Source organism: Nonomuraea sp. NPDC047897 (genome assembly GCF_043204415.1).
Classification (GTDB): Bacteria; Actinomycetota; Actinomycetes; order Streptosporangiales; family Streptosporangiaceae; genus Nonomuraea.
The window spans coordinates 52,416-105,801 of record NZ_JBIDCC010000013.1 but is presented as its reverse complement, the minus strand read 5'-3'; the positions used below and the strand labels follow the sequence as shown (position 1 = coordinate 105,801).

At 72.6% G+C, this 53,386-nt stretch carries 57 protein-coding genes (2 of these 57 only partly in view); 29 read left to right on the top strand and 28 right to left on the bottom strand.

Annotated features, from left to right (window positions below; translation table 11 throughout):
• The 3 genes in view from ACGF0J_RS27675 to ACGF0J_RS27665 are tightly spaced (each overlapping or abutting the next) and all read left to right on the top strand, a layout consistent with a single transcriptional unit that may run on beyond the window.
• A protein-coding gene (locus ACGF0J_RS27675) for an aldehyde dehydrogenase family protein (protein ID WP_393150518.1) crosses the window boundary here: on the top strand, positions 1 to 655 show its final stretch. The gene continues 776 nt to the left of window position 1, outside the view; the window shows 655 of its 1,431 coding nt (coding positions 777-1,431); its start codon lies off the left edge, out of view; the stop codon is at positions 653 to 655.
• The gene (locus tag ACGF0J_RS27670; RefSeq protein WP_393150197.1) at positions 645 to 842 is read left to right on the top strand and encodes a hypothetical protein; all 198 of its coding nucleotides are present in this window, start codon (positions 645 to 647) and stop codon (positions 840 to 842) included. The genes ACGF0J_RS27675 and ACGF0J_RS27670 overlap by 11 nt, the downstream gene beginning before the upstream one ends.
• Entirely contained in the window at positions 835 to 1,680 is an 846-nt protein-coding gene (locus ACGF0J_RS27665; protein ID WP_393150195.1) for an aldehyde dehydrogenase family protein, read from the top strand. Before ACGF0J_RS27670 ends, ACGF0J_RS27665 begins: the two co-directional genes overlap by 8 nt.
• Positions 1,681 to 1,853: 173 nt before the next feature.
• On the opposite strand, the gene ACGF0J_RS27660 is transcribed toward ACGF0J_RS27665, so the two are convergent.
• Positions 1,854 to 2,951 carry an FAD-dependent monooxygenase gene (locus tag ACGF0J_RS27660; RefSeq protein ID WP_393150193.1) on the bottom strand — a complete coding sequence of 366 codons (1,098 nt, stop codon included), beginning with the start codon at positions 2,949 to 2,951 and terminating at the stop codon, positions 1,854 to 1,856.
• Between the two features lie 145 nt (positions 2,952 to 3,096).
• Between ACGF0J_RS27660 and ACGF0J_RS27655 the strand changes: the two genes are divergently transcribed.
• Complete coding sequence (locus ACGF0J_RS27655) at positions 3,097 to 4,110, top strand: TetR/AcrR family transcriptional regulator C-terminal domain-containing protein (protein WP_393150191.1); 1,014 nt, start codon at positions 3,097 to 3,099, stop codon at positions 4,108 to 4,110.
• 10 nt (positions 4,111 to 4,120) lie between these two features.
• Complete coding sequence (locus ACGF0J_RS27650; RefSeq protein ID WP_393150189.1) at positions 4,121 to 5,296, top strand: pyridoxal-phosphate dependent enzyme; 1,176 nt, start codon at positions 4,121 to 4,123, stop codon at positions 5,294 to 5,296.
• 126 nt (positions 5,297 to 5,422) lie between these two features.
• On the opposite strand, the gene ACGF0J_RS27645 is transcribed toward ACGF0J_RS27650, so the two are convergent.
• The 3 genes from ACGF0J_RS27645 to ACGF0J_RS27635 are packed head-to-tail and all read right to left on the bottom strand — an operon-like array spanning position 5,423 to position 9,155.
• Positions 5,423 to 6,196, bottom strand: a complete 774-nt coding sequence (locus ACGF0J_RS27645; protein ID WP_393150187.1) for a hypothetical protein — start codon at positions 6,194 to 6,196, stop codon at positions 5,423 to 5,425.
• 2 nt (positions 6,197 to 6,198) lie between these two features.
• Complete coding sequence (locus ACGF0J_RS27640) at positions 6,199 to 8,757, bottom strand: ATP-dependent RNA helicase (RefSeq protein WP_393150185.1); 2,559 nt, start codon at positions 8,755 to 8,757, stop codon at positions 6,199 to 6,201.
• A complete protein-coding gene (locus tag ACGF0J_RS27635; protein WP_393150183.1) occupies positions 8,754 to 9,155 on the bottom strand; it encodes an ArsR/SmtB family transcription factor in 402 nt (133 codons plus the stop codon). Before ACGF0J_RS27635 ends, ACGF0J_RS27640 begins: the two co-directional genes overlap by 4 nt.
• A gap of 89 nt (positions 9,156 to 9,244) precedes the next feature.
• On the opposite strand from ACGF0J_RS27635, the gene ACGF0J_RS27630 reads away from it, so the two are divergent.
• Positions 9,245 to 10,393: an MFS transporter gene (locus ACGF0J_RS27630; RefSeq protein WP_393150181.1), complete on the top strand. Its 1,149-nt coding sequence runs from the start codon at positions 9,245 to 9,247 to the stop codon at positions 10,391 to 10,393.
• 47 nt (positions 10,394 to 10,440) lie between these two features.
• Complete coding sequence (locus tag ACGF0J_RS27625) at positions 10,441 to 10,917, top strand: hypothetical protein (RefSeq protein ID WP_393150179.1); 477 nt, start codon at positions 10,441 to 10,443, stop codon at positions 10,915 to 10,917.
• Here ACGF0J_RS27625 and ACGF0J_RS27620 read toward each other — a convergent pair.
• Positions 10,886 to 11,716, bottom strand: coding sequence for an undecaprenyl-diphosphate phosphatase (locus ACGF0J_RS27620; RefSeq protein ID WP_393150177.1), 831 nt, complete (start codon positions 11,714 to 11,716; stop codon positions 10,886 to 10,888). The two genes, ACGF0J_RS27625 and ACGF0J_RS27620, sit on opposite strands and share 32 nt — an antisense overlap.
• A gap of 36 nt (positions 11,717 to 11,752) precedes the next feature.
• Positions 11,753 to 12,634, bottom strand: coding sequence for a MurR/RpiR family transcriptional regulator (locus tag ACGF0J_RS27615; protein ID WP_393150175.1), 882 nt, complete (start codon positions 12,632 to 12,634; stop codon positions 11,753 to 11,755).
• 112 nt (positions 12,635 to 12,746) lie between these two features.
• Here ACGF0J_RS27615 and ACGF0J_RS27610 point away from each other — a divergent pair, with 112 nt between their 5' ends.
• Genes ACGF0J_RS27610 through ACGF0J_RS27600 form a run of 3 tightly spaced genes read left to right on the top strand, consistent with a single transcriptional unit; the run spans position 12,747 to position 16,402 of the window.
• Entirely contained in the window at positions 12,747 to 13,877 is a 1,131-nt protein-coding gene (locus ACGF0J_RS27610; RefSeq protein WP_393150173.1) for a C45 family autoproteolytic acyltransferase/hydolase, read from the top strand.
• Positions 13,874 to 15,481, top strand: a complete 1,608-nt coding sequence (locus ACGF0J_RS27605; RefSeq protein ID WP_393150171.1) for an ABC transporter substrate-binding protein — start codon at positions 13,874 to 13,876, stop codon at positions 15,479 to 15,481. The genes ACGF0J_RS27610 and ACGF0J_RS27605 overlap by 4 nt, the downstream gene beginning before the upstream one ends.
• A gap of 3 nt (positions 15,482 to 15,484) precedes the next feature.
• Entirely contained in the window at positions 15,485 to 16,402 is a 918-nt protein-coding gene (locus tag ACGF0J_RS27600) for an ABC transporter permease (RefSeq protein WP_393150169.1), read from the top strand.
• A 32-nt stretch (positions 16,403 to 16,434) separates the two neighbouring features.
• On the opposite strand, the gene ACGF0J_RS27595 is transcribed toward ACGF0J_RS27600, so the two are convergent.
• Positions 16,435 to 17,619 carry an RNA-guided endonuclease InsQ/TnpB family protein gene (locus ACGF0J_RS27595; RefSeq protein ID WP_393150167.1) on the bottom strand — a complete coding sequence of 395 codons (1,185 nt, stop codon included), beginning with the start codon at positions 17,617 to 17,619 and terminating at the stop codon, positions 16,435 to 16,437.
• 176 nt (positions 17,620 to 17,795) lie between these two features.
• On the opposite strand from ACGF0J_RS27595, the gene ACGF0J_RS27590 reads away from it, so the two are divergent.
• The 4 genes from ACGF0J_RS27590 (at position 17,796) to ACGF0J_RS27575 (ending at position 21,237) form a co-directional block, all read left to right on the top strand.
• The gene (locus ACGF0J_RS27590; RefSeq protein ID WP_393150165.1) at positions 17,796 to 18,638 is read left to right on the top strand and encodes an ABC transporter permease; all 843 of its coding nucleotides are present in this window, start codon (positions 17,796 to 17,798) and stop codon (positions 18,636 to 18,638) included.
• Positions 18,635 to 19,579: an ABC transporter ATP-binding protein gene (locus tag ACGF0J_RS27585; protein WP_393150163.1), complete on the top strand. Its 945-nt coding sequence runs from the start codon at positions 18,635 to 18,637 to the stop codon at positions 19,577 to 19,579. The genes ACGF0J_RS27590 and ACGF0J_RS27585 overlap by 4 nt, the downstream gene beginning before the upstream one ends.
• A complete protein-coding gene (locus ACGF0J_RS27580; protein ID WP_393150161.1) occupies positions 19,579 to 20,358 on the top strand; it encodes an ABC transporter ATP-binding protein in 780 nt (259 codons plus the stop codon). The genes ACGF0J_RS27585 and ACGF0J_RS27580 overlap by 1 nt, the downstream gene beginning before the upstream one ends.
• Positions 20,359 to 20,802: 444 nt before the next feature.
• Entirely contained in the window at positions 20,803 to 21,237 is a 435-nt protein-coding gene (locus ACGF0J_RS27575; protein WP_393150159.1) for a DUF6196 family protein, read from the top strand.
• 68 nt (positions 21,238 to 21,305) lie between these two features.
• On the opposite strand, the gene ACGF0J_RS27570 is transcribed toward ACGF0J_RS27575, so the two are convergent.
• A complete protein-coding gene (locus tag ACGF0J_RS27570) occupies positions 21,306 to 22,118 on the bottom strand; it encodes an NAD(P)H-binding protein (RefSeq protein ID WP_393150157.1) in 813 nt (270 codons plus the stop codon).
• Positions 22,119 to 22,192: 74 nt separating this feature from the next.
• Between ACGF0J_RS27570 and ACGF0J_RS27565 the strand changes: the two genes are divergently transcribed.
• The 4 genes from ACGF0J_RS27565 to lipB are packed head-to-tail and all read left to right on the top strand — an operon-like array spanning position 22,193 to position 24,541.
• Positions 22,193 to 23,113 (top strand): AraC family transcriptional regulator, encoded by a 921-nt coding sequence (locus tag ACGF0J_RS27565; RefSeq protein ID WP_393150155.1) that lies wholly within the window; start codon positions 22,193 to 22,195, stop codon positions 23,111 to 23,113.
• On the top strand, positions 23,110 to 23,616 hold the full coding sequence (locus ACGF0J_RS27560; protein ID WP_393150153.1) for an HAD domain-containing protein: 507 nt from the start codon (positions 23,110 to 23,112) through the stop codon (positions 23,614 to 23,616). The genes ACGF0J_RS27565 and ACGF0J_RS27560 overlap by 4 nt, the downstream gene beginning before the upstream one ends.
• A gap of 60 nt (positions 23,617 to 23,676) precedes the next feature.
• A complete protein-coding gene (locus ACGF0J_RS27555) occupies positions 23,677 to 23,859 on the top strand; it encodes a PspC domain-containing protein (RefSeq protein WP_393150151.1) in 183 nt (60 codons plus the stop codon).
• A 46-nt stretch (positions 23,860 to 23,905) separates the two neighbouring features.
• Positions 23,906 to 24,541, top strand: a complete 636-nt coding sequence (lipB, locus tag ACGF0J_RS27550) for a lipoyl(octanoyl) transferase LipB (RefSeq protein ID WP_393150149.1) — start codon at positions 23,906 to 23,908, stop codon at positions 24,539 to 24,541.
• A 68-nt stretch (positions 24,542 to 24,609) separates the two neighbouring features.
• On the opposite strand, the gene ACGF0J_RS27545 is transcribed toward lipB, so the two are convergent.
• From ACGF0J_RS27545 to ACGF0J_RS27535, 3 genes are all read right to left on the bottom strand, one after another.
• Positions 24,610 to 24,837: an antitoxin gene (locus ACGF0J_RS27545; RefSeq protein WP_393150147.1), complete on the bottom strand. Its 228-nt coding sequence runs from the start codon at positions 24,835 to 24,837 to the stop codon at positions 24,610 to 24,612.
• 90 nt (positions 24,838 to 24,927) lie between these two features.
• Complete coding sequence (locus ACGF0J_RS27540) at positions 24,928 to 25,473, bottom strand: type 1 glutamine amidotransferase domain-containing protein (RefSeq protein ID WP_393150145.1); 546 nt, start codon at positions 25,471 to 25,473, stop codon at positions 24,928 to 24,930.
• Entirely contained in the window at positions 25,470 to 25,871 is a 402-nt protein-coding gene (locus ACGF0J_RS27535; protein WP_393150143.1) for a DUF2809 domain-containing protein, read from the bottom strand. The genes ACGF0J_RS27540 and ACGF0J_RS27535 overlap by 4 nt, the downstream gene beginning before the upstream one ends.
• Before the next feature lie 46 nt (positions 25,872 to 25,917).
• Between ACGF0J_RS27535 and ACGF0J_RS27530 the strand changes: the two genes are divergently transcribed.
• From ACGF0J_RS27530 to ACGF0J_RS27505, 6 genes are all read left to right on the top strand, one after another.
• Positions 25,918 to 27,558: an ABC-F family ATP-binding cassette domain-containing protein gene (locus ACGF0J_RS27530; protein WP_393150141.1), complete on the top strand. Its 1,641-nt coding sequence runs from the start codon at positions 25,918 to 25,920 to the stop codon at positions 27,556 to 27,558.
• 118 nt (positions 27,559 to 27,676) lie between these two features.
• Positions 27,677 to 29,494, top strand: a complete 1,818-nt coding sequence (locus ACGF0J_RS27525; protein WP_393150139.1) for an ABC transporter substrate-binding protein — start codon at positions 27,677 to 27,679, stop codon at positions 29,492 to 29,494.
• Positions 29,491 to 30,558 (top strand): ABC transporter permease, encoded by a 1,068-nt coding sequence (locus ACGF0J_RS27520; protein WP_393150137.1) that lies wholly within the window; start codon positions 29,491 to 29,493, stop codon positions 30,556 to 30,558. The genes ACGF0J_RS27525 and ACGF0J_RS27520 overlap by 4 nt, the downstream gene beginning before the upstream one ends.
• Positions 30,555 to 31,439, top strand: a complete 885-nt coding sequence (locus tag ACGF0J_RS27515) for an ABC transporter permease (RefSeq protein ID WP_393150135.1) — start codon at positions 30,555 to 30,557, stop codon at positions 31,437 to 31,439. Before ACGF0J_RS27520 ends, ACGF0J_RS27515 begins: the two co-directional genes overlap by 4 nt.
• On the top strand, positions 31,436 to 32,485 hold the full coding sequence (locus ACGF0J_RS27510; RefSeq protein ID WP_393150133.1) for an ABC transporter ATP-binding protein: 1,050 nt from the start codon (positions 31,436 to 31,438) through the stop codon (positions 32,483 to 32,485). Before ACGF0J_RS27515 ends, ACGF0J_RS27510 begins: the two co-directional genes overlap by 4 nt.
• The gene (locus ACGF0J_RS27505; RefSeq protein WP_393150131.1) at positions 32,482 to 33,498 is read left to right on the top strand and encodes an ABC transporter ATP-binding protein; all 1,017 of its coding nucleotides are present in this window, start codon (positions 32,482 to 32,484) and stop codon (positions 33,496 to 33,498) included. The genes ACGF0J_RS27510 and ACGF0J_RS27505 overlap by 4 nt, the downstream gene beginning before the upstream one ends.
• Positions 33,499 to 33,576: 78 nt before the next feature.
• On the opposite strand, the gene ACGF0J_RS27500 is transcribed toward ACGF0J_RS27505, so the two are convergent.
• The 3 genes from ACGF0J_RS27500 to ACGF0J_RS27490 all read right to left on the bottom strand — a co-directional run bounded on the left by ACGF0J_RS27500 (position 33,577) and on the right by ACGF0J_RS27490 (position 36,821).
• Positions 33,577 to 34,401, bottom strand: a complete 825-nt coding sequence (locus ACGF0J_RS27500; protein ID WP_393150129.1) for an NAD(P)H-binding protein — start codon at positions 34,399 to 34,401, stop codon at positions 33,577 to 33,579.
• Between the two features lie 141 nt (positions 34,402 to 34,542).
• Positions 34,543 to 35,736, bottom strand: a complete 1,194-nt coding sequence (locus ACGF0J_RS27495; RefSeq protein WP_393150127.1) for a serine hydrolase domain-containing protein — start codon at positions 35,734 to 35,736, stop codon at positions 34,543 to 34,545.
• A gap of 116 nt (positions 35,737 to 35,852) precedes the next feature.
• Positions 35,853 to 36,821 carry a hypothetical protein gene (locus ACGF0J_RS27490; protein ID WP_393150125.1) on the bottom strand — a complete coding sequence of 323 codons (969 nt, stop codon included), beginning with the start codon at positions 36,819 to 36,821 and terminating at the stop codon, positions 35,853 to 35,855.
• 263 nt (positions 36,822 to 37,084) lie between these two features.
• On the opposite strand from ACGF0J_RS27490, the gene ACGF0J_RS27485 reads away from it, so the two are divergent.
• Positions 37,085 to 37,858: a MarR family transcriptional regulator gene (locus tag ACGF0J_RS27485; RefSeq protein ID WP_393150123.1), complete on the top strand. Its 774-nt coding sequence runs from the start codon at positions 37,085 to 37,087 to the stop codon at positions 37,856 to 37,858.
• Between the two features lie 51 nt (positions 37,859 to 37,909).
• Here the strand turns inward: ACGF0J_RS27485 and ACGF0J_RS27480 are convergent, their stop codons facing one another.
• The 3 genes from ACGF0J_RS27480 to ACGF0J_RS27470 are packed head-to-tail and all read right to left on the bottom strand — an operon-like array spanning position 37,910 to position 39,502.
• On the bottom strand, positions 37,910 to 38,545 hold the full coding sequence (locus ACGF0J_RS27480; RefSeq protein ID WP_393150121.1) for a maleylpyruvate isomerase N-terminal domain-containing protein: 636 nt from the start codon (positions 38,543 to 38,545) through the stop codon (positions 37,910 to 37,912).
• Positions 38,546 to 38,564: 19 nt separating this feature from the next.
• Positions 38,565 to 38,879 carry a DMT family transporter gene (locus ACGF0J_RS27475; RefSeq protein WP_393150119.1) on the bottom strand — a complete coding sequence of 105 codons (315 nt, stop codon included), beginning with the start codon at positions 38,877 to 38,879 and terminating at the stop codon, positions 38,565 to 38,567.
• Entirely contained in the window at positions 38,876 to 39,502 is a 627-nt protein-coding gene (locus ACGF0J_RS27470; protein ID WP_393150117.1) for an FMN-dependent NADH-azoreductase, read from the bottom strand. The genes ACGF0J_RS27475 and ACGF0J_RS27470 overlap by 4 nt, the downstream gene beginning before the upstream one ends.
• Positions 39,503 to 39,577: 75 nt before the next feature.
• On the opposite strand from ACGF0J_RS27470, the gene ACGF0J_RS27465 reads away from it, so the two are divergent.
• Positions 39,578 to 40,123: a TetR/AcrR family transcriptional regulator gene (locus tag ACGF0J_RS27465; protein ID WP_393150115.1), complete on the top strand. Its 546-nt coding sequence runs from the start codon at positions 39,578 to 39,580 to the stop codon at positions 40,121 to 40,123.
• A 26-nt stretch (positions 40,124 to 40,149) separates the two neighbouring features.
• Here ACGF0J_RS27465 and ACGF0J_RS27460 read toward each other — a convergent pair whose 3' ends face one another.
• From ACGF0J_RS27460 to ACGF0J_RS27435, 6 genes are all read right to left on the bottom strand, one after another.
• A complete protein-coding gene (locus ACGF0J_RS27460; protein WP_393150113.1) occupies positions 40,150 to 41,604 on the bottom strand; it encodes an MFS transporter in 1,455 nt (484 codons plus the stop codon).
• A 70-nt stretch (positions 41,605 to 41,674) separates the two neighbouring features.
• Positions 41,675 to 42,163, bottom strand: coding sequence for a MarR family winged helix-turn-helix transcriptional regulator (locus ACGF0J_RS27455; RefSeq protein ID WP_393150111.1), 489 nt, complete (start codon positions 42,161 to 42,163; stop codon positions 41,675 to 41,677).
• A 90-nt stretch (positions 42,164 to 42,253) separates the two neighbouring features.
• Positions 42,254 to 43,030: an SDR family NAD(P)-dependent oxidoreductase gene (locus ACGF0J_RS27450; protein ID WP_393150109.1), complete on the bottom strand. Its 777-nt coding sequence runs from the start codon at positions 43,028 to 43,030 to the stop codon at positions 42,254 to 42,256.
• 40 nt (positions 43,031 to 43,070) lie between these two features.
• Complete coding sequence (locus tag ACGF0J_RS27445) at positions 43,071 to 44,009, bottom strand: ribose-phosphate diphosphokinase (protein WP_393150107.1); 939 nt, start codon at positions 44,007 to 44,009, stop codon at positions 43,071 to 43,073.
• An 18-nt stretch (positions 44,010 to 44,027) separates the two neighbouring features.
• A complete protein-coding gene (locus ACGF0J_RS27440) occupies positions 44,028 to 44,501 on the bottom strand; it encodes a GNAT family N-acetyltransferase (RefSeq protein WP_393150105.1) in 474 nt (157 codons plus the stop codon).
• Complete coding sequence (locus ACGF0J_RS27435) at positions 44,498 to 45,136, bottom strand: HAD family hydrolase (RefSeq protein ID WP_393150103.1); 639 nt, start codon at positions 45,134 to 45,136, stop codon at positions 44,498 to 44,500. Before ACGF0J_RS27435 ends, ACGF0J_RS27440 begins: the two co-directional genes overlap by 4 nt.
• Positions 45,137 to 45,267: 131 nt before the next feature.
• Here ACGF0J_RS27435 and ACGF0J_RS27430 point away from each other — a divergent pair, with 131 nt between their 5' ends.
• Positions 45,268 to 47,091 carry an alkyl/aryl-sulfatase gene (locus ACGF0J_RS27430; RefSeq protein WP_393150101.1) on the top strand — a complete coding sequence of 608 codons (1,824 nt, stop codon included), beginning with the start codon at positions 45,268 to 45,270 and terminating at the stop codon, positions 47,089 to 47,091.
• Between the two features lie 14 nt (positions 47,092 to 47,105).
• On the opposite strand, the gene ACGF0J_RS27425 is transcribed toward ACGF0J_RS27430, so the two are convergent.
• Entirely contained in the window at positions 47,106 to 47,990 is an 885-nt protein-coding gene (locus tag ACGF0J_RS27425; RefSeq protein WP_393150099.1) for a sensor histidine kinase, read from the bottom strand.
• A gap of 192 nt (positions 47,991 to 48,182) precedes the next feature.
• Between ACGF0J_RS27425 and ACGF0J_RS27420 the strand changes: the two genes are divergently transcribed.
• Positions 48,183 to 49,547 carry a sensor histidine kinase gene (locus tag ACGF0J_RS27420; protein ID WP_393150097.1) on the top strand — a complete coding sequence of 455 codons (1,365 nt, stop codon included), beginning with the start codon at positions 48,183 to 48,185 and terminating at the stop codon, positions 49,545 to 49,547.
• Positions 49,548 to 49,596: 49 nt separating this feature from the next.
• Here the strand turns inward: ACGF0J_RS27420 and ACGF0J_RS27415 are convergent, their stop codons facing one another.
• The 3 genes from ACGF0J_RS27415 to ACGF0J_RS27405 form a co-directional block, all read right to left on the bottom strand.
• The gene (locus ACGF0J_RS27415; RefSeq protein WP_393150095.1) at positions 49,597 to 50,541 is read right to left on the bottom strand and encodes a DNA polymerase domain-containing protein; all 945 of its coding nucleotides are present in this window, start codon (positions 50,539 to 50,541) and stop codon (positions 49,597 to 49,599) included.
• On the bottom strand, positions 50,528 to 51,703 hold the full coding sequence (locus ACGF0J_RS27410) for a serine aminopeptidase domain-containing protein (protein WP_393150093.1): 1,176 nt from the start codon (positions 51,701 to 51,703) through the stop codon (positions 50,528 to 50,530). Before ACGF0J_RS27410 ends, ACGF0J_RS27415 begins: the two co-directional genes overlap by 14 nt.
• 104 nt (positions 51,704 to 51,807) lie before the next feature.
• The gene (locus ACGF0J_RS27405; protein ID WP_393150091.1) at positions 51,808 to 52,662 is read right to left on the bottom strand and encodes a helix-turn-helix transcriptional regulator; all 855 of its coding nucleotides are present in this window, start codon (positions 52,660 to 52,662) and stop codon (positions 51,808 to 51,810) included.
• Positions 52,663 to 52,751: 89 nt separating this feature from the next.
• On the opposite strand from ACGF0J_RS27405, the gene ACGF0J_RS27400 reads away from it, so the two are divergent.
• A complete protein-coding gene (locus ACGF0J_RS27400; protein WP_393150089.1) occupies positions 52,752 to 53,120 on the top strand; it encodes a hypothetical protein in 369 nt (122 codons plus the stop codon).
• Between the two features lie 18 nt (positions 53,121 to 53,138).
• Here the strand turns inward: ACGF0J_RS27400 and ACGF0J_RS27395 are convergent, their stop codons facing one another.
• Positions 53,139 to 53,386 carry the final stretch of a VanW family protein gene (locus ACGF0J_RS27395; protein ID WP_393150087.1) on the bottom strand. The gene runs 1,432 nt beyond the window's last position, so 248 of the gene's 1,680 nt are visible here — the last part of the coding sequence; its start codon lies off the right edge, out of view — the gene reads right to left on this strand; its stop codon occupies positions 53,139 to 53,141.

The following is a 53,386-nucleotide window of genomic DNA, read 5'->3' as shown; positions in this document are numbered from 1 at the left end:
CAAGGCGGCCAACATCGTCTTCGACGACGCGGCGCTGGACCAGGCGGTGGAGGGGATCGTCAACGGGATCTTCTTCAACCAGGGGCACGTGTGCTGCGCCGGGTCGCGGCTGCTGGTGCAGGAGTCGGTCGAGGAGGAGCTGCTGGCCGCCCTCAGGCGGCGGCTGGGCACGCTCCGGCTGGGCGACCCGCTGGACAAGAACACCGACATCGGGGCGATCAACTCCGCCGAGCAGCTCGCCAGGATCCGGTCGCTGACCGAGGCGGGCGAGCAGGAGGGCGCCGAGCGGTGGTCGCCCGCCTGCGAGCTGCCCGAGCAGGGCTACTGGTTCCCGCCGACGGTGTTCACCCGGGTGGCCCAGTCGCACCGGATCGCCCGGGAGGAGATCTTCGGCCCGGTGCTGTCGGTGCTGACCTTCCGCACCGAGGCCGAGGCGATCGAGAAGGCCAACAACACCCCGTACGGGCTGTCGGCCGGGATCTGGACCGAGAAGGGCTCGCGCATCTTGATGATGGCCGACCGGCTCCGCGCCGGCGTGGTGTGGGCCAACACCTTCAACCGCTTCGACCCCGCCTCGCCGTTCGGCGGCTACAAGGAATCCGGTTACGGCCGCGAGGGCGGGATCGCCGGTCTGGAGGCCTACCTTGACGTGTGAGCATCGTCGCGGCCGCCGCCGGGCGCGCCGCGCCCAGGCCACCCGCGGGCACGCCTTCGCCCGCGCCGGCCGGCCCGTACGCACCGGCTGGTACGCCCACCGGTGCGGGGTGAGCCGGTGCGGCCAGGTGTTCGTGCCGGTCGAGATGACGCAGGAGATCACGTGGAGGGGGCGCGGCGATGAGTAGGCTGGCCGTTCGCAAGACCTACAAACTGTTCATCGGCGGCGCCTTCCCCCGCTCGGAGAGTGGGAGGTCCTACGTCGTGACCGACGCCAAGGGCGGGTTCGCGGCCAATGCCGCCCGCGCCTCCCGCAAGGACGCCCGCGACGCCGTCGTGGCGGCACGCAAGGCGTTCCCCGGCTGGTCCGGCGCCACCGCCTACAACAGGGGCCAGATCCTCTACCGGGTGGCCGAGATGCTGGAGGGCCGTCGCGCCCAGTTCGCCGAGGAGCTCGGCACCGGCAAGAAGGCCGCGCTGGAGGCGGTGGACGCGACCGTCGACCGGCTCGTCTGGTACGCGGGCTGGTCCGACAAGATCACGGCGGTCCGGGGCACGGCCAACCCCGTGGCGGGCCCCTACTTCAACCTGTCGTCGCCGGAGCCCACGGGTGTGGTCGCCATCGCCGCGCCGGACGACCCGCTGCTCGGGCTGGTGTCGGTCGTGGCGCCCGCCATCGTCACGGGCAACACGTGCGTCGTCATCGCCTCGCAACGCTCGCCCCTTGCGGCGATCACGCTGGCGGAGGTGCTGGCCACCTCCGACCTGCCCGGCGGCGTCGTCAACATCCTCACCGGCCACCAGCCGGAGCTGGCTCCGTGGATGGCCGCGCACATGGACGTCAACGCCCTGGACCTGACGGGCGTGGCCGACGCAGAGCTGGCGTCGGAGTGCGAGCAGGCGGCGGCGGCCAACCTCAAGCGGGTGCTGCGGCCCGCGCCCGAGGACTGGACCGCCGATCCGGGCACCCGCCGGATGACCGCCTTCCTGGAGACCAAGACCGTCTGGCACCCGCTGGGCGTGTGAGGTCAGCGCCCGGCCGGCGGAATGTTCGTGGTTCAGCCTGAACACGTCGGCCGGGTCCCACACCGGGTGAGCGCTCAGATCCGGCGGCCGCGAGAGGGAGGTCGGTCCGGCGGCCCGGGCGCTGATCGCGTACGCCCGCCGCGTGCTCCCCGGCCTGGAGCCGTCGCCGGAGCTCACAAGGTGATGGCGTGCTTGGCCCGTCCGACCGACTCCTCCGAGGCGGGGCCGCCCGGGTTCTCCGTGGCCAGGGCCTGGTTGAGCGCCACGAACGGCCGCATGCGCGCCTCGTACCGGTCGAGCGCGGTCGCGACATCGCCCGCCGCCAGCTCCGCCGCCAGCACGTACGCGCCGACGAGCGCGAGGCTCGTACCCTGGCCCGACAGCGGCGAGGCGCAGTAGCCGGCGTCGCCGAGCAGCGTCACGCGCCCGCGCGACCAGGAGCCCATCCGCACCTGCGCCATGGCGTCGAAGTAGAAGTCGGGCGCCTTCCACATGGCGTCGAGCAGCCGCGGCACCTCCCAGCGCAGCGCGCCGCAGTGCTCGGCGACGAGCCGGCGCTGCTGGTCGAGGTCGCGGTGGTCGTAGGGGATCGGCTCGGCCTCGAAGCCGAGGTTGACGCGGAGCTCGGTGTTGCCGCGCACGGGATAGACCCCGCCGCCGGCCCGGCCCTCGCGCACCCAGACCTGCCAGTCCTCGAGGTCGAGGAAGTTGTCGGCGGTGAAGACCGACAGGTAGGTGCCGAGATGGTGGACGAACTCCGCCTCCGGCCCGAACGCCAGCCGCCGTACCGTGGAGTGCAGCCCGTCGGCGCCCACGACCAGGTCGAACGTCCGCGGCGCGGCCCGCTCGAAGGTCACGTGCACGCCGTGGTCGTCCTGCTCCATGGTGGCGATCGAGTCGCCGAAGACGTACTCGACGTCCCGCCCGGTGCGGTCGTACAGCAGGGCGGTCAGGTCCTCCCGGAGCACCTCGATGTCGTCGTTGTCGAGGCGGCCGCTGCTCATGGCGTGTTCGGTGGAGCGCATGAGCTCGTTGCCGGCTCCGTCGAGCATGGACATGCCGCGCATCCGGGTGCGCACTTCGCGCAGCGGCGCCAGCAGGCCCATGCGGTCCACCACGTCGAGGGCCACGCCGCGGATGTCGATCGCCTGGCCGCCGGCCCGCGGCTCCGGCGCCTTCTCGACGACGGTGGGCGTCAGCCCGTGGCGGCGCAGCCAGTAGGCGAGGGCGGGGCCGGCGACGCTCGCGCCGGAGATGAGGACGGTGGTCATGCCGGCTCCTGGGTTCAGGCGGTGTGTACGGCATGAATGTACAGCGTACATACAGCTATGACAAGCCGTTGACCTGTGATGATGTGCTAGAACAGATGCCTCTGTGCTAGGTTTCTGTCCTAGGACAGAGGAGAAGATGCCCGTCATGGCCGAGCCGCCCTACCTGCGCATCGCCGCCGAGATCCGCCGCCGCATCGCCGACGGCCGGCTCCGGCCGGGCGACCGGGTGCCCTCCACCCGCCAGATCGCCCAGGAGTGGGGCGTCGCGCTCGCCACCGCCACCAAGGTGCTCACCCGGCTGCGCCAGGAAGGGCTCGTGCACGCCCGGCCCCGCGTCGGCACGGTCGTCGCCTCCCCGGCGACCGCCGAGCCGGGCTCGCCCGGCGACCCCGGCTCGGCGGGCTCGCCCAGCTCGGCGGGCTCGCCCGGCGACCCCGGCTCGGCGGGCTCGCCCAGCTCGGCGGGCTCGCTCGGCGAGCCCGCCGGGGAGCTGAGCCGTGAACGTGTCGTGCGCACCGCGATCGACCTGGCCGACGCCGAAGGGCTCGACGCGCTGTCCATGCGCGGAGTCGCCGCCAGGCTCGGCGTCGCCACCATGACGATCTACCGCCACGTCGCCGGCAAGGACGAGCTGGTCCTCCTCATGGCCGACACCGCGTTCGGCGAGCTGGGCTACCCGGAGGAGCCGCCGGGCGGCTGGCGGGCCCGGGCCGAGCGCGCCGCCCGCACCCTGTGGGCGGTGCACCGCCGCCATCCGTGGCTCGCCCAGCTCAACTCCCTGTTCAGGCCGCTGCCCCTGCCCAACCTGCTGGTCCACGGCGAGCAACTGCTCGCCGCGTTGGAGGAGCTCGGCCTCGACGACATGACCAGGATGGACCTCCAGGTCGTGATCTACAGCAACGTCCAGGGCCTGGCCGCGCACCTCGAACGCGAGGTCCTCGCCGAGGCCGCCACCGGGCTGTCGGACGAGCAGTGGATGCGGACGCACGAACCCGCCCTGGGGTCCATCGCGGCCTCCGGCCACTACCCGGCGTTCGCCCGGCTCATGGCCGGTTTCGCGCGCGACGGCTACGACCTCGACCTCGACCGGCTGTTCGAGCTGGGCCTGCGGACCCTGCTCGACGGAGTGGCCGTGCTCGCCCCTGAGGCCCGCGGCTAGGCTCGCACCCGTGAACGGATCCTCCCTCGCAGTCCGGCAGCGTTCCCTGGGCGACCCGTCGATCGAGTTCCCGCTGTGGCCGCCGCTCGTCAACGGCTGCCCCGTCACCAGCACGGCGGAGATCGCCTACCCGGTCGAGGTCGACTACGACTACGACCGGGTGGACCCGGCGCTCTTCGCCCAGCCGGTCGGACCCGACCTCGCCCGGTGGGCGCCCCTGCTGCCGCCGCTGCACGCCCCCACCCTCGGCGAGGGCGGCACGCCGCTGCTGGAAGTCGCCGGCGTCCACGTCAAGGACGAGTCGCGCAACCCGACCTGGTCGCACAAGGACCGGCTCAACCGCGTCGCCGTCAGCGCCGCCGTGGGCGCGGGAGCCCCCGGCGTCGTCGTCTCATCCTCGGGCAACCACGGCGCCTCGGCCGCCGCCTACGCCGCCCGCGCCGGGCTGCCCGCGATCGTGCTCGCCTCGGCGGACTCGCCGCCCGCCGTCCAGTCGTTCGTCCGCGCCTACGGGGCCAGGGTGCTGACCGTGCCGGCCGCGGAGCGCTGGCCGTTGATGCGGCAGATCGTGGACCGGCTCGGCTACCACCCGGTCAGCAACCTGACCGTCACCCACACCGGCCACCCGTTCGGCCCCGAGGGCTACAAGACCATCGCCTACGAGCTGTTCCGGCAGCTCGGGACGGCGCCGGCGGCGGTGTTCGCGCCGACCGGCTACGCCGAACTGCTCTACGGCGTGTGGAAGGGGTTCGCGGAGCTGCGCCGGCTCCGGGTCACCGCGTCGGCTCCCCGCATGTACGCGTGCGAACCGGCCGCGGGCGGACCGCATGCCACGGCCGTGGCCCAGGGCAAGCCCGTCGCGATCGTGGAGCTCGGGCCGACCGACGCGTACGCCATCGCCTGCACCGTGGGCGGCCACCGGGGCGTGCGGGCGCTGCGCGACAGCGGCGGCGAGGCGGTCCTCGTCACCGACGGCGAGCTGCGCGAGGCGCGCCAGGACCTCGCCCGGCAGGGCCTGTGGGTGGAGCTGTCGAGCGCTGCCGGGCTGGCTGCCCACCGGAGGCTGGGCCGGTCGTTCGACGGCCCGGTCGTCTGCCTGGCGACGTCCAGCGGCTTCAAGGACCTGGAGGTGGGACGCGAACGGGCCGAGGTGCTGACCGGCGCCACCGTGGACGACCTGCTGTGACGTTGACGCGGACGGCATCGAGAAGATCCCCGCAGGGCGACCCTCCGACGGAAAGCCGGCACTCCGATCCGGCGGCCCCGCGCCACCGACCAGCTCTCCCGGGCGTGCCGACGGTGGCCGCCGCGGTCACCTGACCCACACGCGCAACGGGCCGACGGGGACGAACCCGTGCCGCCGGGCCGCCGTCACGTCACCCTCATAGCCGACCAGGGGCCGTCCCGGGAACAGCTCGGCGGCCCGGGACAGGACGGCCGCCCAGGCGGTGTCCTCGTCGCCGTCGCGGGCGAACACGTTGGACACCCCGGCGACGCCGCCGGTGGCGTTGAGCGCGAAGCCGTACCCGATCCCGTCGTCGCGCCGCCCGCGAAGGACGGCGACGTCGGGCCGGTCGAGCAGGGCGGGCCTGAACACGCCGGGCGTCTCCCCGCCGAAACAGGCCCGCTCCCAACCGGCGAGCGCGGCGGCGTCCCGGACGACCTCCCACGCGATCCCGTCGACCACGTCGGTCCCGTCGCCCGCGTCGGTCCCGTCGTCCGCGTCGGTCCCGTCGTCCGCGTCGGTCCCGTCGTCCGCGTCGTCCGCGTCGTCCGCGTCGTCCGCGTCGTCCGAGCCGGGGGCCGGGCGGTGGATCCAGTGCGCCTCGAACAGCACCTCGAAGCCCGCCGGGCGCAGATCCAGGGTGGCGAACGAGTCCTTCACCGACGCGCCCGGACCCGCGTCGATGGAGCGCAGCACGTCGTGTTCCGTCGCGGCCGGCGTCAGGGTGACGGCGTCCGGGTAGAACGGCGGGGTGCGCGCCGGGGAGGTCCAGGCGTGGTCGGTGAAGGCGCCGTCGATCCCGTGGGTGCGGCACACGGCGTCGCACCAGACGGCGTTGTTGCGTGCGGCTTCGGCGAGCATGGTCAGGTCCTTCTGTTCGTGTGCCGGGTGGGTGCGGCCGTCAGCGGGTCCTCGGGCCAGGGGTGCCTCGGGTAGCGGCCGCGCAGCTCGGCCCGTACGGACCGGTAGCCGTCACGCCAGAACGACGCCAGGTCGCCGGTCACCGCCACCGGGCGGCCCGCCGGCGACAGCAGGTGGACCAGCAGCGGCACCCCGGCGATGCGCGGCGTCTCCTCCCAGCCGAACAGCTCCTGCAGCTTCACCGCGAGCACCGGCTGCTCGCCCGAGTAGTCCACGCGCACCCGCGAGCCGCTCGGCACCTCCACCCGTTCGGGAGCCACGGCGTCCAGGCGTTCGCTCCACGGCACGAGCCGCCGCAGGGCCGCGGCCACGTCGACCCGCTCCAGGTCGGCGCGGCGGCGGACCCGGGACAGCTCCGGCTCCAGCCAGCGGTCGGCCACGGCCAGCAGGTCGGGCCACCCGGTCACCCGCGGCCACGGGTCGCCGAGGGCGCGGTGGCAGAACGCCAGCCGGTCCCGCACGGCCAGCGCCTCCTTCGTCCAGGTCAGCACGCCCTCGGCGCGCAGTCCCGCCAGCAGCGCCGGGCGCACGTCGGCGTCGTCCAGCGGCGTGGACGACAGCTCGATCGCGCCCAGCCGCTCCACCAGACGCGCCGAGACGTCGCCGCGCCGCCCGCCCGCCGGCACCCGCCAGCCGACCTCCTCCTCGGTCGTGACCGGGACGGCCAGCCTGGCGACCTCCTCGTCGATCTCGACCGCCTGCCGCACCCGGGCCGCCGCCGAACCCGTGGGCCGGTCGGCGACCGCCACGGCCAGCCACGTCGCCGACGCCAGCCGGGAGCCCTCCGCCAGGCGAGCCTCCGTGCCGGACGCCATGAGGAAGCCGCCGCCGCGCCTGCGCGCCACCCGCTCGGGGAACGCCAGCGCCACCACCGCTCCGGCCAACGCCTCACCCGTCGGCGTCGTGCCGTCGGCGGGTTGCGTCGCGGCCCGGGCCAGGCGTCTGACCTCCTGGCGCCAGCGCGCCGCGAACCCGTCGCCACCCTGGCGGGCCGACCGCCAGACCTCGACCAGGTCGTCCGAGGCCTGGCGGGGAAGCTGCTCGGACAGCAACGCCACTACCTCGGCGGCGGGCGGCCCGAGGTCGATCAGCGCTCTGGCCAGCCGCGGATGGACCCCGGCCAGCGCCATCCGCCGGCCCCGCCCGGTCACCCGCCCGAGTGCCAGAGCCTCCATCTCCCGTCCGGGCGCCGCCCCCTCGCCGTCCGGCGCGGGCGCTCCTTCCCCCGTACGAGCCGACGACCCGGCGGCGGGTTCCAGGGCGCCGAGGGTGAGCAGGGTGCGCAGGGCGGCCGACAGGGCGGCGGGCGGCGGCGGGTCGAGCAGAGCGAGGCTCCGCGCGTCCGGGACGCCCCAGCAGGCCGCCTGCAGCGCGAACCCCGTGAGGTCGGCCACCGCGATCTCCGGCCGGGCGTGGTCGGCGAGCCGTTCGTGCTCGGCCGGCGACCAGCAGCGGTACACCGTCCCCGGCGCCTCCCGGCCGGCCCGCCCCGCGCGCTGGTCGGCCGACGCCTTGGACACGCGGACCGTCGTGAGGGAGCCCAGGCCGCGGGCGTGGTCGGTGCGGGGCTCGCGCGCCAGCCCGGAGTCGACCACCACCCGCACTCCCGGAACGGTCAGGCTGGACTCCGCCACCGACGTGGCCAGCACCACCCGCCGGGCCGCGCCTGCGGACAGCACCGCGTCCTGGACGCGGGCCGGAGCCTGGCCGTGCACCTGGACAACCTCGACACCCTCACCGGCGAGCATCCCGGCCACCCGGGCGATCTCGCCGACCCCGGGCAGGAAGCACAGCACGTCGCCGTCTCGTTCGGCGAGCGCCCGCCGTACGACGTGGGCCACGTGCGACAGCAGCGCGGGATCGACGCGCAGGCCGTGCGGCGGCGGGACCGGGCGGGGCGGCGGTGCCCACACGGTCTCGACCGGGTGCGCCGTCCCCGCGGCGTGGACGACCGGAGCGGGTCGTTCGCCGCCGAGCAGCCGCGCCCACGGCGCGGCGTCGGCCGTCGCCGAGGTGGCGAGCAGGCGCAGGTCGGGGCGGAGCGTGTCGCGCACGTCCAGCAGGAACGCCAGCGCGGTGTCGGCGTCCAGGTGGCGCTCGTGGCACTCGTCCAGCATGACCACGTCCACGCCGGTCAACTCCTGGTCGCGCTGCAGGCGTTGGAGCAGCACGCCGGTGGTGACGACCTCGACCCGGGGATCGGCGCCGACGTGACGCTCGCCGCGGATCGTGTAGCTGACGCCCATCCGCGCGGCCGCGGCCCGCACGGCCAGCCGTCTCGGTTCGGCGACCAGCACGCGCAGACCCGCCCCGGCCAGCGCGAGCGGCACGACCGTCGTCTTGCCGGTGCCGGGCGGCGCGGTCAGCACGGCCGAGCGGTGCCGGTCCAGCACGTCGAGCAACTCGGGCAGGACGGCCCGAACGGGCAACTCGGTCCGCTCGGGCGGGTCGGTCCGCTCGGCGAGTTCGGGCGGGTCGGGCAGCGGGTCGGGACGGGTCATGCGCGGCCGGCGGGGCTGCTCTCGCGGCCCGGGCCGGGCGTCCCGGCGGGGCCGGGCTGCGGCGGAGCGGGCGCCGCGAGGGGCAGGGAGCCGCGGGCGGCGGACAGCACCGAGTCGAGCAGGCCGGGGAAGCGGGTTTCGAGGTCGTCCCGCCGCAGGCTGAGGTAGATCCGCCGGCCGTCCTGCTTGGACAGGATCAGGCCGGCCTCGCGCAGCGCGCGGTAGTGGTGCGAGACGGTCGACTTGTGCAGCCCCAGGTCCCACCCTGCGTCGGCGCAGGTGAGCTCCCGCTGCTCGGCCAGCTTGTGGAGGATCATCAGGCGTACGGGGTCGGACAGCGCCCGCAGCACGTCGGTGAGCTGGATGTCCTCCGTGGCCGGGTGAGGGAGCAGGCGCATGGCACGACGATACCCGGCCAATTTGTTTGACAAGAATCCAACTTTCCGCAACGTTTGATCCTTGTCCAACAGTCGTGCCCGGAGGTCCCGTGAAGCACTCCCTCTATCCCCTCGCGCTCGGCAACTTCGCGATCGGCACCGGCATGTTCGTGACCGCCGGGCTGCTGCCGCCGATCGCCGGTGACCTCGGCGTCTCGCAGTCGGCGGCCGGTCAGGTGATGACCGTCTTCGCGCTCGCGTACGCCGTGCTCTCGCCGGTCCTGGCGGCGCTCACCGCGCGTCTGTCACGCAGGAGGGTGCTGCTCATCGCGCTGGCCCTCTTCGTGCTGGGCAACACGCTGACCGCTCTCGCCCCCACGTACCCGCTGGTCCTGGCCACGCGGGTGGTCGCCGCGGCCGGGGCGGCGATGTTCACGCCGACGGCGTCCGGGGTGGCGAGCGCGCTGACCGACCCCGAGCGCCGGGGCCGCGCGCTGGCGCTGGTGATGGGCGGGATCACCGTCTCGTCCGCGATCGGGGTGCCCCTCGGCACCTGGCTGGGCGGGATGTCGAGCTGGCGGGCCACCGTCTGGATGGTGGCGGGGCTGGGCGTGGTCGGGTTCGCCGCGGTGGCGCTGCTGGTGCCCGACGTCAGGCTCACCACGACGGCCGGGCTCCGGGGGCGGTTCGCCCCGCTGCGCGACCGGCGGGTGCTGGTCGTCCTGGCCACGCAACTGCTCATGTTCGCCGCCGGGTTCACCGCCTACACCTACATCGGCTCCCTGTTCGACCTTCCGCTGACGGCCGTGCTGTGGGCGTGGGGCCTGGGCGGCGTCGTCGGCAACCAGATCGGCGGGCGACTCACCGACGTGTACGGCCCGCGCCGCATGGTGCTGATCGCGCTGACCGCCTCCACCGGCTTCCTGGCCCTCATCCCCGTCGCGAACCTCGCGCTGCCCCTGGCACTGGTCTGGGCGTTCCTGTGGGGAGCACTCGGCTGGCTGATCGGCCCCGCCCAGCAGTACAGGACGGTGGCGGCGGTGCCCGACAACGTGCCGATCGGGCTCGGGCTGCTGTCGTCGGCGCAGTACGTCGGCCTGTTCGCGGCGGGCATCGCGGGCGGCGTCGCCCTCGACTGGTACGGCCGGACGGGCGTGGTGGTGCTCTCCACCGGCCTCGCCCTGGTGACGCTGCTGTTCACGCTGGCGACCTACCGCCCCGAGCCGCGGCCCGCCCCCACGGAGGCCGCGGGGGTGTAGACGAAAGTACGTTCTCCGGCACCTCCCGCATCCGCCAGAATGACGCGGTGTCCCACCCCCACGATGATGACTCCCACCACGACCCCGACCGCGACGGGGAGGCCGCGCAGGAGCGCGAGCCCGCGCCGAGCGGCGACCCGCGTGACGAGCCCGCGCCGTTCGGTGCCGTGGTGCTGCTGACCACCGGTTCCGCTGTGGCGATCATGGCGGCCGTGGCCCTGCTGTCCTGGCCGGAGAACCTGAAGCTGCTCCTGCTCGGACCGATCACGCTGGTCGTGTGGGAGGTGATCACGTACGAGGTCTGGTGGCGCCGTTGGTGGGGCGCCGTCCCCGGCGCGGTGGCCGGCCTGGCGATGTACGGGGAGGGGCGCCAGGCGCTGGCCGACGTCATCGGCGACGCCTGGGCCCATCCGGTGGCCTACGTGACGGCCTGGGCGCTGTTCGCGGTGATCTTCGCGGTGGCCAGCCGGTGGCCGCGCACGAGTTTCGGCGTCAGCCCTGGGCCGGGATCCAGCCCAGGGTGACCGCCAGGATGACGAAGAGCCCCAGCACGATCCGGTAGATCACGAAGCCGGTGAACCGGTGGCTGCTGATGTAGCGCAGGAACCATGCCACCGCCGCGTAGCCCACGAAGAACGAGATGACCGTGGCGAGGATCGTCGGCCCCCACGCCGGAGCCTGACCTTCGCCGATCTCGGCCAGCTCCAGGAATCCCGACGCCAGGACGGCCGGGATCGCCAGCAGGAATGAGTAGCGGGCCGCGTCCTCGCGCCGGTAGTCGAGCAGCAGGCCGGCCGTGATGGTGCCGCCGGAGCGCGACACTCCGGGGATGAGGGCGAGCGCCTGCGCGAACCCGTACACGACGGCGTGCGGCAGGCTGAGGTGCTTCTCCAGCGTGAGCTTGTTGCGCGCCGTCCGGTCGGCGAACCACAGGATCAGCGCGAAGACGATCAGCGTGGTGCCCACCAGGCGCAGGTCGCGGAAGACCGTCTCGATCTGCGTCTTGAGCACCAGGCCGAGGACGCCGATGGGGATGGTGCCGGCGATGACGTACCAGCCCATGCGCGCCGCGTGGTGCGAGCGCAGTGCGGGGGTCCACAGGGCGCGGGTCCAGATGGAGACGATCTCCCAGATCTCGCGCCGGAAGTAGATGAGCACGGCGGTCTCCGTGCCGAGCTGGATGACCGCGGTGAACGCCGCCCCCGGGTCCTGCCAGCCGAAGAAGGCCGAGACCACCCGGATGTGGGCGCTGGAGGAGATGGGCAGGAACTCCGTCAGCCCCTGGAGGAGCCCCAGCACCACCGCTTCGAACCAGCCGATCACTACCGCACCTTTCCCGAATGCCGTGACCAGGTGAGGCTAGCGGATCCGGGGACCGAGCAACTGCTCGCGCAGGGCGGTGAGCTGGTGGGAGTGCTCGACCGAACGGCTCTCGTCGAGCGAGTCGAGCGCCAGCAGCAGCGCGTCGGCGACGACGATGCCGGTCAGCGGCTCGGCGGTGATGCCGGTCGGGGTGTGCGGGGCGGCCAGCACCGCGTCGACGCGCTCGGCGAACGTGCCGCCGAGCTCGTCGGAGACCAGCACGACGCGCGCGCCGACCGCGTGCGCCCGGTCGACCAGGATGTCGATCTCGGGCAGCTTGCGGCCCGGCTGGAAGACGACGACCGCCTCGCCGTGGCCCAGCGCGAGCAGGTCGTCGGCGAGCGAGAAGCCGGTGGCCGAGCTGGCGCGGGCCCGGTGCCCGCGCCGGCCCAGCTTGAGGGTCAGGTGCCGGGCCGCGGGCTCGGAGGCGCCGATGCCGTAGATCAGCACCGCGTCGGCCCCGGCCAGCACCTCGACGGCCCGCTGGAACGCCTGGGGATCCCACAGCCGCTGGCAGTGGTCGATGCGCTCGCGCGCCTCGTCGAACACCCTGGCCCAGATCTCCGACAGGTCGTGCCCGACGTGGCTGATGCGCTGCTGGAGACGGACGTCGGGGGCGACCGTGGAGCTGAACTCGGCCGCGAGCGCCCGCTTGAGCCCCGGCAGGCCGCCGAAGCCCAGGCGCTGCATGGTGCGCACGACCGTGGCGTTGCTGGTGCCCGTCGCGGCGCCCAGCTCCTGAGCGCTGGAGAACAGGATCTGGTCGGGCGCGGCCGAGACCAGGAACTGGCACACCGCGCGCTCCGCGGGGGACAGCTCGTCCCACAGCCGCCGGACCGAGCCTCTGAGCTGCTCGATCGGACTCTGCGAATTCTCCATTACGCCCCTTGACTTGTCCGTAGCGAGCGTTACAGTCTCTGGAAACGACCGCTACAAGAACGCCCGCCTCCGTAGTGAACGTTACAGGATCCGGGTGGCCCAAGGAGCAGCTTTGAGCCTCACATCCCTGCCCCTCGTCGAGATCTCCGGCGCGCCCCGCGAGCGCGGCCGCCAGTACGGAGAGCAGGCACGCGAGCTGGTCCACCATGCGCTGGCCTACTACGCCGAGGCGTTCGGCCACTCCAGCGGTCTGACGTGGGAGCAGGTCACGCGGCGGGCGGCGCGCTGGGTGGAGCCGAGCCGGGCGTTCGCCCCCGAGCTGGTGGAGGAGATGGAGGGCATCGCCGAGGGGGCGGGCACCGGGCTCCTCGACATCATGGCGCTCAACGCCCGGGGCGAGATCATCTACGACACGTCGTTCGCCTCGATGGAGCCCGACGGCTGCACCTCCTTCGCGCTGCTGGAGGAGGCGTCCGGCGACGGCCACGTCTACGCCGGCCAGAACTGGGACTGGCGCAGCGGCGTCGCGGGCACCGTCATGGTGCTGAGAGTGGTCCAGCCCGGCGCGCCCACCGTGATCACGCACGTGGAGGCGGGGCAGGTCGGGCGGCAGGGGGCCAACTCGGCGGGCATCGCGCTCAACGCCAACGGCCTCGGCGGGCGCTTCGACGAGCGGATCGGCGTGCCGCAGACGCTGATCCGCCGCCGTGTCCTCGACAGCCCCAACCTCAACGCGGCGCTGGAGGCGCTGACCAGATCCCGCGCCCACATCGCCAGCAACGCCCTGATCACCCACCGGGAGGGCTTCGCCATCGACCTGGAGACCACGCCGGGCCCCGTAGGCTGGATGTACCCGTCCGACGGCCTGCTCGTGCACGGCAACCACTACCAGGCGTTCATGCCGCCCCAGCTCGCCGCGACCTACCGGCCCGGCTCCGCCGACTCGCTGTTCCGCGTCCCGCGTGCCGAGAGCGGGCTGCGCGTCGTGCGGCAGTCGTCCGGCACCGACGAGGCACGTAAGCGGATCAGACAGGCCATGTCCGACCATCTCGGCCACCCCGAGTCGTTGTGCACCCACCCCGACGAGACCCAGCCGGCCGTGCGCCGGTGGGCCACCCTGCTGTCGAGCTGCGTCGACCTCACCACGGGCGACTACTTGATCGCTGCCGGTACGCCGTGCGACCACGAGTACGAGCGCGTGCCCCACAACCTCTACGACGGACCGCACGGAGAGACATCGTGAAGAAGACACTCGCCCTCGCCGGGTTGATGGGGCTGGTCGCCGCCTGCGGCGGCCCCGCCGCAGGCGGAAGGGCGCCCGACCCCGCCAAGCTCACCCTCGTCGACCGGACGACCGCGGCCACCGGTCCGCTGGAGTCGGCCACCTGGCTGCTCGACGAGGAGCCGGGCACCCTCGACCTCGACGTCGACGGCGGCACCCCCAACCGCACGGTCCTGGCCAACGTGTGCGAGCGGCTCATGCAGACCCAGCCCGACATGACCGTCAAGCCATGGCTGGCCGCGAAGGTCGAGCGGCCCGACCCCAAGACCCTGGTGCTCCAGCTGCGCACCGACGCCACCTTCCACGACGGCTCGCCCGTCACGGCCGACGACGTGGTGTGGAGTCTCAAACGCCACGCGGGCGAGGGCATGGACGAGTCCGATGAGTTCGAGGACGTCGAGTCCATCGTCAAGACCGGCGAGCACGGCGTGACGATCACCTTCGAGAAGCCCAACGCGCTGTTCGAGCAGGCCATCGCGGGCGGGGCGGGCATCGTGTTCAACAGGAAGGTGGTGGAGGAGCACGGCAAGGAGTTCGGCAGCCCGGACAGCCCCGACGCCTGCAGCGGCCCCTACCGGCTCAAGGAGTGGAAGTCGGGCAGCCACCTCACGATCGAGCGCTACGCCGCCTACTGGAACAAAGACGTCAAGCCGCTCACGAAGACAGTGAGATTCCTGTGGGCCGACGAGACCGCCCTGGTCAACAGCCTGGCCACCGGCGCGGCCGACGGCGCCTACCTGTCCGACACCGGTCCCGCCGTGGCCCTGCAGGGCAACCAGGCGGTCACCGTGGCCTTCGGGCCGACCACCCGGGTGTTCGTGCTGCTGCCGACCGACCGGGGCGCGCTCAAGGACCCGCGGATCCGCCGGGCCCTGTCCCTGGCCGTCGACCGGGCCGGCATCGTCAGGTCCGGGTTCGCCGGCCTCGCCAGGCCGTGGAAGGTGCCGGTGGGCGCGGGCGCCTGGTCCTACGAGAGGCAGACGTTCCAGACGGCCTACGACGGCCTCGACGGCGCCCCCGACACGCCGCAGCTCGACGCGGCCAGGAAACTCGTCCAGGAGGCCGGCGTGCCCGCCACCCCGATCGTCGTGGCCACCAACGGCGAGCAGACCCGCAACGTCATCGCCAACGCCGTGGTCGACGCCGCCAAGAAGATCGGGCTGACCGCGCAGATCAAGACGGTGCCGGCCGCCGAATACGGCTCCTTCTACACCGACAAGGCGCTGCGCGCCCAGGTCGACCTCGTCCCCGACGACTGGTACATCACCAAGGCCGACCCCATCGGCTTCTACGACAACGGCCTGACCGGCTCGTCCAACAACTGGGTCGGCTACAGCTCGCCCGCCTACGACAAGCTCGTGGCGTCCGCGCTGGCCGCCACCGATCCGGCGCGGCGCGCCAAGGACGTCATCGAGCTGCAGCGGCTCTTCACCGCCGACATGGTGTGGATCTCGCTGGCCGAGGTGCCCAACGCCGTCGTGCTGGGCGGCAAGGTGACCGGGCCGCCCGCGTCCCAGGTCCACCTGGGCTACCCGTGGGCCGTCGACCTCGGGCGCAAGGGCTGAGCCGTGATCCATAAGCTGGCGGGCTTCCTCGCGACGCTGCTGGCCACCTCGTTCGTCATCTTCGGGGCCGCCTACGCGGCTCCCGGCGACCCGGTGACGTTCCTGGCGGGCGGCAAGGACAACCTGTCGCCCGAGCACATCGCCGCCGTCCGCGCCCAGTACCACCTCGATGATCCGTTCCTGGTGCAGTACGGGCGCTGGCTGGGCGACGCGGTGACCGGCGACCTCGGCCGCTCCCTCCAGTACAACGACCAGGTCGGCGACCTGGTCGCGGCGCGGCTGCCCAGCACGCTCGGCCTGGTCGCCTACAGCACCGTGCTGTTCGTGCTGTTCGGCGTCGGGCTGGGCGTGCTGGCCGCGGTCCGCGGCGGGCGGGTCGACGCGGCGGTGGTGGCGGGCACGACGTTCGCCACGTCCGTGCCGCCGTTCGTGCTGGCGGCGGCGCTCATCTCGCTCTTCGGGGTGCAGCTCGGGTGGTTTCCCGTCATGGGCGGCGGGTCCCTTCGGCACCTGACGCTGCCCGCCGTGACGCTCGCGACCGGCGCGCTGGCGATCATCAGCCGGGTGACGCGGCAGGCGATGGTCGAGCAGCGCGAGCTCGACCACGTCACCGTGGCCCGCGCCTCGGGGCTGTCCGAACGGCTGATCGTGGCCCGGCACGTGCTGCGCGGCGCCCTCGGGCCCATCGTCACCATGTGCGGGCTGGTCACCGCGGGCATGCTGGCGGGCACGGTCGTCGTGGAGACCGCGTTCGGCATCAGCGGCGTCGGCTCGCTGCTGGTTCACGCCATCAACACCCACGACTTCCCGGTGACACAGGCGGTGCTGCTGCTGATGGTCGCCGCCTACATCACGGTCACCACGCTCGTCGAGCTGCTCCAGCCCTTGATCGACCCCCGCACCCGAAGGACCGTCTGGTGACTCCTCCGATCCCTGAAGGGAGCGGCTTCTCGCTAAGCCGCTTCCGCAGCGTCGCGAAGGGCAAGCCCTGCCCTGAGGATGTTGGTCGCCGCGTTCACGTCGGCGTGTGCGGTGTGCCCGCACGCCGTGCAGGCGAACGCGGCTTGGGTGAGGCGGTTGTCCTTCGCGCAGTGCCCGCAGCGGGCGCAGGTGCGGGAGGTGTTGCGGGGATCGACTGCGATCAGCTCTCGACCGGCGCTTTCAGCCTTGTGCGCGAGGATCGTCAGGAACACCCCCCAACCCGCGTCCAGGATGCTCCGGTTCAGGCCGGCCTTGGCGGCGACGTTACGGCCGGGTGCGTCGATCGTGCCGGACGCCGAGCGGGTCATGTTGGTGATCCGCAGGTCCTCGTGCACGATCACGTCATAGCCACGGACCAGGGCGAGCGCGGTCTTGTGCGCGCCGTCCACCCGCTGGCGCCGGACCTTGGCGTGCAGCGCCGCCACCCGGGCGGCCGCCTTACGGCGGCGCTGGGACCCGCGCTTGTGGCGGGCGAGAGCTCGCTGGGCCGATGCCAGACGGCCGGCGCAGGCGGCCAGGTGCCGCCGGTTGTCGATGCGGTGGCCGTCGCTGGTCGTGACCAGCGAGGCGACACCCAGGTCGATCCCCGCGACCGCACCCGTGGCGGGCAGCGGCTGCGCGGGCACGTCGTCGCACGACAGCACGACGTACCAGCGGCGGCCTTCACGCTTGACGGCGATCGTCTTGACCCGGCCCTTGACCGGGCGGTGCTGGTGCACCCGGACGTGGCCGACGCCCTGAAGGCGCACGAACGTGGCGGCCGGATGCTCGGGCTGGGAGTCCCACCGGCAGCCGTCACCGTCCTTCGGCCACTGCACCGCGTCGAACCAGCCCCGCCCCTTGAAACGCGGGAACCTCGGCCTGCGCCCGGCCTTGACCCGGTCGAAGAACGCCCGGAACGCCTTGTCGAGCCGTCGCAGCGTGGCCTGCTGGGAAGAGAACGACCACCGGCCCTGACCCTCCCCATCGTCGGCGCGGATGTGCTTCAACTCCGCCGACTGATCGCCGTACCGGACCGTGACACCCGCCTTGGCGTAGGCGGTGCGCCGGTGCTCCAACGCGGCGTTGTACAGCTGCCGGTGATCCTCCAGGCAAGCGGCGAGCGCGGCGGCCTGCCTGCTGGTGGGGCGCAGCAGGAACTTGAACGACCTGCGCACACCCACCTCCCACGCTCGGTAACGACGCGACCACGGTACCGACAGGCACCGACAAAACCCGGAAGGAGACCCGTGATGCGCAGACCTGGCGGGTCAGGGCACGCTCGGGCCTTGACGGCCCTCCCGCTCCCGATTCCCCCGGCGGCTGAAGCCGCCGGTCCCCTCGGGAGGCTCTGATGGCTGTGATCCCGATGCCGGGGATGCCGCGCCCGGCGAGGCCGGTCGGCCACCGGCTCGCCGTCGGCTTCCTCGCCGTCGTCGTGCTGGGCGCGATCCTGGCGCCCCTCGTGGCACCGTACGAGCCGGACGCCGTCGACTTCGCCGCCACGCTCGCGCCGATGTCTCCCGACCACCCGCTCGGCGCCGACCAGTCGGGCCGTGACCTGCTGTCGCGGATCCTGCACGGCGCCCGCACCTCCCTCGTCGGCCCGCTGGCGCTGCTGGCCGTCGCCTCCGTGCTGGGCGTGGCCCTCGGCACCCTGGCCGCCTGGCACCGAGGCTGGGTCGACGCCGTCGTCGGGCGACTGACGGACGTGATGTACGCCTTCCCCGGGCTGCTGTTCGTCGTGCTGATCGTGGCCGTGTTCGGCAACGGCATGACCACGGCCGTCCTCGCGCTGGGGCTGGCCTACGCACCGACGATCGCCAAGTACACCCGGAGCATCGCCATCACGGAGTCCACGAAGCCGTACATCGACGCCTACAAGGTGCAGGGCATGGGCGGCTTCGCGATCTGCGCGCGCCATCTGGTGCCCAACATGGCCCGCCCGATCGTCGGCTACCTCGTCGTGCTGTTCGGCGAAGGGCTGATGAGCCTGGCCACGCTGAGCTTCCTCGGGTTCGGCGCGCAGTCGCCGTCCTCCGACTGGGGGCTCATGGTCAAGGAGGGCCAGCCGGCCATCGTCCAGGGCGCCTTCCTGCCGGTGCTGGTGCCGGGAGCCGCCATCGCGCTCGTGGTGGTGTCGTTCAACGTGATCGGCGTCCGGATCGCCGATCGCATGGGCGTGAGGGGAGCATGATGCTGCTGTCCGTCGAAGGGCTCACGATCGACGCGGGTGGCCGGCGGCCGATCCTGCGTGACGTGTCACTGACCGTCGGCGCCGGTGAGATCGTCGGCCTGGTGGGCGAGTCAGGCTCGGGCAAGTCGACGATCGCCCGCTCCGTGCTGCGCCTGCTGCCGCACCACGCGCAGGTGTCAGGGCGGGTGCTGGTCGAGGGCGACGACGTGCTCACCATGACCGCCGGGCAACTGCGCGGTCTGCGGGCCTCCAGGGTGGCGATGATCTACCAGGATCCGCGCTCGTCCCTCAACCCGGTCCGCCGGATCGGCGACTTCATCACCGAACGCCTGGTGCACACGCTGGGCCGCCCGAAGGGGGAGGCCAGGGCCGCCGCCCTGCAACTGCTGGTCGCGGTCGGCCTGCGCGAGCCGGAGCTGCGCCTGCGCCAGTATCCGCACGAGCTGTCCGGCGGCATGCTCCAGCGCGTGGTCATCGCCGCGGCGCTCGCCGCCGGCCCGTCGCTGCTGCTGGCCGACGAGGCCACCAGCGCGCTCGACGTGACCACCCAGGCCGAGACGCTGGCGCTGCTGCGCAGGGTGCAGGCGGCGCGTGGCCTCGGCATGCTGTTCATCACCCACGACCTGCACCTGGCCGCCGCCTTCTGCGACCGCGTGCACGTCCTGTACGCGGGCACGGTGGTGGAGTCACGCCCGGCCAAGGAACTGTTCGGCGACCCACGCCACCCCTACACCGCCGGTCTGCTCGCCTGCACCCCCGGACTGGGCGACCCGCGCCCCATCCGGCCCATCCCCGGCCGGCCGCCCTCGCTCGACGACGCCTTCACCGGCTGCCCGTTCGCGCCCCGCTGCCCCCACACCTCCGACCGCTGCACCGCCCGTCGACCCGAGCCGGTGCCCGTCGACGGCGGCACCGCCGCCTGCCACCTGCTGGAGGTCTGATGCTCGTCGTCGACAGGTTGCGCAAGGCGTTCGGGCGTACGGTCGCCGCCGATGACGTGTCCTTCACGTTGGCCGCCGGGGGGTCGCTCGGGCTGGTCGGCGAGTCCGGGTCGGGCAAGACCACGATCGCCCGTATGCTCGTCGGGCTGGTCACCCCCGACTCCGGCACGATCACGGTCGGCGGGCGGGCCCGGGGCGTCAAGGAACGCGGCCGGGCGGCGCGGCTGCGGCGGGCCCGCGAGATCCAGATCGTCTTCCAGGACCCCTACGTCTCGCTCGACCCGCGGCTGACCGCCACCCAGTGCCTGCGCACCGCGCTCACCCTGCACGGCAAGGACCGGTCGCGCGCCGACGAGCTGCTCGACCAGGTGGGGCTGGGCAGCCGCGAGGCGGCTGCCCGCCCGCACCAGCTCAGCGGCGGCCAGCGGCAGCGGCTGGCGATCGCCAGGGCGCTGGCGGTCGAGCCGTCCGTGCTGGTCCTCGACGAGGCCGTGGCGGCGCTCGACGTGTCGATCCAGGCGCAGATCCTGGAGCTGCTCGCCCGCGTGCGGAGGGAGTCGGAGGTGGCGCTGCTGTTCGTCAGCCACGACCTCGCGGTGGTGCGGCACCTGTGTGACGAGGCGCTGGTGCTGCACCGGGGTGTGGCGGTGGAGCACGGACCGGTCGAGCAGGTCCTCGCCGACCCCCACCACCCGTACACGAGGTCCCTGCTGGACTCCGTCCCCCACCCCGGCTGGGACCCGGCCCACGTCACCCGTTGGGACGGGGCGAGGCGGTGAGGGCCGTGGGGATCTCCTGAGTGGTCTCGGCGTGAGGGGTGAGGGCCGTGGGGATCTCGTGAGTGGTCTCGGCGTGAGGGGTGAGGCGGTGAGGTTCTCGTGAGTGGTCTCGGCGTGAGGGGTGAGGCGGTGAGGTTCTCGTGAGTGGTCTCGGCGTGAGGGGTGAGGCGGTGAGGTTCTCGTGAGTGATCTCGGCGTGAGGGGTGAGGCGGTGAGGTTCTCGTGAGTGATCTCGGCGTGAGGGGTGAGGCGGTGAGGTTCTCGTGAGTGGTCTCGGGGTGACGGTCGTCGGTTTCGTGGCCGCAACCACCGACGGCGCATCCCAGGAATCAGCGATCGAGCGACGGTGTTGTCCGGGTCACCGCCGGGCCGGGGTTGTGCTGCGCCATGCAGTGCCGCGATCAACCGCATGCCCCAGGGCAGACCACAGAGGAGACATCGCCGATGGTCAGTGTCAGCATGGAGACGCCGGAACAGACCGAAGGGCGTCTCCGCCGTGTGATCGCCCAAGCCGTCCTTCTCGTGCACGATGGCGTCTGGTGCTTCGAAGAGTCCCCCATCGACCAGCCGCCGGTGCTCACCGGCGACACACTGGCCGTGGTCCGCGACGACCAGAGGTGGAGCCGCCTGGTCCCTCTCACCCAAGAGCAGGAACACCTCGAACAGTTCGGGATCTTCTCCTTTCACTTCCCCGCTGAGCTCGACAACAGCGGCTTCGTCGGCTGGCTGGCCGGCCTGCTCAAGGTGAGATTGGGGACCGGGGTGTTCGTCATCTGCGGGAGCAACCGCGCCCGTGGCGGCATCTATGACTATTGGGGTTGTCCGATCGGTGTGCTCGACGAAGCCGTCGCCGTCATTGAGGCACTGCGCGCCGGCTGACCCGCGCTCCCCGCCCGCGCCCTTCCGACGCGAACGCGGCACCAGCGCGGCACCAGCGCGGCGCGGGTTCACGCGGAAGGCAGGGTTTTGCCCCATTCCACGGCGAAGGGGGTGAAGTCCCGGGCCGGGCGGCCCAGGGCTTCGCGGACTCCGTCGCTGACGTACGCGTTGCGCCCGTCGAGGACCTCGGCGAACAGGCCGTTCAGCATCGCCACCTCGTCCTCGGGCACGCCCTGCTCGATGGCTCCCGCGGCGAACTCCGCCGCCGTGACCGGCAGGTAGGTCACTGGCCGGCCGAGCGCCGCCGTCAGGTCGGCGGCCGCGTCGGCGAAGGTGAGCAGCCGCGGCCCGGACAGCTCGTACAGCCGGCCCGCATGGCCGTCCTGGGTGAGCGCGGCCACCACCACGTCGGCGATGTCGTCCGCGTCCACGAACGGTTCGGCCACGTCGCCGGCGGGCAGCGCGATCACCCCGTCGAGCACCGCGTCACGCAGGTAGCCCTCGCTGAAGTTCTGCATGAACCAGGCGCAGCGGACGACCGTCCACTCCAGCCCGGAACCCTGCACGACCCGCTCGCTCGCCTCGGCCTGCGGCTCGTTGCGGCCGGAGAGAAGGACGATCCGCCGGACACCGTTCTTGGTGGCGAGCGCGGTGAACGTCTCGATGTCGTCGACCGAGCCGGGGACGGCCAGGTCGGGGTAGTAGGTCACGTACACCGATTCGACGCCCCGCAGGACGTCGGCCCAGGTGCCGCGGTCCGTCCAGTCGAAGGACGGTGTGGCGGAGCGTGAGCCGTTCCTGACGGGACGGCCGAGAGCGGTGAGCCTGTCGATCACACGGCGGCCGGTCTTGCCGGTTCCGCCCAGCACCAAAGTTGTCATGCCTCCAGTAAGCCCGAAGATCTTTGGACTCTCCATGGTTGAGAAGCGCACTTCCATATGCGATCGTCTCATCTATGGATCATCTCGCCGCCCTCCTCGACGGACCGCGCGCTCGCGGCGCGTTCCTGCTCCGCTCCGTGCTCAACCCGCCCTGGTCGCTGCGCGTCCAGGACGAGGCGCCGCTCACCCTGGTGGCGATGGTCCGGGGCGGTGCGTGGGTGGTGCCGGACGACGGTGACCCGGTGCGCGTCGCGCCGGGTGACGTGGCCGTCATGCGCGGGCCCGACCCGTACGTGGTGGCCGACGACCCGGCCACGCCGCCGCAGATCGTGATCCACCCGGGCCAGCGCTGCACCACGCTGGCCGGCGAGGATCTCTATCAGGAGATGGAGCTCGGCATCCGGAGCTGGGGGAACGACCCTCACGGCGGCACCGTGATGATCACCGGCACCTACCAGATGGAGGGGGAGGTCGGCAGGCGGCTGCTGGAGGCGCTGCCCACGACGCTGGTCCGGCCGGGCGGCCCGATGATCTCGCTGCTCGGTGCCGAGGTGGTCAAGGACGAGCCGGGTCAGGACGCGGTGCTGGACCGGCTGCTCGACCTGCTGCTGATCGCCACGCTACGGTCGTATCTCGCCACCCACGAGGCTCCCGCCTGGTACCGCGCGCAGAGCGATCCGGTGGTGGGAAAGGCGATGCGGATGCTGCACAACAACCCCGCCCACCCGTGGACGGTCGCCACGCTGGCCGAGGCGGTCGGCGTCTCGCGGGCGTCGCTGGCCCGGCGGTTCACCGAGCTGGTGGGGGAGCCGCCCATGGCGTTCCTCGCCGACTGGCGGCTGGCGCTGGCGGCCGACCTGCTGCGCGAGCCCGGAGCCACGGTCGGCTCGGTAGCCCGGAAGGTCGGCTACGGCAGCTCGTTCGCGCTCAGCGCCGCCTTCAAGCGGGTCCGCGGCGTCAGCCCGCAGGAGCACCGGGCGGGGGCCGGCTGGTGAGACCGCTGCTGCTGGTCGACGTGGACGGGGTGCTCAACCCGTTCGGCCGGCCGGAGCCGGGTTTCCGGCGCTACCACTGCACGATCGGCTCCGAGGCGTACACCGTGCACCTCGACGCCAGGCACGGCATCCGGCTGCTGGAACTGGCCCTCGCCACGGGCGCCGAGCTGGCCTGGGCCACCACGTGGGAGCACCACGCCAATCACTGGATCGCGCCCCGCATCGGCCTGCCCGAGCTGCCGGTGGTGCCCATGGGGCCGGCCCGCGACAGCGAGCTGGGCGAGATGTTCAAGACGCCCCATGTGGCCGCGTACGTCGAGGACAGGCCGTTCGTCTGGTTCGACGACCAGGTGCGCGGAGAGGATGAGCGCTATCTCCGGGAACGTCAGGGTCTCGACCGCTTCCTGCTCGTCTCAGTTGATCCCGTGGGCGGCCTGACCAGGGAACACCTGGCCACGGCCCGCAGGTGGCTGACCCTGTCGGGGTTTTCTCAGGGTCCCTGAGGGGATCTGGACCGTCTGGTTGTCCGTTCTCCTAGTAGGTACAACCACACGGAGGCACTGATGTACCGCTCACGAGAGCACAGGATCCTGGCCGGCGTCTGCGGCGGCCTGGCCGACAAGTGGGGTCTGCCCCCGACGCTGGTTCGCATCGTCTGGCTGCTGCTGTCGCTCCTTCCGGGCCCGATGTGGGTCGCCTACGTCCTCATGTGGATCTTCATCCCCGAGGAGCCGAAGAAGTACTGAGCCTCCCCGGGGAGAGGGACGCGCCGCGGCGTCCTATCCTTTGAGCATGAAGGCGAGGCCGCTGACACTCATCCAGGATGACCTGGTCGACTACGACAAGGCGATGGAGCGCATGGCCGACCTCGTCGGCGAGCGCCAGCGGGACGAGCGGCCGGACACGCTCTGGCTGCTCAGCCACCCGTCCGTCTACACCGTCGGCCGCCGCACCCCGGCGGCCCATCTGCCCGATCCCTCGCGCGGCATCCCGGTGGTCGAGACGGGCCGCGGGGGGCAGCTCACCTACCACGGCCCCGGCCAGCTCGTCGGCTACCTCGTCGTCAAGCTCGGCGACGACGAGGGCATCGTCGACTACGTCCGCGAGGTGGAGCTCCGGCTCGTCGACGCGCTCGGCCGGATGGGCCTGCCCGCCGAGCGGCGCGACACGCCCCCCGGCTCGGAGCTGCTGACGGGCGTCTGGACGAAGGAGACGGGGCGCAAGATCGTCTCGATCGGCATGCGCCAGAGCCGGGGCGTCACCAGCCACGGCTTCGCCCTCAACGTCGACGGCGACCTGTCGCCGTGGCAGTGGGCGGTCGCCTGCGGCATGCCGGACGTCGACATGACGTCGCTGCGGCGGGAGCTGGGCGACACGGCGGCGGACCAGGTCCGCTCGGTCGTGGCCGCCGCCTTCGAGGCCGCCTGACCGCGCGGGTGCACCCGCACGTCGGCGTCCGGCCGACGCCTGGACGGTCGCGGACGGGTGAATGACGATCACCGCCGGCCGTCCCGGGCGGCGTCGAGAACATCGGCGGTCGACGGCCCCTGTGAGCGGTCCCTGGTCTTGAGTCGCCTGACCAGCTCCGCATTCGTCGGCCGGGCCGCGATATCCGCCGGCTCCTTGGCGACGAACGCGGACCGGGACATGCCCGCCTCGGCCGCATGCTCCTTCAGTGACTCCGCGACCGGCTCAGGGACATCACGGATGTACGGCTTCGCCATAGGCGGACGCTAGCAGGTTGCCGGCATCCGACCATGGCGTTGGGCGAGAACGGCGGCGGGCGTCCGGCTCGTCGTCGCGCGCCGGGACTCTCACGCGCTGAACGCGTCGATCATCGCCTGGTCGAACGCCTTGAGGTCGTCCGGCTTGCGGCTGGTGACCAGCATGTTGGGCCCGGCCGTGCAGACGACCACCTCGCGGTCCACCCACTCCGCGCCGGCGTTGCGCAGGTCCGTCCGCAGGCTGGGCCACGAGGTGACCATGCGCCCGCGCACCACGTCCGCCTCGACCAGCGTCCATGGCGCGTGGCAGATCGCGGCGACCGGCTTGCCGGCGTCGAAGAAGTCGCGGACGAAGCGCACCGCCTTGTCGTCCATCCGCAGGAAGTCGGGGTTGGCGACGCCGCCCGGCAGCACCAGCCCGGCGAAGTCGGCCGCCGAGACGTCCTCGACCGTGGCGTCCACGGCGAAGGTGTCACCCTTGTCGAGGTGGTTGAAGGCCTGGATCTGGCCGGACTCGGTGGAGATCAGTTTCGGCGTGCCGCCGGCCTGCTTGACGGACTTCCACGGCTCGGTGAGTTCGATCTGCTCGACCCCTTCGGGGGCCACGAGGAACGCGATCGTCTTGCCGTGCATCATCTGGATTCCCCCTTGATGAGCGTTTCCTCCCCCCTTTCCGTCCGGTCCGCATGTATGCGCCGGGTGTGCAGGCGGGCGTGCACGGCCCAGGCCGCGACCGCGCCCACGGCGTACCAGAACAGGTCCGGCGGGTTGAACGTGCTGCCGAGCAGCGGTCGCAGCACCGGCGGGATGCCGGCGAGCTGGGCGAACTCGATCGTCCAGCTCAGTCCGGCCGCCGTCAGGGCCGCCACGGCGGGCCGGACGCGTGGCCACACCAGCACGACCAGCAGGAGGATGAGCACCGTGTAGAGCGCGTCGCCGGCGTGCTCGGCGACCGGACCGTCGCCCAGCGCGCGCACCCCCAGGCCCGCGGCGACGGTCAGCAGGGCGGTGAGGAGGACGGGCAGGCGGGGCATCGCCTCACCCTATTTGGGTTGACCGGGACAACTACTATCGGACGTCATGAGCGCGACCATGGTGGCCAAGGAGCTGTCGGCCGGGCACGGCGACCGTGTCCTGTTCTCGGGCCTGGATCTGGTGGTGGCCCCCGGCGACGTGATCGGGCTCGTCGGCGCGAACGGCGCGGGCAAGTCCACGCTGCTGCGCCTGCTCGCCGGCCTCGACACGCCCGTCGACGGCGCCGTACGGCTGAGCCCCGCCACCGCGACCGTCGGCCACCTCCCGCAGGAGCCCGACCGCAGGCCGGAGGAGACGGTCGCGCGGTTCCTCGCCCGGCGCACCGGCGTGGCCCGGGCGCAGCTCGACCTCGACGCGGCCACGCAGGGGCTCGTCGAGCAGGCTCCGGGAGCCGACGACGCCTACGCCACGGCCCTCGAACGCTGGCTGGCGCTGGGCGGCGCCGACCTGGAGGAGCGGGCGGAGGCGGTGGCGGCCGAGCTGGGCCTCGCAGTGAGCCTGGAGCAGCCGATGACCGCCCTGTCGGGCGGCCAGGCCGCCCGCGCCGGGCTGGCGTCGCTGCTGCTCAGCCGGTACGACGTGGTCCTGCTGGACGAGCCGACCAACGACCTCGACCTCGACGGGCTCGACCGCCTGGAGCGCTTCGTCACCGGCCTGCGCGCGGGCACGGTGGTGGTGAGCCACGACCGGGAGTTCCTGGCGCGTACCGTGACCAAGGTGCTGGAGCTGGACCTCGCCCAGCAGCAGATCAGGCTGTACGGCGGCGGCTACGGGGCCTACCTGGAGGAGCGGGAGGTGGCGCGCAGGCACGCCCGCGAGCAGTACGACGAGTACGCCGCCACCCGCGCCGAACTGGAGACCCGCGCCCGCACCCAGCGCGCCTGGATGGAGAAGGGCGTCAAGAACGCCCGCCGCAAGGCCCCCGACAACGACAAGATCGGCCGCAACGCCCGCGTGGAGGCCACCGAGAAGCAGGCCGCCAAGGCCCGCCAGACCGACCGGATGATCGAGCGGCTGGAGGTGGTCGAGGAGCCGCGCAAGGAGTGGGAGCTGCGGATGGAGATCGCCGCCGCGCCCCGCTCCGGAGCCGTCGCGGCTACGCTGCGCGGCGCGGTCGTCCGGCGGGGGGCCTTCACGCTCGGGCCGGTGAACCTGGAGATCGGCTGGGCCGAGCGGGTGGCCGTCACGGGGGCCAACGGCTCGGGCAAGACCACGCTGCTGGGCGCGCTGCTCGGCCGGATCGAGCCGGACGAGGGGCACGCCGCCCTGGGGGCGGGCGTGGTGGTCGGCGAGGTGGACCAGGCACGGGGTCTGTTCGAGGGCGGGGAGCCGCTGCTCGACGCCTTCGCCCGGCACGTGCCGGAGATGATCCCCGGTGAGGTGCGGACCCTGCTGGCGAAGTTCGGGCTCAGGGCCGCCCACGTGCTGCGCCCGGCCGTCACCCTGTCGCCCGGCGAGCGTACCCGGGCGGCGCTGGCGTTGCTGCAGGCCAGGGGCGTCAACCTGCTGGTGCTGGACGAGCCGACCAACCATCTCGACCTGCCCGCCATCGAACAGCTCGAGTCGGCGCTGGCGAGCTATCCCGGCACCCTGCTGCTGGTGACCCACGACCGGCGGATGCTGGAGGCGGTCCGGGTCGACCGGCGGCTACGGGTGGACCAGGGGCAGGTCACCGAGTCCGGCTGAAAATTTACACCGGCCAAAGAAACGATGATGAAACAATTCTCCGCGTCTCGTTGACACGCGGTATCCGTATGGTGTGCCTTCTTACACACAGGAACCCCCGCCTGAAGGTGAGGCACATATGAGGAAATGGTTCGCACGCCTGGCTGTGCTGGGCGTCGCGCTTTTAGTCGCAGGTCAGGGCCAGGTGGCGCTGGCCCAGGAACCTGGGGCGGGGAAGAAGGTCCTCCGCGTGGGCGCCATGCAGGCCGTGGACTCCATGAACCCCTTCCTGGCCGTCCGCATCGTCTCGACCCAGGTCCACCGCTGGATGTACGGGTTCCTCACGGTGCCCGACTCCAAGACGCTGCAGCCCAGCCCCGACCTGGCCGAGTCGTGGACCACCTCCGACGACGGTCTCACGTGGACGTTCAAGATCCGCCAGACGAACTGGTCGGACGGCAAGCCGGTCACGGCCGAGGACGCCGCCTGGACCTTCAACAAGATCATGACCGACGACGCCGCGAAGACCGCGAACGGCCCGGCGGTCGAGAACTTCGAGAGCGTCACGGCCAACGGCCAGGACCTGGTCATCAAGCTCAAGGCCCCGCAGGCCTCGATGCTCGACAACCCGATCCCGATCATGCCGAAGCACGCCTGGGAGGGAGTCACCGACCTGGCCAACTTCGACGGTGACAAGTACCCGTCGGTCAGCAGCGGCCCGTACGTCGCGACCGAGCACAAGAAGGACCAGTACATCAAGCTCAAGGCCAACCCCTCCTACTGGCGGGGCGCGCCCAAGGTGGACGAGCTGCAGGTCATCTTCTACGACAACCCGCAGGCCGCCGTCGCGGGCCTGAAGAAGGGCGACATCGACCTCATCGGCCGGCTCAACCCGCCGGAGTTCGAGGCGATGAAGGGCGACCCGAACATCGAGCAGTGGAACACCCAGGGCCGCCGCGCGGCGTACCTGCAGATCAACCACGGCGCCACCACCACCGACAACAAGCCCGTCGGCGACGGCCACCCCGCCCTGAAGGACCAGAAGGTCCGCCAGGCGCTGCACCACGCCATCGACAAGCAGAAGCTGGCCGACGAGGTGTGGGGCGGCCTGGCCAGGCCCGCCGACGGCTCCATCGTGCCGCCCATGTTCAAGGACTTCTTCTGGGAGGCCACCGGCGACACGAAGGTCACCCACGACGTCGCCAAGGCCAACCAGATCCTCGACGACGCCGGCTACAAGAAGGGCGCCGACGGCGTCCGCACGATGCCGGACGGCAAGCGCAAGCTGGAGTTCCGCTTCACCATCCACGCCGATGTGCCGATCGAGGACAAGCTCGCCGAGTACCTGGCCGGCTTCTTCAAGGAGATCGGCATCACGCTGACCACGGTGAAGCTCGACTCCAGCAAGTTCAGCGACGAGACCGGCGTGGCCGCGACGTTCGACATCGCCATCAGCGGCTGGTCGGTCAACCCCGACCCCGAGGAGATCCTGGCGACGCACCTGTGCAGCCGCCGGCCCACCCCGGCGGGCGAGGGTGGCGGCACCGAGTCGTTCTACTGCGACCCGACGTTCGAGAAGCTCTACCAGGAGCAGCTCAAGGAGCTCGACCGCACCAAGCGCGCCGGGATCATCAAGCAGATGCTGGAGCGCCTCTACACCGACGCCCCGGTCATCGCCATCTACTACCCGAACAACCTGGAGGGCTACCGCAAGGACCGCGTCACCGCCATCACCCCGATCCCCGAGGAGAAGGGCCTGCTGTACGGCGGCAGCAGCTACTGGCCGTTCTACACCGTGGACGTGAAGGCCGCCTCCAGCGGAGGCAGCGGCGGCACGGACGGCGGCGGCTCCAACACCGGCCTGATCGCCGGAGTCGTCGGCGGCGTGGTGGTCCTCGGGCTGGCGGCGTTCCTGCTGACCAGGCGGCGCAAGAGCGCCGCGGACGACCGCGAATGACGACCCCGCTCGAATCGGCGGAGCCCGCCGTCGCCCAGGCGGCGGGCTCCTCCGGGAGCGCCGGCGAGGACCGTCCGTCCGGCCGGAGCACGCTGCGCTACGCGGCGTCGAAGGCCGGCGGGGCGGTGCTCAGCATCGCCATGGTCATCGTCGGCACGTTCTTCGTGTTCCGGCTGCTGCCCGGCGACCCGGTGCGCAACCTGGCGCAGGGCCGCCGCATGACCCCGGAGCAGCTCGACCTGGAACGCCGCCGGCTCGGGCTGGACAAGCCGCTGCTCGACCAGTTCCTCGACTTCGTCGGCCAGACGCTCCGCTTCGACCTTGGCACCTCCTACGAGTACAAGCGCCCCGTCCTCGACCTCATCGGCGAGCGGATCGGCGCGACCCTGCTGCTCACCGGGACCGGTCTGGTCATCGCGGTCAGCCTGGGCATCTGGCAGGGCACCAGGGCGGGCTGGCGGCACGGCTCCCGCTTCGACCGGGTCTCCACCGGTGTCTCCCTGCTGCTGTGGTCCGTGCCGACGTTCTGGCTCGGGCTGCTGCTCATGATGACGTTCGGCGTCGGCATCGGGCCGATCCCCGGCGTCCTGCCGTTCCGCGGCATCGAGAGCGTGGACGCGCCCGACGGTTTCGCCTACCTGCTCGACGTGGCCTCGCACATGGTGCTGCCGTGCCTGACGCTGGTGGCCGTCGTCTACGCCCAGTACCTGCTCGTCATGCGCTCCTCGCTGCTGGAGGAGGTCAGCCAGGACTACGTGAACGTGGCCCGGGCCAAGGGCCTGCGCGACGACGAGGTGCGCCGCCGCCACGCCGTGCCGAACGCCCTGCTGCCCACCGTGACGCTGGTCTTCCTGCGGATCGGGTTCATCGTCAGCGGGGCGGTCACCGTGGAGTACATCTTCACCTGGCCCGGGCTCGGCCAGCTCTTCTACGAGGCGATCAGGGTGCCGGACTTCACGCTCATGCAGGGCACGTTCATGCTCATCACCGTCTCGGTGATCGTCATGAACACGCTGGCCGACGTGGTCTACCACGTCCTGGACCCGAGGGTGAGGACGGCATGACCAGTGTCGCCTGGGCCCGCAGGCGGCTGGCGTTCGGCCGCTTCTGGGAGAGCTTCCGCCGTGAGCGGGCCGGCCTGACCGGGCTGGCGATCCTGCTCGCGGCGGTGCTGGCGGCGCTGGTCGCGCCGCTGTTCATCGACGAGAGCGTGACGAGCGTGGTGTCCGGCACCGGCGCGAAGTTCGCGCCGCCGAGCCTCGCCGAGCCGTTCGGCACCGACGAGTCCGGCCGGTCGATCCTGCTGATGGTCTGGTGGGGATCGCGCACGTCGCTGCTCATCGGCTTCCTCGCCGCGCTGGTCAGCATCGTGATCGGGATGGTCGTCGGCATCGCGGCCGGGCACCTGCGCGGCTGGGCCGGGGCCGTGCTCATGCGGATCACCGACTGGTTCCTGGTGCTGCCGTCGCTGGTCACGGCCATGGTGCTGGCGGCCGTCCTGGGCGGCAGCACGTTCACCATCGTCATGGCCATCGGCGTCACCACCTGGGCGCCGACCGCCCGGCTGATCAGGGCGCAGACACTGTCGGTGGAGGCCCGGCCGTACATCGAGCGGTCCCGGGCGCTCGGCGGCGGCCACTGGCACATCACCACACGCCACGTGCTGCCGAACGTGGCGCCGCTGCTGCTGGCCAGCACCACGCTGGAGGTGGCCAGCGCCATCGTCACCGAGTCGACGCTCGCCTTCCTCGGCGTGAGCTCCAACAAGACCTCGTGGGGGACCATGCTGCGCGCCTCGTACGACTACGGCGCCGCCACCGAGGGCGCGTGGTGGTACATCCTCGTGCCCGGCCTGTGCATCCTGGCGGTCGTCATGGCGTTCACGCTGTGCGGCCGGGCCCTGGAGGCCGTGCTCAACCCGCAGCTCAGGAGGGCGGGCGCATGACCTACCTCGAACTCGACGACGTGTCCGTCTCCTACCGGATCGCGTCCGGGGAAGTGCCCGCCGTGCGCGGAGTGTCGCTCTCCCTGGACGCGGGGGCCGCCCTCGGGGTCGCCGGCGAGTCGGGATCGGGCAAGTCGACGCTGGCCATGGCGCTGCTGCGGCTGCTGCCGCGCAGCGCCCGCGTCGGCGGCCGGATCTCGCTCGACGGCGAGGACGTGCTGACCATGAAGTGGGGCCGGCTGCGGGCCGTGCGCTGGGCCGAGGCGTCGATCGTGTTCCAGGGCGCCCAGCACGGGCTCAACCCGGTGCGCCGGATCGGCGACCAGATCGCCGAGCCGCTGCTCGTCCACGGCCTGGCCAAGCCGGACGCCGCGCGCGGCCGTGTGGCCGAGCTGCTGGAGCAGGTGGGGCTGCCCACCTGGCGGGCGCGCAGCTACCCGCACGAGCTGTCGGGCGGGCAGCGACAGCGCGTGATGATCGCGATGGCGCTGGCCTGCTCGCCCCGGCTGATCATCGCCGACGAGCCGACGACCGCGCTCGACGTGATGGTGCAGGCACAGGTCCTCACGCTGATCAAGCAGCTCGTCGCGGAGAACGGCATCTCGCTGATCATGATCTCGCACGACCTGTCGGTGCTCGCCGACGTGTGCGACCAGCTCGCGGTCATGTACGCGGGCCGCCTGGTGGAGCACGGGCCGGCGCGGGAGGTGTTCCGCGACGCCCGGCACCCGTACAGCCAGGCGCTCGCGGCGGCGTTCCCCACGGTGGGCGACCCGGCCTCGCGGCTGGCGCCCAGGGGCCTCGGCGGCGACCCGCCCGACCCGATGCGGCTGCCGACCGGCTGCTCGTTCCACCCGCGCTGCCCGGTGGCGCTGGACGAGTGCCGGACGGTCGACGTCGGGCTGTGGCCCGCCGGCCCGGACCGCCGGGCCGCCTGCGTCCACGTCCGCGAGCAGTCACCGGCGGACGCGACGGCGGGTGCGACGGGCGCGACGGCGGGCACGCGCGGGGACTCGCAGGGGGACACGAAAGAGGAGACGTCATGACGGAGACGCAGGCCGCCGCCGAACCCGCCACCACGGACGGCCGTTCCACCCTGCTGGAGGCGCGCGACCTGCACGTCGAGTTCGCGGCGCGCGGGCGGCGCGCCCGCGCGGTCGACGGGGTCAACCTGTCGATCGGCGCGGGTGAGATCGTGGCACTGGTGGGCGAGTCCGGCTGCGGCAAGACGACGCTCGCCCGCACCCTGCTCGGCCTGGAGCGGCCCACCTCCGGTTCGGTCCGCTACGGCGGGGCGGAGCTGAGCTACCGCGGGCGGGCGCTCAAGGCCTACCGGCGGGAGGTGCAGCTCGTCCTGCAGGACCCGATGGGCTCGCTCAACCCGAGGCAGACCGTCTACGAGGCGGTGGCCGAGGGGCCGCGCATCCACGGGCTGCCGGACGAGCGGGAGGTCGTGGCGTCGGCACTGGCGCGGGCGGGGCTGCGGCCGCCGGAGAGGTTCTTCCTGCGTTACCCGCACGAGCTGTCCGGCGGTCAGCGCCAGCGCGTGGTGATCGCCGGCGCGCTCGCGCTGGACCCGAAGGTGCTCGTCGCGGACGAGCCGGTGGCCTCGCTGGACGCCTCGGTGCGGGGCGAGATCCTCGCCCTGCTGCTGCGGCTGCGCGACGAGCTGGGCCTGTCGGCGCTGGTGGTCACCCACGACCTGGGCCTGGCCTGGAACATCGCCGACCGGGTCGCCGTCATGTACCTGGGCCGGATCGTCGAGTCGGGGCCGGTGGAGCAGGTGCTCACCGCGCCGCGGCACCCGTACACGCAGGCGTTGCTGTCGGTGCTGCCGGATTCGCCCGAACGGGTGGTGCTCACGGGTGAGCCGCCGGACCCGACGCGCATCCCGGGCGGCTGCCGTTTCCACGCCCGCTGCCAGGTGCTCGCCTCCGGCCGCGCGGCGCGGGCGGGGGTGGACGGCAGGTGCCGTTCGGAGTCGCCTGCCGTCCTGCCGGCCGTTCCCGCCGCGCAGGCGGCCTGCCACTACGCCCAGGCCACCGCGGCGGACGCCTAGCCGTCCCGTGGCCGCCCGTCGCGGCCACGGGACCCACGGACCCCAGGGGACCCACGGGACCCACGAAACACGCGGGGCTCAGGCGCGGAAGGCGCCGGCGTGCTCGGCCGCCCATTCGGTGAAGCTCCGGGCGGGCCGGCCGGTGACCTGCTCGACGGTCGGCACCACGGTGTAGCCCTCCTCCGGGGTGTTGCCGAGGGCCTGGATCAGGAACCCGATCGTCTCCTCGCCCATCCCGACCGCCCGCCACTGGGCGCGGGCCTCGTCCTCGGTCAGCTCGACGAAGGCGATCTGCGTGCCGAGCGCCGCGCCGAGGATGCCGACCTTCTCCCTGGTCGTCAGGGCCTGCGGACCGGTCAGGGTGTACGACCTGCCGCCGTGGCCGCTCTCGGTCAGCGCCACGGCCGCCACGGCCGCTATGTCCTTCTCGTGCACCATCGCGCTCAGCCGGTCGCCGAACGGCTCCTTGACGACGCTCCCGTACTTCACCGAGTCCGTCCACCACCGGAGCGTGTTGGACATGAACTCGACCGGGTGCAGCAGCGTCCACTCCAGCTCGGTGCCCGCGAGTGCCTGCTCCAGCGGCCCGTCGGCGCGCCCGCCGAGCACGGTGACCCGCTGGACCCCCGCCTTGACGGCCAGCTCGACGATCCGGTCGCCGTGCTCCAGCGGTGCGTAGTCGTCGCCGGCGAAGTTGATGAGGTGGGCGGCGGTGACGCCGTCGAAGGCGGGGACGAGCGTGTCGGGGTCGGCCATGTCGCCCGCCACGACCTCGACACCCTCGGGGAGGGCGGCCTTGCCGGGGTCGCGGGTGAGGGCGCGGACCCGCTGCCCCGCCTGGACGAGCTCGGCGACGAGCTGGCGGCCTACGGTCCCGGTGGCACCTGTGACGAGGATCGTCATGGCGGACTCCTTCTGCATTTGCTGGAACGGATCGTTCTGTTCTTAGAATAGCAGAACGGAATGATTCATTCCATAGACATGGGTGTCAGATTCCTCCGGTGCGGCGCTTCCAGGGGTCGAGGCCCTACGGCGTCGTCGCGGTCACCGGGACGTTGCCGGGCAGAACTCGGCCTCGAGCACGCTGGTGAGAACGCTGAAGCCGCCGCCCCAGTCGCCGTTGACCTGGCTGGTGAGCAGGTGCTTGCCGTCGCGCGAGCCCATGGCGTACGTCCAGGAGCCGTACGTCAGACCGCCGTTGCCCCAGACCGCGCCGCCGCACGACAGCTTCTGGGTGAAGACGCCCAATCCGTAGCGGGTGCCGGGGATCCACGGGTGGGCCTTGCCGTTCACGCTGGTGTCGACGGGGTTGTCGAACATCTCGTACTGCTGGGCGGGCGGCAGCAGGCGTCCGCCCAGCAGCGCGACGAAGAAGCGCCGGAGGTCACCGGTGGTCGAGACGATGCCGCCGGCCGCCCAGGCGAAGGACTGGTTCATCTCGGTCGCGTCGTGCAGCTTGGGGTCGGGGTCCTGGGAGAACAGGGTGGAGTAGTGCCGAGGATGCGTGCCGCGGATCTTCGCCTCACTTCCCGGCAGGTAGGTCGCGCTCAGGCCGAGCGGGCGGATGATGCGCTGGTAGAGCTCCTGGCCGTAGGTCCTTCCCGTCGCCCTTTCAATGATCATGGCGGCCAGGTGGTAGTTGGTGTTGGAGTAACCGAAGCCCTTGCCCGGATCGAAGTAGGGCCCGGCGGCGTTGGTCAGCCCGATCCTCACCAACTGCTCGGGGGTGTAGGAGTCGTAGCGGTGCTCGTACCAGGCGTCCCCGGTGCCCTTGGTGAAGAACTCCTCGTCGTTCCCGTAGTTGAAGATCCCGCTGCTGTGGTTGAGCAACATTCGGATGGTGATCTTGCCGCCGTCGTACCCGTTGCCCTGGACGAGGCCGGGCAGCCACTTCTCCACCGTGTCGTCGAGCGTCAGCTTCCGCTCCGCGACCAGTTGCAAGACCACGGTCGCGGTGAACGCCTTGGTGGTGCTGCCGATGCGGAACCGCTCCGCCTGCCGCCGCTCGCGGCCGGTCTTGGTGTCGGACACGCCGGCTGAGCCGAACCACACCCCCTTGCGGTCGCGAACCTCGGCGACCACGCCGGGGGCGCCCCCCTTGGCCACGGCGGCGTCGAGGGCGCGCTGCACCGCGGGGCGACCAGGAGTGGTGTCCGCGGATGCCGCGGGGGTCACCATCGTCGACGCCGTCATGGCCAGCGCACCGATGAGCAGCCCTGCCTTGACAGAAAAAGTCATCTCAGTTCCTCTCAGAGGGATCGCGCCCATGTGGGCCCGATCGCATGTGGGTCGAGCGGAGGTTCTCAGCGTGCCGCCCGGCGATGCCGCGCAGGCTCGGCCGTGGTCGCGCAGGCTCACTTGGCGGCCGTGGTCGCGGAGGCTCGCCTGGCGGCGGCGATCACCCCTGTGGCGGCCGGCGCGATGATCAGCGCCAGCGCGGCGAGGGCGATGAGGGTCGGGGCGTCGGGGTCGATCAGGGACTGACCGCGCCAGGCCTGCCAGGTCACGACCGCGACCAGGCCGCTGTAGCCGAGGGCGGCGATGCCGACCAGGCGGGCGCGGACCTTCTCTTCGCGCAGCCAGGAGCGCTTGACCGCCAGCCTGGCCAGCAGCACGGTGATGAGCAGGAGTGCCTGGATGGCGTGCAGGGCGAAGAAGTGCGGGACGCGGAAGTCGCCGCCGCTCACGCTCCAGCCGGTCAGGGGCATGCCGTTGCCGTCCGGGTCGCCGATGCCGTGGCCCTGGTACATCGGCACCTGTACGCCGTTGGCGTCGGTCACCGTACGGGGGTGGATCTCGGCGACAAGCCAGTAGACCGGCACCAGCATGCCGAAGACGGCCAGCCCCACCCCGGCGCGGATCGCCCGGTTCAACGCGGCCCCGCCGGTGCGCTGGATCAGCACGACGATCGCCAGGATCAGCTGCGTGACGATAATGATCATCACGCCGTAGGTGAGGATGGGAACCAGGGCCGCGGTGACCGGATCGCTCTGGTCGGCGTTGAAGTGGCTGAAGGTGCCGCGTGCCGCCTGGGCGGTGATGGCGCCGACCTCGACGGTCGCGGCCAGCGCGAAGACGGTGCCGATCCACCAGCCCAGCCGCCTGCCCTTACGCAGCTGGGTCAGCAGCCAGGCCAGCGTGCCGGCGTGAAGAGCGAACGCGAAGCCGAACTTGAGCGGCTTGATCCACACCGACTCATCCAGCAGCGTCCGGCTGTCCAGGACGAGACCGACACCGGCGGTCAGCACGAGGCCCAGCATGAGCAGCACGCAGACCGCCAGCGGTCGGTGCCAGGTGCGCAGGAGGGTCAGGAAGGACGGCATGAGGGGCTCCGATCACGGCGACGAGCAGCCCCCGTGCGGGCGACTCCGATCACGTCGCTCGTTTGCAAACAACTGAAAGCTAACTTGCTTTCACTAATTCGTCAATTCAGAACTGGCTTGAACGTCCCTATGTACAGGTAGATGCAAGGGTGACTTGCAATGACGATGAAGGTGAAAGCAAGTCGGCTTCGCTAGACTTGCAATGGGGTGCTTGCGAACGCAATACTGTGCACTCCGCGAGACTGATACGGAAGGCAGGACCGATGCCCGGAGGCAGGCTGACCCACGAGGACCGGCAGAAGATCGCCGAGGGACTGGCCGCAGGACTCACCTACACCGAGATCGCCGGCGGTCTGGGCAGGCCCATCTCCACCGTCACCCGGGAGGTGGCGCGCAACGGCGGTCCCGGCGGCTACCGCGCCGAGCGGGCACAACAGGCGGCCCAAGGGCGCGCTCGCCGCCGCAAGCCGCCACCGCCCCCTCCGGCCGCCACCGACGCACACGGGCGGGACCCCGAGGCGGTGAACGAGCTGGCGGAACAGTTCACCACGATGCTGGTCGGCACAGGACTGCCGCGGATGACGGCCCGAGTGCTGACCTGCCTGTACGTCACCGACGGCGGCAGCCTGACCGCCGCCGAGCTCGTCCGGCGGCTCCAGGTCAGCCCCGCCTCCATCTCTAAGGCCGTCGGCGAACTCGAACAGCAGGAGCTCATCAGGCGCGAGCGCGACCCCCGCCGGCGGCGTGACCGGTACGTCATCGACGCCGACGCCTGGTTTCGCGGATGGATGGCCAGCGCCCGGCAGAACACCATGCTGGCCGACTTCGCCCGTCAGGGCGCCCAGATCCTCGGCACGGCCACACCCGCCGGCAGCCGGATGCAGGACATCAGCCAGTTCTTCGAGCACGTCGGCCGGGCCATGATCCAGGCAGCCGAGGAATGGCGTCAGGACTACGCCACGAAGCGCACCGCACCCGGCGGGCACGGCGCGGCGATGCGTCAGGAGTCACGCTCCTCGGCAACCGCCGGGCGCTGACCTCGGCGGCCGATCTCGCCGCCCGGCCCTCGGAGGGTGCTGATCCGGTCCTCAGAAGGCGCTGATCGTGGCCGGGGCCCGCTCCGTCCGGCTCAGCGCGCGGATCACCGCCGTCGCGCCGTGGCGGTGCACGGCCAGGCGCGCCAGCAGCTCGACCACCGGGTCGATGACCGTGGCGGGCAGCTCCGGCGTGTCCACGCCCACGCTCGCGGCCAGGTCGTCGGAATGCACGACCAGCTCCATCACCCGGGTGAGCAGGAAGTCGTCCAGTCGCAGCGACCAGCCCGACCAGGCAAGGTGCACGACCCTGCCGGCGGGCTCGGCGGGCAGCGCGACCCGCTGGCGCTCCAGCAGATCGGCCGTCCGGGTGGCCAGCGTGGCGGCCCCGTCGGCCGCCGAGGTCTCGCCGGCGCGCCGGATGCCGACGTTGCTCTCGTGGTCGAGGCCCGCCTGCACCCACGGCGACATCGTGTAGTGGTCGAGCAGGGGCACCGGCTCGCCCGTCGCGTCGGAGCCGAGCGCGTCGCCCACCCGGACGAGCTGGTGCGCCAGGTGGCCGGCCAGGCCCGCGACGCTGAACTCGGTCAGCGCGCTCGGCTTGTCCCAGGCCGCGGCCACCGCGGGGTCGCGCAGCAGTGTCACGGCCGACTCCGCCGCCGTCAGGTAGGCCTGCCTGATGTCCCCCATGACCGCCCTCTCCTCCTGGCTAGGTGGTGACTCGGGCCAACACTATCCCTCCGACGATCAGGGCCAGCGCGGCCATCCGGCCGACGGACACGGGGTCGTCGTGCAGCACGATGCCGAGCGCGATCGCCCCCGCCGCGCCGATCCCGGTGAAGACGGCGTACGCCGTGCCGACCGGCAGCGTGTTCATCGCCTGCGACAGCAGCCACACGGCCGCGGCCATCAGGACGAGGCAGATCAGGGTGGGGAGCGGTCTGGTGAAGTTCTGCGTCGGTTTGATGCTCTGCGCCCAGGCCACCTCCACCAGGCCCGCCAGCACCAGGACCAGCCAGCTCATCGCGACACCGCCTCCCGCGCGGCGGCCAGCGACTCCTCGTGCGCGCCGCGCAGGTGTGCCAGCGCGGGATCGAGGCGGGCGTTGACCAGCTCGGCGTGCACGAACGTCACGTCCTCGACCGCGAAGTGCCCCTTGAAGAAGTCGCGCAGGTAGCGCTCCTCGTGGTCCACCGGCTCGCGCGGGGTGCCGGGGCCGTACGCGCCGCCGCGGGCGCCGGTCACCACGAACGAGCGGCCGGCGAGCGACATCTTGGGGAAGGTGATCTGGTCGATCCACGCCTTGAGCGACGAGGGGATGGAGAAGTTGTACATCGGCGTGCCGATGAGGATCACGTCGGCCGCCACCACCTCGTCGAGCAGCGGCTCCACGATCGCCCACGCGTCCTGCTGGGCGGGGGTGCGCACCGCCTCCTTGTAGCGGGCGATGTCGGTGACCTGGTGCTCCAGCACGTAGTCGCACAGCTCGGTCCACGCCTCGCCGATGTGCGGTACGGGGTCGGCGGCCAGATCGCGGTAGACGTACCCCGCGCCGGGGTGGGCGGCTCGCCAGGTCTCCGCGTAGCGCCGCGACAGCTCGCGGGAGAAGGAGGCGCGACGGGCACTGGCGTCCAGGTGCAGCAACATGGTGACTCCGATCACTAAACGGACACGTTGTCCATTTAACCATATCCGGACAACGTGTCCACATACACTGTGGGCATGGAGAGAGCCGATGCCGCGCGCAACCGCGCCAGGATCCTGGAGGCCGCCGCCGCCCTGTTCGCCGCCCGGCCGCCGCAGGAGGTGACCATGGATGAGATCGCCAAGGCGGCCGGAGTGGGCCGGGGCACGCTCTACCGGCGCTACCCGGACCGCGCGTCGATCGCCGTGGCCCTGCTCGACGAGCACGAACGGGCCCTGCAGGAGGAGCTCCTGCGGGGCGAGCCGCCGCTCGGGCCGGGCGCGCCGCCGGCCGATCGCCTTTCGGCCTTCTACGCCGCCATGGTGCGGCTCCTGGAGGACCACGTCCACCTGGTGCTCGGCAGCGAGGTGGGCCGGACACGGTTCGAGACGGGGGCGTACGGGTTCTGGCGGGCGCACGTCCGCTCGCTGCTCGTCGCGGCCCGGACCCCCGCGCCGGACGCGCTCGTCGACGCCCTGCTCGCCCCGCTCGCCCCCGAGGTGTACGGCTACCAGCGTGCCGACCTCGGTCTCACCCCCGCCCAGATCACCGAGGCGCTCACCCGGCTCACCCGCTGCCTGTGACGGGCGCGCCGGGGAGGGCGTGGGTCTCACAGGGCTGTGGTGGCTTCCAGCGGCTTCGTTGCCGAGTCGGGCCCGCCGGTGGCGGGGGCGGGTCGGCGCAGGACGAGAAGCGCCACGGCGAACGCGGCGAGCAGCAGCCCGGCGGAGATGGCGAACGCCAGCCGGTACCCGCCGGTCAGCGCGGCCGCCTGACCGGCTCCGGCGGCCAGCAGCTCCCCGGTGCGCGAGGCGGCCATCGTGGACAGCACCGCCACCCCGATGGCCATGCCGACCTGCTGGGTCGTGTTGAACAGCCCGGAGGCCAGACCCGCGTCGCTCTCCCGTGCGCCGGACATGCCCAGCGTGGCCAGCCCCGGCAGGACCAGGCCGCCGCCCGAGATCAGTACCATCGCCGGCAGCAGGTGGGTGACGTAGTCGGCGTCCACCGGGATGCGGGTGAGCAGGAGCATCGCGGCGAGCAGCAGCGCCAGGCCGGCCACCAGGACGGTGCGGGCGCCGAACCGGGCGCTGAGCCGCGCCGAGGCGAACAGGGAGATCGAGCCGATGCCCACCGCGGCCGGCAGCATCGCCAGGCCGGTCTCCAGGGCGCCGTAGCCCAGGACCCGCTGCATGTAGAGGGCGACGAGGATCTGGAAGGCGAACATGCCCGACAGGGACAGCATCTGGGCGAGGTTCGCGCCGGCCACGTTGCGGGAGCGCAGGATCCGCAGCGGCATGAGCGGCGCCTTGGCCGTCGCCTGCCGCACCACGAACGCGGCCAGCAGGGCCAGCGACACCGCGCCGAGACCGAGCGTGTGCCCGGCCGCCCAGCCGTACTCCTCTACCTTGACCACCGTGTAGATGCCCAGCATCAGCCCGGCGGTCACCAGGACGGCCCCGGTCACGTCCGCGCCGGCGGCCAGGCCCCTGCCGCGGTCGGCGGGCAGCGCCCGCAGCGCCAGCGCGACGGTGACGACCCCGATCGGCGCGTTGATGAAGAAGATCCACGGCCAGCTCAGGGCGTCGGTGAGCACACCGCCCAGGACCTGGCCGATCGAGGCGCCTGTCGCGCCGGTGAAACTGAAGACGGCGATCGCCTTGCCCCGCTCGGCGGGGTCGGTGAACAGGGTCACGAGGATGCCCAGCACGACGGCGGAGGCCAGGGCGCTGCCGACGCCCTGCAGGAACCGGGCGGCGATGAGCAGGCCGGGGCCGGTCGCCGCGCCCGCCAGCAGGGAGGCGAGCGTGAAGATCACAATGCCGGCCAGGAAGATCGTCCGCCGCCCGATCAGGTCGCCCAGCCTCCCCGCCAGGAGCAGCAGCCCGCCGAAGGGGATCAGGTAGGCGTTGACGATCCAGCTCAGCTCCGCGGGCGAGAAGCCCAGGTCCTGCTGGATGGCGGGCATCGCGACCGTCACGATGCTGCCGTCGAGGATCGTCATCAGTCCCGCCGCGGACAGCACGCCCAGTGCGGTCCAGCGCGAGGTGTGCGCGTACGACATGGTCTCTCCCGTCTCAGGTGACAAGGAAGACCGTAGCAGATTGTTTTGTAATAGACGATCCTCTTCGGATCTACTTTCCGCGTTCTCGCGGCCGGCGCGCCTGCTGGGTCGTCTCGGCGGGGGTGGCGAGATGGCCGGTGGCCAGCCGGTTCAGGGCGCGGACCAGGACCTCGCGCTCGTCGTCGGGCAGCGCGCCGAGGCTCGCCCGGTGCACGCCGTCCACGATCTCCTGGCTGCGCCGGGCGACGGCCGCGCCCGCCTCCGTGACCGCGATGATCCGGGCGCGCCGGTCCGTGCTGGACGGGCGGCGCTCGGCGAACCCGGCCTTCTCCAGCGCGTCCACGGTCACGACCATCGTGGTCTTGTCCATGTCACCCAGCTCGGCGAGCTGGATCTGGGTGCGTTCCCCCTCCAGGGCGTGGACCAGCACGCAGTGCATGCGCGGCGTCAGGCCGATCTCGGCGAGCGCGGCCGTCATCTGGGTGCGCAGCACGTGGCTGGTGTGGTCGAGCAGGAAGGAGAGATCCGTCTCGGTGCGTGTCGGAGCCATCGCCGTCATGCCGACAGCCTACCCAAGCGGTCCCGCAGCGGATTATCCGCGAAAAGACGACCTGGCACGGACCCCTGACGACCCCCCCGACCGTGCCGGTCAGAGCGCGTGGCCCCCGGCCACCTGCAACACCTGGCCGGTGATCCAGCGCGCCTGGTGCGAGGCGAGGAACACCACCGCGTCGGCGACGTCCTCCGGCTCGCCCGCCCGCCCCATGGGCACGATCGAGCGGACCCGCTCCTCCATGGCGGCGTCCATCCACCCGGTCTGCACCGGTCCGGGGGCCACCGCGTTCACCCGGACGCCCATGGCCGCCAGGTCGAGCGCGGCCGCCCGGGTCAGGGCGTCCAGCGCCGCCTTGGACGTTCCGTAACCGATCTGGCCGGGGAACGCGCGGGCGGCGTCGGTCGAGACGTTCACCACGCAGGGGGTGCCGCCGGCCGGCCGCCGCCGGACGAGCTCGGCGATCAGCAGGGCGGGGGCGATCGCGTTCACCTGGTACGCGCGCCGCAACGCCGATGCGGTGACCGTGTCGATCGTGTCGGGGCTCTCGCAGTGCGCGGCGTTGTTCACCAGGACGTCCACCGGGCCGAGCCGGCTCTCGACCTCGCCGAACAGCCGCGGCGGCGCGTCCGACTCGCGCAGGTCGGCCCGTACGGCGACGGCGTCGCCCAGCTCGGCGGCGAGCGCCTCGACCCGGTCCGGCGGGGGCGTGACATGCTCCCACCTCACGCCCGGAGGCGGCGGGATCTCGGCGACGCCGTGCACGGCCACCCGAGCCCCCTCGGCGGCGAAGGCCCGGCAGATCGCCGCGCCGATGCCCGCGCCGCCTCCGGTGACGAGCACGACCTTGCCCCTGAGTCTCGTGTCGGCCATCGGCCGATCATGGCAAACGGGCGAGGGTCCGGCAAATTCGTCAGGGGGTGGTGAACAGGGCGCTCACCGACTCGCCGTCGTGGATGCGGCGCATGGCCTCGGCCAGGGCCGGAGCGATCGACAGGACGGTGAGCTTGTCGCTCGGCTTGGGCGGCGGGACCGTGTTGGTGCAGACGATCTCCGCCACCTCGGGCAGCGCGCCGAGCCGTTCGATCGCGTCGCTCGCGAACAGGCCGTGCGTGCAGGCGACGCGCACCGAGTTGACGCCGCGCTCGCGCAGCCGGTCGAGCAGCTCGATGACCGTGCTGCCCTTGGCGATCTCGTCGTCGAGGATGATCACGTCCTTGCCGGCCACGTCGCCGATCACCGAGCTGATCACCACCCGGTCGTCGCTGAAGCGCTGCTTGGCGCCCATCGCCACCTCGGTGCCGAGCAGCCGGGCGAAGGCCGCGGCCTCCTTGGCGTTGCCCAGGTCGGGGGAGACGACGACGGTGTTCGACAGGTCGTACCGGCGGAAGTGGCCGGCCAGCTCGCGCAGGGCGTGCAGATGGTCGACGGGGACGCTGAAGAAGCCGTGCACCTGCGGCGAGTGGAGCGTCATCGCCAGCACCCTGCTGGCGCCCGCCGCCACCATCAGGTCGGCCACCAGCCGCGCCCCGATCGAGATGCGCGGCGCGTCCTTCTTGTCCGAACGGGCGTAGGCGTAGTGGGGGAGGACGACGGTCGTGCGGGCCGCGGACGCGCCACGCGCCGCGTCGAGCATGAGCAGCAGCTCGACCAGGTGTTCCTGGACCGGCGGGACCAGAGGCTGGATGAGGAAGACGTCGCGTTCGCGGCAGTTGGCCTGGAGCTGGACTTCCAGGACGTCGTTGGCGAACCGGTTGATCCGGACGGGGTGGAGCGGCGTCCCCAGGTGGGCGCAGATCTCCTCGGCAAGCTCGGGGTGGGCGCTTCCGCTGAAAACCGTGATGTCACGCACGTTTCCCAGAGGATAGCTCTACGGGCTCAGGTAGTGGTGCAGCAGGGCCGGCTCGCCGGCCGCGTTGAGCCACGCGGCGCGGGTGCTGCCCACGCGCCGCCAGCCGTGTCGTTCGTAGGACGCGATGGCGGCCCGGCCCTCGTCAGACACCTCCAGCGCCAGCGGGGCCGCCTGCGCCAGCACGACGTCGAGCAGCCTGGCCGCGAGCCCGCCGCCCCGCGCGCCGGGCGCCACGAACAGCCGTGTCACGGCGCCGGCGACGGGCGCGCCGACCAGCTCGGCGACCTCCGGCTCGACCCGCGCCAGCCCCACGTGACCCGTGACCCGGCCGTCCTCGACCGCCACCCAGGCCCGCACGAGGTCGGCCGGCGTCAGCCAGCGCGCAGGGTCGGCGGGCCAGTCGACGGGGTAGCGGTCGGCGGCGTGCACCTCGAACAGCGCCTTCACGCACGCGTCGAGGTCGGCGTCGGTACGGGGCCGGATCGGGGTCACGGCCGGGGCTCCTCGGGCAGCTCGGCCAGGTCGGGCACGACGAGCCAGGCCAGGGAGAGCGCGTCGGGCGCCGGCGGGTAGCGCGGGTGCGGGACGGCCACCACCCGCATGCCCGCCGCGTGCGCCGAGCGCAGCCCGTTGCTGGAGTCCTCCACCGCGACGCACGTGCGCGGATCGACCCCGAGCCGGGCGGCCGCTTCGAGGTAGCCGTCGGGGGCGGGCTTGCCGCGGGCGACCTCCTCGGTGGACACCGTCGCGGCGAAGCAGGACTCCAGCCCGGCCGCGTCGAGCACCACGTCGATCAGGGCCCGGGGTGACGAGCTGGCCAGGCCGAGGGTGTGGCGGCCGGCCAGCCGCAGGACCGCGTCCCGGGCGTGCGGCATCAGCGGGACGTGCTCGCGGTAGCGCTCGGCCATCCGGGCGACCACCTGGCGGGCGATCTCGCCGGGTGGCAGCGTGACGCCGAGCTCGTGCAGGTAGGCGGCCCACTCGGGGGTGCTCATGCCCATGAGCCTGGACTGGGTGTCGGGCTGCCACGTGCCGCCGTGCTCGGCGACGAACGCGCGCCGTACCTCCTCCCAGACCGGCTCGGAGTCGACGATCACGCCGTCGAGGTCGAACACCCACGCTCCCACCGCGAACCTCCAGACGATCAGCCGAACGTCCAGCCAATCACACCCGCCCCCCCCACCAGCCGTGGGGGTGTTTGTGTGGATTGCCGGATAAAGAGGCGGGGTTTTGACTCTGGCCGTACCGTCGGCCGGGCATGCAGGTGAGCATGGCCGACCTTCCGCTCCAGGACCAGCCGAACGACCACGACGACTTCGCGGACGCCGACCGCGGATTCATCGCCCGGCTCACCCCGGCCGTGGTCACCGCCGCCGACGGCAGGGTCGTCTGGGACCACGACGCCTACGCGTTCCTGGAGGAGGAGTGCCCCGGGACCGCGCATCCCGGACTGTGGCGGCAGGGACGGCTGTGCGCCAGGCAGGGACTGTACGAGGTGACCGGCGGCGTCTACCAGGTGCGCGGGCTCGACCTGTCGAACATGACGATCATCGAGGGCGACACCGGTGTCGTCGTCGTCGACCCGCTCCTGTCCGTCGAGTGCGCGGCGGCGGCGCTCGGCCTGTACCGGGAACACCGCGGCGACCGGCCCGTCACCGGAGTGGTCTACACCCACGCCCACGTGGACCACTTCGGCGGCGTGCGCGGCGTCACCGGCGGCGGCGTGCCGATCCTCGCCCCCGCCGGGTTCATGGAGCACGCCGTCGCCGAGCAGGTCTACGCGGGCCCCGCGGTCACCCGCCGCTCCGTCTACATGTACGGCCAGACCCTCGACCGCTCACCGTGCGGCCAGATCGGCGCCGGCCTCGGCATGACCACCTCGACCGGCACCGTGTCACTCCTGCCGCCCACGCTCGGCGTGGCCCGTACCGGTCAGGAGGAGGTCGTGGACGGGGTGCGGATCGTCTTCCAGCTCACCCCCGGCGCCGAAGCTCCGGCCGAGATGAACTTCCTGCTCCCCGCCCACCGCGCCCTCTGCCTCGCCGAGAACGCCACCCACAACCAGCACACCCTGCTGCCGCTGCGCGGCTCCGCCGTCCGCGACGCCCGCGCGTGGGCACGCCACCTCACCGAGACGATCTCCCTGTTCGCCGGGCGTGCCGACGTCGCCTTCGCCTCCCACCACTGGCCCACCTGGGGTGCGGACACCGTCACCCGCTTCCTGGCCCAGCAGCGCGACCTGTACGCCTACCTGCACGACCAGACGGTGCGCCTGATGAACAAGGGCCTGACCGGCCCCGAGATCGCCGAGACCCTGCGGTTGCCGCCCCGGCTGGAACGCGCCTGGCACGCCCGCGGCTTCCACGGCTCGCTCAGCCACAACGTCAAAGCCGTGTACCAGCGCTACCTGGGCTGGTTCGACGGCAACCCGGCCCACCTGTGGGAGCATCCGCCGCGCGGGAGCGCCATCCGCTACGTGGACTGCCTGGGCGGCGGGGCCGCCGTGGTGACCCTGGCGAAGGGCTACATCGGCGACGGCGACCTGCGCTTCGCCGCGCAACTGCTCAACCACGCCGTCTTCGCCGACGAGGGCAACAAGGCGGCGCGCGACCTGCTCGCCGAGGTCTACACCCGGCTCGGGCACGGCGCCGAGAACGGCACCTGGCGCAACTCCTACCTGACGGGCGCCCGGGAACTGGCCGACGGCATCGTGCCCGCCATCACCGCGACCGCCTGCCCCGACCTGGCGCAGGCGCTCCGCGTGGACCAGATCTTCGACTCGATCGCCATCCGCGTGCACGGGCCCAGGGCCTGGAACGAGACCGTGTCCATCGACTGGCACCTGACCGACCTGGGGGAGCGCCACCGGACGACACTGTCGAACGGGGTGTTCGTCCACCAGGTGGACCCGCCCGACGAGCCGGTGGACCTGACCCTGAGGCTGACCAAGGCGCAGCTCATCGGCCTGCTGGCGGGCCGGGGCGTGGAGGGCGTGGAACGCGAGGGGAGCATCGGGGCGCTGCAGCGGCTGGTGGCCGTGCTGGATGACCCGAGGCCGGACTTCCCCATCGTCACCCCCTGACCGGCCCGGGCCGGTCAGCGGGGCAGGCCCGCCACCACGGCCGTGCCGCCGCCCGGCGCGGACCGCACGGTCAGCGTGCCGCCCAGCGCCTCCACCCGCTCGCGCAGGTCGCGCAGGTCCCGCCCGGTAGTCGTGTACGGGTCGAAGCCGCGGCCGTCGTCGGACACGTTCAGCATGATCAGGCCGTCGAGGTAGGTCAGCGTCACCCCGGCGTTCCGGGCGCCGGAGTGCCTGCCGACGTTGCCCAGCGCGCCGCGCGCGACCCGCAGCAGCACCATGTCGTGGGCGGGCGGCAGCTCGGCGGGAGTGCCGGACACGCCGAACCGCACCGGGATCCGGGCACGGGCCGCCGTCGCCTCGCTGAGCCGGCGCACCGCCGAGACCAGCGACGACCTGCGCACCGCCGGCCGCCGGGCGGCCGCCTCGGGCTCGTACGCCTGCTCCTCGCCCCGCCAGGCGGCCCCGGCCAGCGCCACCAGCGCCGTGACGGCCAGCGGCCCGAACACGGCGGGCGCCGACACCCCGCCCGCCTGCCGGCTCACCGCCAGGACGGACGCGCAGCCCAGCAACGTCACCCCGAACACCGCCGCCCACAGCGGGACCAGCCGCATCCACGCGAACACCAGCGGCACCGCCGGCAGCACGTACCAGGCCGAGGTCGTCGCCAGCATCCCCCAGCCGAGCGTCACGGCGGCCAGCCCCGCCCACACCGGGCCGCTCCCGGCCCCGAACGGCACGACCCCGGCGGCGTAGATGACGCCCAGCAGCAGCCCGCCCACACCGGCCAGGACGCGACCCTCACCCGCTGCTCCGGCCACGGCGAGCACGAGCAGCAGCGCGAACGTGCCGTGGACCCCCCACGGCACCCTCTCACGCCTCACCCCGAACCACGCGTTCATACGCTTACCAAGCGTAGTATCCGCAGGTCCGCGGGTCAGGAGAAGCCGGCCGCGCGCCTGGGGTCAGCGGCGTGGCGGCGCTCGCTCCGCCATCGCCAACAAACGCCCAACCCTCACCCGGTCCGCCGCAAAAAACCGCAGCCGGTGCAACCCCTCCGGGCAACGGTTACGGAAAGGGACACGGGGGTTTTCATGGTGGAACGAATCTTTCCTCGCTCGATCCGGGCACGTCTCACCACGGTCGCGACCCTGGTCGCGGCGGTGGCCTTCACCACGACCTCCTCCGTCGCCCTCGCCACCGTGCCCGGCAGCCTGCGCGACGTGGTGCGGACCGGCCTGGAGGTGGCCGTCGGACAGGTGGCCGAGCAGGCCCGCGCCGGGCAGCTCCCCGCGCACCTGCAGACCCCCTCCAGCCTCCAGCTCCTCCAGGTGGTGTCCCCCGGCGGCGACGTGATCGCCGCCACGCCCGGCCGGCCGGGCGAGCCCCACCTCGCCGCCATCCGGCCGGCGCGCCCCGGGGTCGCCCACGTCACCGAGCACGTCCTGCACCGCGCCGGCGACCGCGAACACCACCACTGCATGGTCGTGGCCATGCGGGTGCGCACGCCGGACGGGCCGGTCACCGTCTACGGCGCCGCGTCGCTGAACCGGGTGAACGCCTCCCTGGCCGCGCTGTACGCGCTGGTCTTCCTTGGCACGCCGCTGATGCTGGCCGGGGTGGCCGGCATCACCTGGCTGATCGTGGGCTCGGCGCTGCGTCCGGTCGAGCGCATCCGGTCCGAGCTGACCGAGATCACCGGCAAGGACCTGAGCCGCCGGGTTCCCGTACCGGACACCGGTGACGAGATCACTCGCCTGGCCAGGACCACCAACGCCACCCTCGACCGGCTCGAACGTTCGGCCGAGACCCAGCGCCGCTTCGTCGCCGACGCCTCGCACGAGCTCCGCAGTCCCATCACGGGGCTGCGGACGCGACTGGAGTTCGCCACCACGTACCCGGACGAGACCGACTGGACTGTCACCGGGGCCGGCGCGCTGGAGTCCGCCGAGCGGCTCACGGGCATCATCGACGAGCTGCTCATGCTCGCCCGGCTCGACGCGGGCGTCACGCCCGAACGCGTCGTCGTCGACGTGTGCCGGCTCGTCGGGGAGCAGGTACGGCGCCGTGCGGGCGGCCGTGTCGCGGTGGTCGCGGCGCCCTGCCGTCCCGCGCCGGTCCTCGGCTCGGCGGTGCAGCTCGACCGCCTGCTGACGAACCTGCTGGACAACGCCACCCGGCACGCGGCCGGCCGGGTCGAGGTGGTCGTGGGGGAGGACGGGGGCGAGGTCGTCGTCACCGTCACCGACGACGGCCCCGGCATCGCGCCGGAGGACCGGGAGCGGATCTTCGAGCGGTTCACCCGGTTGGCGGCCGCCCGCGCCCTGGACCGGGGCGGCACCGGCCTGGGCCTGCCCCTGTCGAGGGAGATCGCCGTGGCCCACGGCGGCGGTCTCGTCCTCACCGACCGCCGTCCGGGCTCCTGTTTCGCGGTGCGCCTGCCCCTGTACGCGGGCTGAGGTTCACCGGCCCGGCACGGGCGGCGCGGTGGCCGCCGTGCCGGGAAGCTCACCGGGCGCGGCGGGCGCGGGCGCGGCGCTTGCCCTCGTGCATGGCCTGGACGCGGGCCACCGGGATCGTGTGGCCCTCCGCCACCAGGTCGGCGGGCAGCGGCCGCGGGTCCGGCAGCAGGGCGGCCCAGGGATCGCCGCCGCCCAGCAGGTTCGGCACGGTGCGCAGGGTGAAGTCGGCCGGCGACACCCGGTCGAGGTCCTCCCACGCCACCGGGAACGACACCGGCGCGCCGGGCCGGACACGCGGGCTGTAGGCGGCCACCACGGTCGCCCCGCCGGCCCTCGTCGAGTCGATGAACACCTTGCCCTGCCGGTCCTCCCGAATGAACGCCGTGGTCGCCAGCGCCGGGTCCACCCGCTCGGCGCGGGCCGCCAGGGCGCGGGTCGCGGCGGCCAGGTCGTCGATCGCCGTCCCCTCGGCCACGGGCACGAACACGTGCACGCCCTTGGCGCCGCTGGTCTTGACCGCGCCGGCCAGCCCGGCGTCGTCCAGCGCCCGCCGCACCAGCAGCGCCGCCCGCACGGCGAGGTCGAACGCGCCGTCGCCCGGCGGGTCGAGATCGAGCACCAGGTGAGTGGCCCGGCCGTCCCGGAGCAGCGCGGGATGGTACTCGACGGCCCGCTGGTTGGCGAACCACAGCAGGGTTCGCCGGTCGTCGCACAGCGCGTACGTCACCTGCCGCTGCGACGCCTCGGCCCAGACCGGCAGCCGCCGGATCCACGACGGCGCGTGGGCGGGCAGGTTCTTCTGCATGAAGGGGGCCTGGCCGGGCCGTACGCGGATCACGGACAGGGCCCGGTCGCGCAGGACCGGCAGGATGCGGTCGCGGACGGCGTCCAGGTAGTCGACCAGGTCGCGTTTGGTGGCCTCGGCCCCGTCGAACAGCGGCCCGTCGAGGTTGGTCAGCTTGACCCCGTCACGCGTCTCATCGGCGCTCACCTGCCCCACCATGCCCGCCGGACGCCCGGTCACACAACAGGTCGGCGAGCCGGTCGGCCGCCCGGGGCAGCCACGCCCACCGGGCGTTGCCCGCGAGGTGGTCGCCGCCGGGCACCATCAGATGCTCGCCCCGCACGGCCTGCCGGGCCAGCGGCTCGCCGTTGACCACGCCCGGGATGACGTCGTGCTCGCCGTCCACGACGAGCAGCGGCTGCCGGATGAGCGGCGCGACGCCGGACAGGTCCACCTGGCCGGCGAACTCCCGGGCGGCGGCCTCGTCCCCCGCGCGCAGGGTGAGCGTGGCGGTGACGAACGGCGGCAGCTCGTCCCAGGTCAGCGCGTACGGGCCGCTGACGGTGACGCCGGCCAGCAGCCGCGGCTCGTGGGCGAGGGACAGCGCGCCGTAGAAGCCGCCCAGGCTGAGCGCGACGAGCCCGAGCGCTGACGTGTCGAGGTCCGGGCGGTCGCCCACGACGTCGATCGCCTCGCTGACCACGCGGTGGTAGCCGGCGAGCGGCGCGGTGCCGGGGGCCAGCTCGCCCTGTCCCGGCCCGTCGAGGGCGAGGACGGCCAGGCCCCGGGCCAGCAGGCAGTCGGCCACCGAGACGAACTCCTCCTTGCCGGAGTCCATGCCGGGCACCACGAGCACCAGCGGCGGCCGGGCGGGGCCGGAGGGGCGGCGCAGCACACCGGTGAACGAGCCGCCGGACACCCGCTCGGCCGTGGGGTCGAGGTGGGCGAGGGCGCGGCGCATGCAGTCGGCGGCGGCGGCGTGCCCGGTGCGGTCCGGGTGCGGCAGGACGGTGGCGAAGTGGAACCACAGGGCCGCGTCGCGGTAGCCCTCGCCGGCCGACCTGACGTGGCCGGCCGCCTCGGCGGACCGCGCGGCGTCCCGCCGTTCCCGCGCGGTCCGGGCGAACGCCTCCGGCCAGGCGCGCAGCGTGTCCAGCGAGCCGGTCACCAGGTCGTACAGGTGCGGGTCGAGTCCCGCCGAGACGGCGCGTGAGCGCGTGCCGGCGGCGAAACCCGGCAGGACGTCGGGGGAGTCGAGGAAGGAGCCGGTCGAGCGCGCGCCCTCGTCGCCGGATCGCCGGGCCGTGGCCGGGCCGATGCCGCCGGTCGCTCCGGTGATCAACGCGACCTTGCCGTCGAATCGTGTCATGAGGCGATCCTGCGGGCTCCGCGCGGGGACACCCAGACGCGGCTCAACCTAGGTGTGGCACCACCAGGATCATCCCCGGCGGGATCATCGGCGGGACCGCCGGGTCAGCCCGCCTGGACCAGGTGGACGCCGTGCATCAGCCGCTCCAGCCGGGCCCGGGTGGCGGTGCCGGGCTTGGGGTCGTGCAGGAGCAGCCGGTGGTCGGGGTGGCCGGGCAGCGGCAGCCCGGTGAACTCGAACACCAGCTCACCCACCTCAGGATGGGTGATCACCTTGTCGCCCTGGGACACCTCGCCCACCTCGTGCCTGGCCCACAGTGCGGCGAAGTCGGGGCTCGCCGCGCACAGCTCCGCCGACAGCCGGGCGAACTCGGGGTCGTCGGGGTGTCTGGCCGCGTCGGCGCGGAACTGGCTCACCACGTCGGGCGCCACCTGCGCCCAGTGGTCGAAGGAGGCGCGGTGGCGGGCGCTGGTGAAGAACGCGGCGAGACAGTTGGTGTCCTGCTCGGAGTAGCCGAACACGGCACGGGCCGCGTCGTTGAGCGCGGCGAAGTTCCAGTGCCGGTCGAGGACGTAGGCCGGGCGGGGCGACCACGCGTCGAGCAGCCGGTGCAACCGTGGTCCCAGGGGGGCGTCGCCGGCGGGGGCGGGCGGCGGGTTGAGCCCGGCGAGCAGGTAGAGGTGGCTGCGCTCGGCCTCGGTCAGCCGCAGCGCGCCGCTGATCGCGTCGAGCACGCCGCCGGACACCTGGATGTCGCGCCCCTGCTCCAGCCACGTGTACCAGGAGACGCCGACGCCGGCGAGGACAGCGACCTCCTCCCGGCGCAGGCCGGGCGTGCGCCGGCGGCCGCCGCCGGGCATCCCGACCTGCTCGGGTGAGAGCCGCGCCCGCCGGATGCGCAGGAAGTCGCGGAGCTCTTCTCTACGTCGCCGGGCGCCGGTGGACTGCGGGGAGGCCATGGCCCCACGATAGCCGTGGGCCGCCCGGGCGGCGGTGAGCCTGGTTTGGCGTGAGCCCACGGCGGTACGTCGTGGGGAAGGGGGGAACCATGAGGAAGATCATCGCTTTCGGGCTCGGGACCCTGTCCGCCCTCACCCTGTCGACCTTCACCGTGTTCGCCGGCCCCGCCCAGGGGGACGCCTCCCAGCAGGAGGTGAGCGAACGGCAGTACCGGATCCTGCTGGCCCAGTGCCGCTACGCGGACGCTCCGGCCGTGCGGCAGAGGTGCCGGGCCACGGTGCGGGCCAACTACCGCGTCGGCCGCGCCGACCCGGACCTGAACTGCCGCACCTACTCCGGCGTGACCGTGTGCGGCGTGCTGCCCCTCAGCGCCGCGGAGCAGGCCTGTGTCGACGACTCGGTGGCCGCCGGCCTGTCGCGCCGCCGCGCCGAGGTGGAGTGCTACGTGCTCGACTGACCACGGGCCGGGCCGCCCCTACGTCCGCGCCGTGCAGGTGAGACGGGGCTCGGGCTGGTAGACCGTGTGGAAGCGCTGCTTCCTGACGGTCTTCCCGCCCTTCTTGAAGATCCGCCACACGTCGATGGCGAAGCCCTGCACGCCCTCCATCGGCAGGCAGTCGGGCCCGGAGTCCTTCATCTTGCGGAAGCCCTTGACGTTGTAGCGGCCCGAGCTCTCCGACTCGATGTCCCACCGCTTCGTGCTCCAGAAGTCCACGGTGATCG

Coding starts and splice junctions, on each gene's coding strand:
- ACGF0J_RS27665 (WP_393150195.1), top strand. CDS start 835: ATGAGTAGGCTGGCCGTTCGCAAGACCTACAAACTGTTCATCGGCGGC.
- ACGF0J_RS27660 (WP_393150193.1), bottom strand. CDS start 2,951: ATGACCACCGTCCTCATCTCCGGCGCGAGCGTCGCCGGCCCCGCCCTC.
- ACGF0J_RS27655 (WP_393150191.1), top strand. CDS start 3,097: ATGGCCGAGCCGCCCTACCTGCGCATCGCCGCCGAGATCCGCCGCCGC.
- ACGF0J_RS27645 (WP_393150187.1), bottom strand. CDS start 6,196: ATGCTCGCCGAAGCCGCACGCAACAACGCCGTCTGGTGCGACGCCGTG.
- ACGF0J_RS27640 (WP_393150185.1), bottom strand. CDS start 8,757: ATGACCCGTCCCGACCCGCTGCCCGACCCGCCCGAACTCGCCGAGCGG.
- ACGF0J_RS27635 (WP_393150183.1), bottom strand. CDS start 9,155: ATGCGCCTGCTCCCTCACCCGGCCACGGAGGACATCCAGCTCACCGAC.
- ACGF0J_RS27615 (WP_393150175.1), bottom strand. CDS start 12,634: ATGGAGAATTCGCAGAGTCCGATCGAGCAGCTCAGAGGCTCGGTCCGG.
- ACGF0J_RS27590 (WP_393150165.1), top strand. CDS start 17,796: ATGGCTGTGATCCCGATGCCGGGGATGCCGCGCCCGGCGAGGCCGGTC.
- ACGF0J_RS27585 (WP_393150163.1), top strand. CDS start 18,635: ATGATGCTGCTGTCCGTCGAAGGGCTCACGATCGACGCGGGTGGCCGG.
- ACGF0J_RS27580 (WP_393150161.1), top strand. CDS start 19,579: ATGCTCGTCGTCGACAGGTTGCGCAAGGCGTTCGGGCGTACGGTCGCC.
- ACGF0J_RS27575 (WP_393150159.1), top strand. CDS start 20,803: ATGGTCAGTGTCAGCATGGAGACGCCGGAACAGACCGAAGGGCGTCTC.
- ACGF0J_RS27570 (WP_393150157.1), bottom strand. CDS start 22,118: ATGACAACTTTGGTGCTGGGCGGAACCGGCAAGACCGGCCGCCGTGTG.
- ACGF0J_RS27565 (WP_393150155.1), top strand. CDS start 22,193: ATGGATCATCTCGCCGCCCTCCTCGACGGACCGCGCGCTCGCGGCGCG.
- ACGF0J_RS27555 (WP_393150151.1), top strand. CDS start 23,677: ATGTACCGCTCACGAGAGCACAGGATCCTGGCCGGCGTCTGCGGCGGC.
- lipB (WP_393150149.1), top strand. CDS start 23,906: ATGAAGGCGAGGCCGCTGACACTCATCCAGGATGACCTGGTCGACTAC.
- ACGF0J_RS27545 (WP_393150147.1), bottom strand. CDS start 24,837: ATGGCGAAGCCGTACATCCGTGATGTCCCTGAGCCGGTCGCGGAGTCA.
- ACGF0J_RS27540 (WP_393150145.1), bottom strand. CDS start 25,473: ATGATGCACGGCAAGACGATCGCGTTCCTCGTGGCCCCCGAAGGGGTC.
- ACGF0J_RS27535 (WP_393150143.1), bottom strand. CDS start 25,871: ATGCCCCGCCTGCCCGTCCTCCTCACCGCCCTGCTGACCGTCGCCGCG.
- ACGF0J_RS27530 (WP_393150141.1), top strand. CDS start 25,918: ATGAGCGCGACCATGGTGGCCAAGGAGCTGTCGGCCGGGCACGGCGAC.
- ACGF0J_RS27525 (WP_393150139.1), top strand. CDS start 27,677: ATGAGGAAATGGTTCGCACGCCTGGCTGTGCTGGGCGTCGCGCTTTTA.
- ACGF0J_RS27520 (WP_393150137.1), top strand. CDS start 29,491: ATGACGACCCCGCTCGAATCGGCGGAGCCCGCCGTCGCCCAGGCGGCG.
- ACGF0J_RS27515 (WP_393150135.1), top strand. CDS start 30,555: ATGACCAGTGTCGCCTGGGCCCGCAGGCGGCTGGCGTTCGGCCGCTTC.
- ACGF0J_RS27510 (WP_393150133.1), top strand. CDS start 31,436: ATGACCTACCTCGAACTCGACGACGTGTCCGTCTCCTACCGGATCGCG.
- ACGF0J_RS27505 (WP_393150131.1), top strand. CDS start 32,482: ATGACGGAGACGCAGGCCGCCGCCGAACCCGCCACCACGGACGGCCGT.
- ACGF0J_RS27500 (WP_393150129.1), bottom strand. CDS start 34,401: ATGACGATCCTCGTCACAGGTGCCACCGGGACCGTAGGCCGCCAGCTC.
- ACGF0J_RS27495 (WP_393150127.1), bottom strand. CDS start 35,736: ATGACTTTTTCTGTCAAGGCAGGGCTGCTCATCGGTGCGCTGGCCATG.
- ACGF0J_RS27490 (WP_393150125.1), bottom strand. CDS start 36,821: ATGCCGTCCTTCCTGACCCTCCTGCGCACCTGGCACCGACCGCTGGCG.
- ACGF0J_RS27485 (WP_393150123.1), top strand. CDS start 37,085: ATGCCCGGAGGCAGGCTGACCCACGAGGACCGGCAGAAGATCGCCGAG.
- ACGF0J_RS27480 (WP_393150121.1), bottom strand. CDS start 38,545: ATGGGGGACATCAGGCAGGCCTACCTGACGGCGGCGGAGTCGGCCGTG.
- ACGF0J_RS27475 (WP_393150119.1), bottom strand. CDS start 38,879: ATGAGCTGGCTGGTCCTGGTGCTGGCGGGCCTGGTGGAGGTGGCCTGG.
- ACGF0J_RS27470 (WP_393150117.1), bottom strand. CDS start 39,502: ATGTTGCTGCACCTGGACGCCAGTGCCCGTCGCGCCTCCTTCTCCCGC.
- ACGF0J_RS27465 (WP_393150115.1), top strand. CDS start 39,578: ATGGAGAGAGCCGATGCCGCGCGCAACCGCGCCAGGATCCTGGAGGCC.
- ACGF0J_RS27460 (WP_393150113.1), bottom strand. CDS start 41,604: ATGTCGTACGCGCACACCTCGCGCTGGACCGCACTGGGCGTGCTGTCC.
- ACGF0J_RS27455 (WP_393150111.1), bottom strand. CDS start 42,163: ATGACGGCGATGGCTCCGACACGCACCGAGACGGATCTCTCCTTCCTG.
- ACGF0J_RS27450 (WP_393150109.1), bottom strand. CDS start 43,030: ATGGCCGACACGAGACTCAGGGGCAAGGTCGTGCTCGTCACCGGAGGC.
- ACGF0J_RS27430 (WP_393150101.1), top strand. CDS start 45,268: ATGCAGGTGAGCATGGCCGACCTTCCGCTCCAGGACCAGCCGAACGAC.
- ACGF0J_RS27425 (WP_393150099.1), bottom strand. CDS start 47,990: ATGAACGCGTGGTTCGGGGTGAGGCGTGAGAGGGTGCCGTGGGGGGTC.
- ACGF0J_RS27420 (WP_393150097.1), top strand. CDS start 48,183: ATGGTGGAACGAATCTTTCCTCGCTCGATCCGGGCACGTCTCACCACG.
- ACGF0J_RS27410 (WP_393150093.1), bottom strand. CDS start 51,703: ATGACACGATTCGACGGCAAGGTCGCGTTGATCACCGGAGCGACCGGC.
- ACGF0J_RS27405 (WP_393150091.1), bottom strand. CDS start 52,662: ATGGCCTCCCCGCAGTCCACCGGCGCCCGGCGACGTAGAGAAGAGCTC.
- ACGF0J_RS27400 (WP_393150089.1), top strand. CDS start 52,752: ATGAGGAAGATCATCGCTTTCGGGCTCGGGACCCTGTCCGCCCTCACC.